Below are 57671 nucleotides of genomic sequence, written 5' to 3' on the forward strand. Positions count from 1 at the left end.
AGGGGTGGGAAGGGTAAGTGGGGTTGATGGGGTAATTAGGTCAATAGGTTGATAGGTCAATAGGTTGAGAGGGGTAGGAAGGGTAAGAAGGGTAGGAAGGGTTGATGGGGTAAGATGGGATAATAGGTTGTTAGGGGTTTTTTAAATGGAGAGGTATGTTGATAGTTATTTCGCCGGCGAAGACGCTGGATTACGAAAGGGAGATTCCTGATTACAAGGGGACGGTTATTCGGATGCCGGAGGAGGCGACTGAGTTGGCTGAGCAGTTGAGGGCTTTTTCTCCGGAGAAGCTTAAAAAGTTGATGAAGATCAGTGATGCTTTGGCGCAGCTGAATGGGGAACGCTTTGTGGAGTGGCAATGGCCTTTCAGGCAGGAAGCGGTGCGTCCGGCTTTGCTGGCCTTTAAGGGAGAGGTGTACAACGGATTGGATGCTTTGACCATGGAGCCGGGTGCTATGGAATATGCCCAAAAGTCCCTGCGTATTTTGTCGGGACTCTACGGGGTGTTGCGTCCCTTGGATAACATCATGCCGTACCGTCTGGAGATGGGCACCAAGCTAACTACCCGAAAGGGTAAGGACCTGTATGCCTTTTGGGGGGATAAAATAACCAGCCTTTTGAAGGCGGATATACAACAGGAAGGACACCGGTATCTTTTGAATTTGGCCAGTAAGGAGTATTTTTCGGCCATTCACACCGGAAAGCTGGAGGTACCTGTTGTAACGCCGGTCTTTAAAGATTTTAAGAATGGCCAGTATAAAATTCTCAGTTTTTTTGCTAAAAAGGCCAGAGGGCTCATGACTCGTTATGTTATTGAAAATGAATTGACCAGGCCTGAAGAGTTGAAGGCTTTTAACCTGGATGGTTATCGGTATAATAGCGATATGACTGTGAATGACAGTGAGTTGGTGTTTACAAGAGATTGATCTCACCGGCTGACGGTGTCACGCAGTGTCAGTCCTTAAAAATGGGTGGTATCATTGTTAAAACAAAACAGAATGGTTATATTTCCATTATGTAACAACCTTTGAAGTGAGGTAACTTCAAGCCTTGGTTAAACAAGGGAGCAATTTGGGTTGTTTATAATGAGAACCGCCACCGGAATAGATGAGCAGATGGATGAAGGTGTGCGACGGTTTTTTTTGGGCAGACTATTAATAAATAAAAACCATATATTATGAATCCATCACCTTATATCGAAAGGTATGGCAACCTCCTGAAGCAGGAGACGTTGCGTACATTGGAGGATCAGATTTTACCCAACACCTTTGTGTTGGAGGCCCCGGAACCTTTTCCGGGTTTCTTTGATTACTATTCTGATCATCCCATTGATAGCAAGCCTCTGTATGTCTATCTCGTGGTCAAGCAGTTGTACACACTCGAAGAGATTACCAGGGCAACTCAAAACATACGAAAGTATTTTCAAAGTGACTTTAATGCGGCTGCCGGGGTTGTGAACCTCTATAACAAAGAATTTCATGTGATAAGGGTACGACATTTGGAAGATTATCACCAAATCCCTGAACTACAGGAGTGTTACATGGACGAAGGCATTGAATTCAGGAAAAAACCGGGTGGAAAACCTGAGGGGCCCGGCGTCATTCGTATAAAGAAGTTTTTCATTTTAGATGAGAAGCATCCCGGCGCCTATTTTGATGTTACCGAAAAGGATCATGGTTATTTCACCATTCCTAAAAAGCTCAATTGGAAACATTTTGAAGACATTACAAAAAAGGTGAAGTTCAATTGGGAGCTATCGGCTTTTGATGCTGCCATTGGTCATTTTCATGTCAACTACGGTATTCAGGATATGATTCGGATTTATAATCCGCAAATGAACCTGGAATATCTAATGGATGTCCGGAAAATGTATTTGGACAGAATAAAATAACCATAAAAAGCCGCGCACTGCGCGGCTTTTTTTATGGTCTGAGTTTATGGAAATGCTTATTGGGCTGCTGCATAACGTCGGTTCACTTCGTCCCAGTTCACCAGGTTCCAGAAGTTTTGGACATAGTCGCCCCGCTTGTTCTGATATTTCAAATAATAGGCATGCTCCCATACATCCAAGGTCAGAATGGGCGTTCCGTTCACTTCCACTACATCCATTAAGGGGTTGTCCTGATTGGGTGTTCCGGTAACCGCTAATTTTCCATCGGCTTGAACCACTAACCATGACCAGCCACTACCAAACTGCCCGGTTGCCGCGCTGTTAAATTTCTCCTGAAAGGCTTCCATTGATCCAAAGTTTGCATTGATATCAGCAAGCAGCGCTTCAGAAGGTTCACCTTTTCCACCCGGTGCCAACATGGACCAGAAAAGGTTATGGTTGTAATAGCCACCGGCGTTGTTGCGGATAGTTGAACTTAAAGTAGAAATGTTTTCAAAAATAAAGTGGAGGGAGGCATTTTCTAAATCACTTCCTGCAACCGCCTTTTTGAAATTGTTGAAATACCCCTGGTGGTGTTTGCTGTAGTGCAGCTCCATGGTTTGCGCATCAATATATGGCTCCAGCGCATCATAGGCATAGGGCAGTTCAAGAAAAGTATGTTCTACAGCCTCTCCTGCATAGGCAGGCGTGGTTTTCACTTCCGCTTCTTCTTGATTGTTGTCGGCCGTTGGCGTGGCGCAGGCTACTGCCCCAACCATCAAAGTACTTAATACTACTGTTCTTAGTTTCATAATAGAAATATTTTTTGGGTTGTGTAACTACTATAAACAACAATAGCAGCCGCCAAATGGTTCAAAATCCCTGAATCGGAGGAGGTTTATCCGTGTGCAGATTTTAGACCGGGCAACCGTTAAGCAAAAGGCCAAAAGAATTTTCGATGATTGTTATTCCTGATTTTTCGTGTTCTTTTTCAAAAGGTCAATCAGCATGTCTCTTTTGATGGGTTTGGTGATGTAGTCACTGCAACCTGCCGCGAGCGCTTTGCTGCGGTCTTCGGTCATGGCGTAGGCCGTCTGGGCAATAATGGGAATGGTGGTATTAAAGGTTCTGATTTGTCGCGTGGCCTCCAATCCACTCATTTCCGGCATTTTTATATCCATTAAAACCACTGAAAGGTCGGGGTTTTCTTTTACCAAACGAACGGCTTCGGTGCCCGTTTCACATTTTATCCAGGCTATTTTATTGGCGTCCAAAATGGCACCGAGGTAGAGGGCGCTGAATTCATCATCCTCAGCAATTAATATTTTTAAATCGGGCAGCAACTCCATTTCTAAACTGGTTTTGTCCATGCCTGTATAATTTTCATCTTCTTTTTCGGGCAGTTTTGAGGTCAATGGCTGATAAGGAACTGAAAAGGAGAAAGTACTTCCGTTTTCCTCTTCTGATTCCACCCTTATTTTTCCATTGAGCAGCTGAACATAGCCTTGAGCAATGGCCAATCCCAGTCCAACCCCTTCAAAAGGACGGTTGGTGCCTGAATGGACTTGTGTAAATCGGTCAAATATGGCCTGTTTTTTATTTTCCGGAATACCCATTCCGGAATCCTTTACATAAAAAATAAGTTCGTTATCCTTCAGGTAGTTGCCCATTTCAATGGTGCCATTATCGGTATATTTGAGTGCATTCGTCAATAAATTCGAAAGAATGGCTTCTACTTTATATTTGTCGGTGATTATTAAGGCGCTGGAATCGGTGATCTGTTGGCCAATCAATATTTCTAAGTTTTTTTTCTTCGCTTGCCGCAAAAAGAATTCATGGTGATAATGCATAATATCAACAGTGTTAACCTCTGTGAGCTTAACTTCTGATTGACCCGACTCAATTTTGGAAATCTCAATAATGTCGTTAATGGTATCCAACAGCCTTTGACTGCTTTGATTCACCATTTCAAAGTACTTTTCTTTTTTCTCATCGTTGATGCCAGGCGTCTGCAATAACTCCAGAAAACCAACGATGCCATTCATTGGGGTGCGGATTTCATGGCTGACGTTGGCCAGGAAGGCCGACTTTAAACGGTCGCTTTCTTCTGCTTTTTCTTTGGCTTTGCGTAAGTCCTGTTCGTTTTTGAGTCGATCGGTAATATCCCGGGCTACAGCAAGAGCCGCTATTTGTCCGTTGTAACGTATTTGAGAAGCATTAACTTCCACCGGAATTACCTGGCCTGTTTTAGAGGTATGCCAGGTTTCAAAGGTCTGAATCTCATTCTTAGACATAGTTTTCGGCATGGCTTTCATTTCATCGGGATTCATATGTTTGTCAATGCCGACTAATCCTATGTTCAGCAATTCGTCTCTAGTGTATCCGAGGGAAGTACATGCTTGTTGGTTGATATCCAAAATTTGGCATTGCTGGTCAATGATCCAAACCGTTTCTTTCATGGCATTGATGATGCCTTTGGTTTCTTCCAGGCTTTCCTTAAGCTTTTGCTCAAATTGCACTTTCGCTGCAATGTTTTGACTGGTTTTTAGGGCTTCCTGTATGGCATAGGGGAGTCGTTTAATTTGTTCTTTTAGTACATAGTCGTTGGCGCCTGCTTCATACAGGCTACGGCCGTGGCTTCATTAATAGAGCCAGTGAGAACAATAAAGGGCAATATGGGATTGTGTTCACGGGCAATTTGCAGGGCCTGCATGCCGTCAAATATGGGCATGGAATAATCTGATACGATTACATCAGGATTAAAATCAATTAACTGGTGTCGAAAACCCTCTTCGGTATCGGTTATAACCGATGTGAATTCGATGCCCGCCGATTTAACTTCCCGCTGGGCCATTTCTGCATCGGTGGGGAGGTCTTCAACAAACAGGATGCGTATCTTTTCTTCCGGACGGCTGGTCATTTTGGTGTTTTTGTTTTTGGGTTTGGTGGTTGAAATTATTAACCTAACGATTTATTGTTTGGGTAATGTAAAATAAAATGTGGCGCCCTGACCCACTTCTCCTTCTGCCCATACCTGACCACCATGCCGGCGAATGATGCGCTGAACGGTAGCCAGTCCCACACCGGTGCCTTCAAATTCATCATCGCGATGCAAGCGTTGAAAAACACCAAATAATTTCTTTTTATAAGCACTATTAAAACCGGCGCCCTTGTCTTTAACGAAAAACAGCAGGTCTGATTCACGTTCTTCAGCCCCAATCTCAATTTCTTTAACAGGTGATTTGGCGCTGTATTTGATGGCATTGCCGATGAGGTTTTGCCAGACCTGTTTTATTAATCCTCCATCACACAATACCTTTGGCAGGGGATGAAGCACAAATTTATAACTTTTTTGATGGATACTGTCTGTTAAACCAATAAATATTGATCGGGCCATTTCCCCCATATCTACTGGCATCAGGGTTAAATTGGTCTTGAATACCCTTGACAATCTCAGCAAATCGGTAATTAACTGTTCCATTTTAAGGGTGTTGCTGCGAATCACGTGGATAAAGCGTTTGCCTTCATCGTCGAGCAGGGGGGCATAATCATGAATAAGAAATTCGGCATAACCATTTATGGCTCTGAGAGGAGCGCGTAAATCGTGCGATACTGAATAGGTAAAGGCTTCCAGTTCGTGGTTCGATAACTCCAGTTTTTTGCGCTCTTCTTTTAATTCTGCTGAAATGGCATTGAGATCTCCCACCAGAAAAAGCATGGCTCTTTGGTTTTTATTGAGGGATTCTATTTTTTCTTCCAGCTCCGCAGTTCGCTCCGCCACTTTTAATTCCAGATCATTTTTCAGGTTCATTAACTCCTGTTGCGCCATATGCCGTCGCGTAATATCCCTGAAAGAAATGACCGAGCCGGTGATTTGGCCACTTTTTATCACCGGATAGGCATAATATTCAGAAAGAAAGCTCGTGCCATCCGATCGCCAAAACATTTCGCCTTCCACAAAGGTGCCTTTTGATTGTTGAATGGCTTCATGAATTTTGCAGGTTTCAATAGAGTAGTTTGAGCCATCGTTATGGGTATGGTGCATCAAAAGGTGCATGTTTTGTCCGAGGACTTCATCGGGTGAAATAAAACCAAGCAATTTCAATGCGGACTGGTTGATGAAAGTGCAGTTGCCTTTCAAATCGATGCCGTATATGCCTTCAGCAGTAGAGTTAAGCAAGAGGCGCACCTGTTGCTCACTTTGCAGTAGATGGTTCTTTTGTCGCTCAAGCAGAAAAAGGGTTTGACGGTGATCTTGCACTTCCCGTTTCAGTCGTTTGGTTCGTTTCCGAATTTGACGCCTGAGGGTGTAAATCCATATTCCTACCAAAATCAAAATGAGTATAATCAAATAGAGAACAAAGTTTTCTAATGCTTCTCTCGAGGTGGTGCGCCCCAAAATATCCGGGCCGAACCATTTCGACTGGATGGTTTTGTAGGAGTCGTTGGCAATAACAATGGAGAGTCCTTCGTTGAATTTGGTCAGAAGCGAGGCATTGCCTTTTTGCACGGCAAAGCAATAGTCCTGTTGAAAATTGGGTAAGGACAGGTTAAGTGTTTCAATGTTGTTAATGCCCAGTTCACGAATGACGTTGAGTCCGGTGACTTGTTGTACCAAAAGCACGTCATGTTGGCCTTCAGCCAGTCGCAAAAAAGCTTCCTGCAAAGTGTTGTAGGTGAAAATGTAAGGTGAGAGGTGATGTCGGCGTGCATACTCTTCGGCGTTATCTCCTTTCATCACAACGATTTCCTTTGTGTTTAAATTCGCAGTGCTGATGTCGGACGCGCTGCCTTTTCTGATAAAAGCTGCGCCTTGCAGGGTCAGGTAGGGCATGGAAAAATCATACAGGGATTCCCGTTCGGGGGTGCGCCCCATAATTGGAAGAGCATCAATGCGGCCATGTGCCAGATCTGCTTTTAAGTGAGTCCATATTCCGCTTTTGAAAACCAGATGTAGCCCGACGCATCCGCCACAGCCTTCAATAGTTCTATGGAAAAGCCATCGGCTTTTCCATGAGCATTGAGCACACAGTAGGGAGGATAGTTGATTTCAGCCCCGACCAAAAGGGTGTCACTTATCGAATATCTGGCAGAGCGGTAATTGGGTTGTGCCAACAGGTGCAACGGAAAGGCCAACAGCAGAGCCCATAGAGTCATTGTCTGGAAAAATCTTATTTTTAGAAAATCATGACGCACCATTGGCCTTATTTAGTGGATGTCTTGCTTGTTTTTAAGTCGTTTGATCTCGGAACGAAGCTCCTCCATGCGCAATTCCCGTTCAATGGTAACTTCCCTGAAATGTTCCAGCTCAGAAATGCGCAGATTGAGTTCCTGGGTCTTTTCTTTTACCTGTCTTTCCAGTTTTTCTGGTATTTGAAAGCGCTCTTCTTCCAGTTTTGTTTTTTCGGTGATGTCTTCCACAAATCCTATGAGTTTGTCTTCTTCTATTTTAACGGCGTTAACCGACCAGTGGCGAATTTCGCCCGACTTGCTCCTGAAGGGCATTGTACCCTCGGCACGGCCTTCCGTTACCAGTTGATTAAAATGATGGGCGGCGCCCTTTCGACCCGATTCCGGTATGAGGTCCGCAATGGTCAGGTTTTTTAATTCCTGTTCCTGGTAGCCGGTAATAGAGCAGGCTGCAGGATTCACATCGATGTATCTGCCCCGGGTGTCGGCCACGAACATGCCTATGGGTGAACTTTCAAAATAGCCACGAAACTTATCTTCCTGGTTATGCAGCAGGCGCTGTTGGTCTTTTATCTGCCTGGATAATTTTTGTATTTGGCCCTGCTTTGATTTTAAAAGGATAATAAAAGCGACCATTGAAATGAGCACTATAACAACGAGGAATAGTTTGTTCGGGTTGCTATTTGGTAGCGGTTCCGAGAGGGTGTATTTTTGAAGCGTGCTATAGTAGAAGGATCGGGGCGTATTTTTCCATACGGTGAGGTAAAGGTCGATGGTATTGATAAGGGAGGTGTCGCCGGAGGGGTGTATAGCAAAATAGAGGGTGACCGGGTTAAAAATAAGGCTTGTTTTTCGGAGATCAAATTCTGAGGCATTCAAATCTCCAAAAAAGACATTGGTGATGGCTGCATCTGCCACCTCGATGCTGACCAGGGACAAAGCTTCGGTGAAGGAGCCTGCTGTGACTTCTGTATAAGGAAAGCCATAGCCTTTCATCGTTTGGCGAAAGTTGCTTTGCTGTACTGAGCCATTCAAAAGGGCCACGCGTTTTCCGCTCAAATCGCCTAGTTGGTGTATCTCCTTATTGTTTTTCACATAGATCTGTGACCAGCTTTCAAGCACAGGAATGGTATTGAATTCAAAGTGGTTTTTGCGTTCAGAAGTGATGGCAACATCCGGCAATAAATCAATGCTGCCATTTTCGAGTTGATGTAAACACTCCTCCCAGGTAGAAAAGTGATAGTTGATTTTCCAATTGTCAATGGTGGCTATCTGATTCAGCAGGTCAACGAAAATACCTGATGGCTGCCCGCTTTTGTCTATAAATATTTTAGGTGGATTGTCATAAATACCAACGTTCACCACCTTTTGGGTTGCATAACCAACGTTTCCCAAGGCCCAGAGCATTATAAAAGTCAGGAAGATCAACAGAGCAGGAGTGCCTACGGTTATGCTAATTCCTCTTGACTTCATAGATTTTTAATATTGAAGGTTCAGACCCTTTCTCTTGTGGTCACTAGCTATAAATATAAAAAATAATAAGTTATTATCCATTTTTGTATGAAAATAAGTTTCAGAGTTAAGGAATCTTCATTTCTGCATAATTTCGACTATTTTCACAGAAATGACCACCTTAGTGTCGCCCAAATCTTAAAAAAATGTTCCCTATTTTACATCCGGCCTTGCAGAACATTGGAACCCTATTTTTTAAAAATATATACATCTTATTATGAAGTTATTGTTGTTGGTTTTGTTGGTGTTGAGTCCCATGGTGGGTAATCGTATTCAGGCTCAGTCGGAAACGCCACCTTCCTGCGTTATTACCTATCCGCATACCAATGCCTATTACCAGGCAGGAACAGATCTGCTCATCCGGTATATTCGACTGGAATCGGGGGAAGCGGACCTGAGCGCCCTGTTGAAAAGGTGGTGTTTTATGTGGATGGGAATATCGTGCATGAGACATCGACCCATTCCTTCGGTACCTATTCTTTTTTGTGGGAGAATCTGGAAGCTGGAAGCTACCGAATTACTGCCCGTGCCATCAATGACCAATCGGTTGATTTTGTTTCGGCCGGTGTATTGGTTACTGTGGGTACAGATGCTGTTGTGAAGAGGGGTTTGAGTGCCGGAAAGGGTAAGTACCTCGGAAATATCATTGGATATAGCGGTGTCAGAAGTGATTTTCTTCAATACTGGAATGGGGTTACGGCCGAAAATGGTTCAAAATGGGGAGTGGTTGAGGGCACCAGAGATGTTATGAATTGGACCAATTCGGATGTTGCCTATTATTTAGCTGAAATCAATCATTTGAGCTATCGTTATCATGCCATTGCCTGGGGGAGTCAATACCCGTCGTGGATAGAAGGCTTAAGTTCAGATGTAACCGCCTTTAGAGCGGAAATGGAAGAGTACATGGCAGCCATCGCTGAGAGATATACTCATATCGACCAGATCGATGTGCTCAATGAAAATTTGTACTTGAATACCTACAATGGAAAAGAGCATGCCGCTGGCACGCCCTTTTTCAGGGAAGGCCTCGGTGGGCCGGGTGAAACGGGCTACGACTGGGCTATCTGGCTGTTTCAAAAAGCCAGGGAGTATTTTCCCAATTCAAGGTTGGTAATGAATGATTTTGAGTTGGAGAACAACCCCGATGGCATCCATGAAATGTTGGATGTGGTCAAAGTCTTGCGCGACCGAGGATTAATTGATGGTTTTGGCACCCAGGCCCATACCTTCAATGTGGACGGTATGGCCAATCAGACCGGTCTCTTAAAAACGCGCATCGATCTGATGGCCTCTGGAGGTGTTCCGGTTTATGTGACAGAACTGGATTTAACAGGGAATTCTAACACTGAAGCCTCGCAACTGTATAGCTATCAAAACATATTTCCGGTTTTTTGGAAACATCCTGCTGTTGCCGGTATTACGCTTTGGGGATATGTGGAAGGCAGTACCTGGAAGACAGGAACCGGTTTGCTCAATGAAGATGGTTCAAAGCGTTCGGCCATGCTCTGGCTGGAGAGCTATATGAACAGTCAGCCTGACCTCGGATACCCCCATTTTGGTGACGGCGTGGTTTCGGAAAGCGATTTGATTTTGAATGGCGAATTTGACATCAATCTGGAGGGCTGGACCATTCAGAACAACAGCGGCGCAGCGGGCACCATGGAGGTGGTAACAGGTGCCGGTCTGTCAGGCAGCAAGGCGCTTAAAGTATGCCCCGCTGCACATAATCCCGGTACTGCCAACTGGCATGTTCAGGTCCGCTACGAAACGCCAATAGAGATGGGCAAGACTTATTCGCTGTCCTTTTCGGCCAAAGCAGATGCTGCCAGGTCACTTGGGGTGGCCGTGCAAAGAGATGGCGGAGATTATGCCACTCATTTTGGACGAAGCGAAAATTTAACAGTCAACGTTCAGGATTTCAGTTATTCTTATGTCTCAGCTGTAACGGATGCAACAGCCAAACTTAAATTTTATTTAGGCGGGAATGCCACTTGTGTCTATATTGACAATGTAAGATTTGTGGATCAGTCAGGTGCAACCACTCTCAAAGAACCGCTTCAGTCAAATGAGGACGCGACATGGTCTGTCTTTCCAAATCCTTTTGATCATCAAATAGTGGTAGACAGTCAAGTGACCAGTCGCTCAGATGTTCTTTACCATATTTTTAATATGAACGGTCAGTTAGCCTCACACGGCAGACTGAATGAGCAGGGCGTAATTGCCTCCAATCACATGAAAGCGGGTGTTTACTTTTTGCGGCTTGAAAGTGTCGGTGCTATGGAAACCATTAAAATTGTAAAGCATTAAGCTTTAATTCATTTGCGCAAGGCGGCAAAAAAAGCGTATAAATTTTGATTAATCGAGTCACTGCAGGTCTGTTGCAGTGGCTCGTTTTATTTTTGGGCATTGGATGAAAAAAACGCAAAAAAAATCAAATGTCTTTTAGTTATGACACTAGTTGGCATAAGCTAATTTAATCTTTGTAGCGTTGAAGATCTCAATCTTAAAATCTAAACCCGAAGTTATGAGTGCATTACAAAGATTTCTTTATATTAATTATCTTAAAATGAAGTTTTTAAGAATGATTGGCCTGAAGTCTATGGTGGTCACCATTCCAAATGTGGCCACCAAAGGTTGGCGGCTCACCATTGGAAAGAACTATGTGTTTCGTGAGGGACAGTGCGTCGCTCGTGTTATATTGGAAGATTTGGCGTTTAAGGACAAATTTGTGCATGCCCATCTTGTTTTTGCTGAAGATCAGAATCGCAAATGTGTCTGTAGTCGCAAAGCTACAGAAGATGGTGTATGCATGGGGATGTGGCAACTACACGACCATAATTAGATGGCTTTTTGAATGCTGATACTTTCATTTTGACAGTTTATCAACTAATTGATGTTGTTGGTCATTTGTTAGATGGGTGGTTATAATTATTGATTATTTTTAATAAATTTTATCCCCATATTACTCGAATCTTTTTTTACGCTGGATGCTATTGGGAATCTGAAAATGTGTGTTGGATGGAGAAAGAAATAAAGTACCGATTTTTTCTGCTGTTGATGTTGGTCATTCCATTTGCGTTGACGAATAAGCTTCAGGCAATGTCTGCTGATTCCGTTAAGTTTGAAAGGCGGAAAATTATTGTCGGGGGTGATTTCGATTATAAACCTCATACTTTTTTGGATAGTAATGGTGAGGCGAGGGGATATGACGTGGACATCATTATGGCCATTGCCAAACAGAACAACCTTGATCTGGAATTTCGTTTTACGCCCTGGCCTCAAGCTTTGGAAAGTTTAAGGGAAGGAGAAGTAGACCTTCTGTTGGGCATTTTTTATACGGAACAAAGGGCTGTTTTCTATGATTTTACGATCCCGCATACCCTTGAGTACTATGCCATCTTTGTGCGCACGGATTCTCCGGTAAAGGCGCTGGATGATATTATTGACCGGCGCATTATTGTTTTACAGGGTGATGCCTCCATAGACAATTTTATCAAACCGATGGGGCTTTTTGAAAATGCTTTTTATGTCAATTCCATGCCCGTTGCCATCAACTTACTGAGCTCCGGAAAACATGATGCCGTTATTGCTCCTTATTCTATAGGCATGGAGGCCATTCGATCAGAAAATATCAAAAACCTTAAAGTAGTCGGTCCGCCCATTTTGCCCAGTCCTTTCCGGTTTGCAGTAAAAAAGGGCGATGCCCGGTTATTATCTCTGCTGAATGACGGCCTGGATAAAATGAAAGCGTCGGGGGAGCTCAATGCTTTGCAGGAAAAATGGCAATTGCACCAACGCAGGGAAGTTTCTTTTGTTAGTGTGTTGCGCTATATTGGCATGTTTATTCTTCCCCTTTTTTTGGTGGTCGCTCTTTTGTTTATTTGGTCGTGGAGTCTCAGTATAAAAGTCAAAAAAAAGACGGCCATGTTGGTCGAAAAATCAGCTTTGCTGGAGGAATTGAATACCACTAAAGACAAGTTCTTTTCAATTATTGCCCATGATTTGAGAAGTCCGTTCAATGGAATTTTGGGACTTCTGGATATTTTGATGGAAAATATTCAACAACAAAGCCTTGAAAAATCAACTGATTACCTGAGGAGCATTAAAGGCTCGGCCCAAAACACACTTGAATTACTGGAAAATCTGCTCGACTGGGCTAAATCGCAGAGTGGACAAATGGCTTTCAGGCCTGAAACAATGTCTACTCAGAAGGTTATTATGAATGTTGTAGAAGTGCTGAGTTCCGCGGCTAAAATTAAAAATATCTCCATTGTTTATCACCAATCGGATACCGCCGATGAGGATATTTATGCGGATCCCCGTCTGATCACTACTGTTTTGCGCAACCTTATCTCCAATGCCATCAAATTTACACCGATAAACGGGCAAATAGATATCCATACCAAAACCGGCCAAGAGTTGCTGGAAGTCAGGATTTCCGATAACGGTGTGGGAATTAATGAGGAAATTCTACCCTTGTTGTTTCAACTGGATGCTAAAATAAAAACCAATGGTACTGAAAATGAATCCGGAACGGGGTTGGGTTTAATTCTTTGCAAAGAACTGGTGGAAAAGCATGGCGGAAATATTTGGGTCGATAGTCAGGAAGGCAAGGGCAGCACCTTTACCTTTTCCATTCCGTTAAAGGCTTAACCATTTCCTGACCGGCCAATCCAGGCAAAGACCGTGCATGTAATTGTAAGTGGCCTTATAGAGGCTTGTCCCAGTCTCTCAAAATCAATTTTTTGATGATCTGTAAAGGCCAATTCGTTGTTGGCAAAAGTGCCCGTCTGTTGGGACAGAGGGTCGGCCCCATAATCGTGCGGGTGCTGGCCCGACGGACTGTGCAGCGTCATGGCATAGCGGTGCCAAAAGGCCGATTGCAGCACGCCTGCTTCAAACATTTGTCGCACCGATTCGAGTCCCTCCAACGTCTCCTGTTCTGTTTGCGTAGGAAAGCCATACATCAGGTAGGCATGCACCATGATGCCACTTTCTGTTAAGTGTTCGGCCGTTGCAAAGGCCTGTTCCACAGTCACCCCTTTGTTGATGTATTTCAGGAGTCGGTTGGACGCCACCTCTATACCTCCCGATACGGCAATGCAACCGGCACGCGCCATTAGTCGACAAAGATCTGCATCAAAAGTCTTTTCAAAGCGGATGTTGGTCCACCAGCTGACCACCAACTTACGTTCGATAATCTCCCTGGATAGCTCACGCAACAGGCGTGGTGGCGCTGCTTCATCGGTGAAATGAAAACCGCTGCTACCCGTTTGTTGCATAAGCGCTTCCATGTAATCACAAATTTGGCTGGCCGGCAAGGCCTCAAAGCAGTTGATGTAGGGCAGGGAGGTGTCGCAAAAAGCACATTTGGCCCAGTAACAGCCATGGGCCAGAATGAGTTTGTTCCACCGGCCATCGCTCCATAATTTGTGCATGGGGTTGGCCACTTCAATCAGTGAAATATATTTATGCAATGGCAAATCCGAATAGTCAGGCGCGGGTACCTGTTTGAAAGGAATGGAATGACCCGGTTGTTTTGGGTGGAAGAGGATTTGTCCGTTTGTCGCCCGATGGTAGGTCTGACAAAGCGGAAGGTCATCATTTCCCTCCAAATAGCTGATCAGGGCCCGCAGTGCCGGTTCCCCATCGTCCAGAGAAATAAAATGTGCAAAATCAAAGACTTTTGGGTCGCTTAACTGGCGCAATTCAGTGGTGACATATCCGCCGCCCCAGGCTACGGTCACTTCGGGAAAGTGTTGACGAATGTGGCGACTACAGCGAAAGGCCCCCATCAGGTTTCCGGGAAAGGGGATGGAGAAACAGACCAGACGAGGATCGCTGGTCCGCATTTTTTCTTCGAGGAGCTCAAGCAGCCATTCATCCAAAAGAGAGTCGGGCTTTGACAGTGCTGTTAGTAAGGGTTTTAAGTGGGGCAAGCGCAGGCACAGATGTTCCGCATATCGGCTCAATTCAAAGAAGGGATCTATGGTCGCCTGGATGAAATCAGCCAGATCTTCGATGTAAAGCGTGGCCATGTGTTTGGCCATTTCGGTGGTGCCCAGGGCTCCAAATGCCCAATCGGGATCGGCCATGCCTTTAAACCGTTCGCCCTGCGGCAGCCATTCGCCATGGCAGATACGCGTGGCCAGTGTGGGTTCCAGTCCCTGAAGAAACCGCATGACGGCATCTATGGAGTGGATGTATTGCTGCTGATCAACCAACAGTTGGCGAAGGTGGGCAGGGGTTTGACGGGACACCACCACCCGTTGAAACAGCTTCTGCAAACCCTCTCTTGAAAATAGCCGGTTGACCAGTTCGATGCCCAAATCTGCCTGATGGACCTGATGTCCTTCCTCGACCAGAAATCCTTTTAAATAAGGAGTGGCCGGATAGGGTGTGTTGAGCTGGGTAAGCGGAGGTGTAATCAGAAGGATTTTCATGGACTGTATAACTGTGTTGTTAGCACAAACATAGGTAATTTTCACCGGATTTTTGGTGTCCGAAAAATTCCGGTGAATTAATTGACGGAAAAGTAGAATTAATTTTTGTTTATTGGTGGGTGTTACTATTTTTGTTCTGTTAACAGGTTTGCTTAATTTGTGGGAGGCGTATGCTTTTCTAATGAATGGTGTTTAACCTGTTTATACATATGTCGGGTCAAATTAATCATGTCATTAAATCAAATAAAATGGAAAAATTAATTCTGCTGCTTGTTTCCTGTTTCCTGTTTTTCAATGGTTTGGCGCAGAGTAGCAACGGCATGTTATTACGCTGGATAGCGATTGGCAATTTATTAACCGGGAGGTGGATGGAGGGGAAGCTCCCGGCTTGTCAGTAAAAGGCTGGGAGACAGTAGATGTGCCGCATGACTGGGCCATAAAGGGGCCTTTTGACAAGGATATCGATAAGCAGGTGGTTCAGGTGGTGCAGGATATGGATGAAGCGCCGAGGGAGCGAACCGGGCGGACCGGTGCTTTACCGCACATTGGGGTGGGATGGTACCGTAAAACCTTCGAGGTACCCGCTTTTCAACCCGGCAAAAAGGCTTTGCTGGCCTTCGATGGCGCCATGAGTGATGCCCGGGTGTATATTAATGGAGAGGAAGTGGGGCATTGGCCTTATGGCTACAGCTACTTCTATTTTGATATTTCAGATTATCTGAAACAGGGGGAAGAGAATCTTCTGGCTGTTCGTCTGGAGAATTTGCCTTCCTCTTCCCGCTGGTATCCGGGTGCAGGGATTTACCGCAAGGTACAGGTGATCGTAAAAGATGAGGTGAGCTTTAATAAATGGGCCACTTTTATCACCACCCCCTTTATTTCTGATGAGGTGGCACAAGTGAACATTCAAACAGAGATCAGTGGTGCGGCTACCCACATGGTGACGGAAATTATTGACCCCAGCGGAAAGGTAGTGGCTGCCGAGACCACCACTGATCGCTTTGGTTCCAAAATGGAACAAAATATTGCGGTGCCACAGCCTCAGCTTTGGGGGACTGAGCATCCGCATTTATATCAGGCCCGTGTGCTTTTATATGAGGGAGATGAATTAAAGGATGAGGAGTTCATCCGCTTTGGTATTCGAAGTGTGGAGTATGAGCGGGGCAAAGGTTTGGTGCTCAATGGGGAGGTGACCAAGTTTAAAGGGGTTTGTCTCCACCATGACCTCGGACCATTGGGGGCTGCAGTAAATGTGGCGGCTTTGCGTCGACAGCTGACCATTTTGAAAGATATGGGGGTTAATGCGGTCCGTTCGGCCCATAACATGCCGGCCCGTGAGCAGGTGGAACTGTGTGATGAAATGGGCATCCTGTATTTGGCCGAGAGTTTTGATGAGTGGGCCAAACCCAAGGTAAAGAATGGCTATAACCGGCTGTTTGAAGAGTGGGCTGAAAAGGATGTGGTGAATCTGGTGCGGGCCTTGCGCAATCATCCCAGTGTTGTGATGTGGAGTTCGGGCAATGAGGTGCCCGATCAGTGGGGCAATGAAGGGGTGAAGCGGGCCAAATGGCTGCAGGATATTTTTCACCGGGAGGACCCGACTCGACCGGTTACGGTGGGGATGGACCAGGTGGCTGCCGTGATGGAGAACGGCTTTGGGGCCATTACGGATATTCCCGGACTGAATTACCGCGTGCACTTGTATGATGAGGCTTATGACCGCTTTCCCCAGGGCTTTATTTTAGGGTCGGAAACGGCCTCTACGGTCAGTTCAAGAGGTATTTATAAATTTCCGGTCGAAATTTATAGCCACAAGACCTATAACGATTTTCACAGTTCTTCCTACGATTTGGAATATTGCCGCTGGTCGAACCTTCCCGATGATGATTTTGTGTGGCAGGACGATTACGACTGGGTAATTGGTGAGTTTGTGTGGACGGGTTTCGACTATCTGGGAGAACCCACGCCTTACAACGAGGCCTGGCCGTCCAGGAGTTCCTATTTTGGGATCAGTGATTTGGCGGGACTGCCCAAGGATCGCTTCTACCTTTACCGCAGTCGCTGGAATACCAAGGACGAAACCCTGCACATCTTGCCGCATTGGAACTGGGAAGGACGCGAAGGGGAAACCACCCCGGTCTTCGTTTATACCAGTTACAACAGCGCTGAACTTTTTGTGAATGGTAAGAGTCAGGGCATACAGACCAAGACCAAAGATAAAACCAAACAGCACCGCTACCGACTGATGTGGATGGATGTTCAATATGAACCCGGCACCCTAAAAGTGGTGGCTCTGGACGATGATGGACAGCCGGTGGCCGAGAAGGAAGTGCATACGGCCGGAGCGCCTTATGGCCTGGAGTTGGTGGCCGATCGTTCCGTTATTACGGCCGATGGTCAGGACTTGTCGTACATCACCGTTTCGGTGGTGGATAAAGAGGGGCGTTTTTGCGCCACAGCCACACCGCAGCTGGATTTTAAAGTGACGGGTGCCGGTGATTTTAAGGTGGTTTGTAATGGTGATCCCACTTCTTTGGAACTTTTCCACCTGCCCACCATGAAAGCCTTTAGTGGTCAACTGGTGGTCACCGTTCAATCACAAAAAAAGGCTGGCGACATAACCCTGCAAGTGAAGGGCAAGGGATTGAAAACGGCCAAAATGACCATTAAAAGTGAGTAAGAACCAAAATATACTGTGATGCAAAATCTATCAGCTTTTCTTTTTGCCCTCCTTTTTACCGTCAACGGATGGGCACAGCAACCTGTTAATTCGTTTCCGCCGGCGGATTTGATGACTTTAGGGGCTTATTATTATCCGGAGCACTGGCCCGAGGAGCAGTGGGAAAGGGACTTGGCCAAAATTGCGGAGATGGGTTTTGAATTTACCCATTTTGCTGAATTCGCCTGGGCGCAGCTGGAACCTGAGGAAGGCGTTTATGATTTCGCCTGGCTGGACAGGGCAGTGGCCATGGCTGCCAAGTACGATATAAAGGTGATTATGTGCACGTCTACGGCCACACCACCGGTGTGGCTGGTGCGGAAACACCCGGATATTCTGATTACCCGTGAGGATGGCACCAAAATGGACCATGGCGCCCGTCAGCATGCCTCCTTCTCCAACGAATTTTACCGCGACTATTCCCAAAAGTTAATAGCCGAACTGGCCAAACGTTATGGCCGTGATGAGCGAATTATTGGCTGGCAACTCGATAATGAACCCCGTTCCACTGTCGATTACAGCGAGGACGCGCTCAAGCGCTTCCGTATTTGGCTGAAAGATAAATACCAAACCATAGAGGCCCTCAATGAGGCCTGGGGAACCAACTTCTGGAGTGTGGTTTACAGCGATTTTTCGGAGATTAACCTTCCCAAGCATTCGCAATGGGGTATGAATCTTTATCATCGTCTGGACCACGGTCGTTTCGCCGATTATGAGACGGCTTCCTTTTTGGATGAGCAAGCCCGGACCATTCGCCAATATGCGGATGAGGAGCAGTGGATTACCACCAATTTTATTCCCATGTACGATGCCCGTTTTATCGGGATGAGTCAGGAACTGGATTTTATTACTTATACGCGTTATATGGTGTATGGGGAGCATGAAGGTATTGGTCGCAAAGGCTACCGGGTAGGAGAGTATTCGCGCATTGCCATGGCCAATGATTACTTCAGGCCCTTGTCGCCCTTCCTCGGCGTGATGGAGTTGCAACCGGGTCAGGTGAACTGGGGGACTGTGAACTCGCAGCCCTTACCAGGTGCGGTTCGTTTGTGGTTGTACCACATCTTTGCAGGTGATGTCAAGTTTGTCTGCACCTACCGTTTTAGGGCACCCATTTATGGCTACGAGCAGTACCATTACGGTGTGGTTGGTCCCGATGGTGTTACACCCACGCCCGGCGGACTCGAATACGCGCAGTTTATTGATGAGTTGAAGCTGCTGCGGAGTAAGGCCACGCTGGGAAAAGTGCCGTCGGATTATAGGCAAAGGAATACCGCTATTTTGTATGATCCGGACAACACGGTGGCCATGAATCAAAACAAGCAGACCGTTGAATGGGATACCGAGCAGCACGTGCTGAAGTATTACAAGGCTTTGAAATCTTTGGGGGCTCCGGTGGACTTTATCCGGGATACCATGGACTTTTCCGGCTATCCGGTCATGGTCGTTCCGGCCTACCAGCAAATGAGTCGGGCTTTGATTCAAAAAATCACCCAATATGTGGAGGCGGGTGGCCATTTGGTCATGTCGGCCCGCACCGGTCACCAGAACGAAAAAGGCCACCTTTGGGAAGCGCAACATGCCGAGCCCCTCTATCATTTGATTGGTGGTGAGATTCCTTTTTACGATCTCTTGCGGGCACATGCAGCAGATACTGTTGTGATGGGAAATCAGAAATTCGGGTGGACCAGCTGGGGGGATGTTTTGAAACCAGGTAAGGACACCGAAAGTTGGGCGACTTATGCCGGTGATTATTATGAGGGTGAGTCCGCTGTTACCTTCCATCGCTACGGGCGGGGAACGGTCACTTATGTGGGGGCCGATACCCACCAGGGTGGTCTGGAAATGGCGGTGATTAAGAAGTTGTACCAGCGCCTCGAAATTCCGGTCAAAGATTATCCCGAAGGTGTTTTGGTGGAATTCCGTGACGGACTGGGCATCGCCATGAACTATTCCGATAAGGACTATACCATTGATTTGCCCACCGGTACTGAGATACTCATTGGCCAAAAGACCATTCCCACGGCGGGTGTGGTGGTTTGGACGGTGAAGTAAGTGATGGTGAAAATGGATGCCATGAAAAGGGGGCTCCGTTGAGCCCCCTGCCTTTCACCAAATTTTCTATTTTATGAGAATAAATAGAAAACATCGATTAATAACACGTCATCTCTATTTTTTATTAAGGCAAATATAGGGCATGGCTTCACAGATGTGATTTGGTTTTAGATATTTTAGTTTCAAATAGGGGTAATTTTTAATTTGACCCGACAAAGAGGAATGCCTGATTTATCAGGCATTTTTTTGTATTTGATTATCTGATTTTAGAAATCAATTATCTGAAAAAAGAAAGTATATGTGCTAAAATTTGTTAATTTTGAAGTGCTTTTTTCCCAACTGATGGAGCGCTTAGACCATTGTTTGATTTTTGTTATTTTGGAGGATAGAGGATAATGCTAAAAACATTTATGAGGTGTCAGGTTGCTTTAAGAAGTTCTGTTCTAGTTTTACTTTTAAATTTTGGCAGTTTGGCTGCCTGGGCGAATATCAGTTTTTACAACATCAATGAGATGTTTGGCATTTCCATTCGTGAAACTGCTTCCGCCAGCATGGATGATTATGGTTTTGTTTGGGTTTCTTCCAAAACAGGCATTCTGAGATTGACCGACGACGATTACCGCCTTTATCAGTTACCCTTTGATACGCCGGATGTTATTACGGTCAAATTGATCTACCAAAATTCTGAACTGTTGGCATATTCAAATAATGGTCAGATCTTCCGGTACGATATTATTCAGGATGAATTTATTCTTATTGCTAACTTAGGTAAACAGCTAAACTTTCAATACCTGACGGTGCAGGTTATGGTTGTGGATGAAAGTGGGGCGTTTTGGCTGGCAACCAATAGCGGACTCATTCATTACAAGGATGAATTGTTAAAGATTCATTGGGAAGAAACGGAGATTGGTTACCTCGAATGGTATAGTACCGATCAGTTGTTTGTTGCTGATGATGACGATTTATCTTTATTTAATACCGTTACCAATAAAAGAATTTCCCTCCTGAATTTTTCTGATTTTCCCATAGACGTTTCTTATTTGCAATATGAAGAGGCTGAAAATGATCTTTGGTTGGGTTCAGTATCGTCTGGTTTGTACAAATACCAACTGAATAAAAATCAACTTTTGCAGGTGTCCGGCGTTCCAAAGCAGCCGATCCTGGATATTGAGTCTGTTTCAGATTCGACCATGATGATAGGGGTGGATGGCCAGGGGCTTTGGGAAGTGGGTAAGCAGGATTTGATTGTTTATAATATTTATAAGGAGGATGTGGATAAACCCAATTCATTGCAGGGAAATGGTGTTTACGATATATTCCAGGACGACAAGGGGCGGGTTTGGGTTTGCACATACAGCAGGGGTGTCTCTTACTACAACAAGACCTCTTCCATGTTGACACATGTGAGGCATTTGACCAATAACCCCAATTCGCTTTCCAATGATGATGTCAATAGTATTATTGAGGATGCCAGAGGAAATTTGTGGTTTGCTACCAACAATGGCATAAGCAGATGGGATGTCGCCCATAATAAATGGGAGGCTTTTTATCACAACAAGCAGAAGCAAGCTCAGGTTTTCTTATCTCTCAGCGAAGATGCCAATGGAAATATCTGGGCCGGTTCTTATTCTTCCGGCGTTTATCTGATAGATGGGAAAACAGGTGCAGAGATTCAGCATATTTTGTTTGAGGGCAATGAATCCTTGTTTAAAAGCAATTTTGTTTTCAATATTACCAACGACAGTCAGGGTAATGTATGGATAGGCGGTGTACAGGGCGAGGTGCTTCGCTACAACATGGCCACCCATAATATTACCAGTTACGGCAGTCATCCGGTCTACATTATGAAAGAACTGGATGCCAGTCATATGCTCCTGGGGTGCACCTATGGTTTAAGTGTGTTGAATAAGCACAGCTCAAATGTAGATATTGTGCTGAATGGCTATATTATACATGATATGCTGGTGCAGGGGAATATGGTATGGTTGGCCACTGTTGGGGAAGGCTTGGTACTATTCAATTTGCAAACCCGGCAGGTTACAAAATTTACCACAGAAATAGGTCTGCCTTCCAATTTTGTTAACAGCATATTATTAGATCAGGGTTTTTTATGGCTGGGTACTGAAAATGGCATTTGTCGGTTCAACCCTTTGGATGAGACCCTGGAGACTTTCCCTTCCATTCAAAGCTTATCCAGAATATCCTATAACCGCAATGCGCACTTCATGAGAAAGAATGGAGAGATGATTTGGGGTACCAATCAGGGGGCGGTCATGTTTAATCCCTCAGCCATCGAAAAGTCGCCATCTGAAGGGCAAATCTATTTTCAGGACATACGTATTCTTGGGAAATCGCTTCGGACAGAGGTGGTTAAAAAACTTGAGATGCCAGTTGATAGCATTCAATCGCTGCGGCTAAAACACAATCAGAATAATTTATTGATCGACATGGTGCCTTTGGGCATGACCTATGGGACAAAGTTTTCGTGGTTTTTGGAGGGTTTTGATACTGAATGGAGCCGGCCGGTTACCAATCGTACCCTGAATTATACGAATTTGCCGACGGGTTCCTACCAACTGAAAATTCGATTGTACGACAATTCGATGTCGGAAATCATTGATGAAAGAACGCTGGAAATAGTCAAGAAACCCCCATTCTGGGAGGCCTGGTGGTTTCTCCTGCTGGTTGGTCTGTTTTTGCTGAGTGCATTTTATTTGTCGCTCAAATATTACATCAATCTGATCAAGCAACTGCATTCCGAAGAGAAGATCCGGTTTTTTGCCAGTACGGCGCATGATATGCGCACCTCATTAAGTCTGATTAAGGGTCCCATAGATGAATTGGGCCATGAATCTAACTTAAGTGAAAAGGGAAGTTATTATCTGGACCTGGCCAGAAGTCAGGTGGACCGTCTGGTTGGTGTTGTTACCCAACTGATGGATTTTCAAAAAGCAGATATTGATAAGGAACAATTGCTGATGAAGCGGGTAGATGTCGTTGCTTTTGTGCGTCAGCGCGTGGCCATGTTTGAGTCCTACGCGGCTACCCATCAGATTGCTGTGGTTTTTAACCCTTCAATAGGCACCCTTAACAGTGAAGTGGATGAGCGTTTGATGGAAAAAGTGGTGGATAATTTATTGTCGAATGCCATTAAATATTCAAAGCCGCAAACTTCTGTCCTGGTGAATTTGCGTTTATCCAGACGGAATTGGGTGCTGGAGGTGAAGGACCAGGGAATTGGTATTTCCAAGTCAGCCCGTCAGCATTTATTCCGGGAATTCTACCGGGGCGAGAATGCCATCAATGCTAAGATTGTTGGTTCAGGTATTGGCTTGTTGCTGGTGCGAAAGTATGTTGGACTGCATGGTGGGAAAATCGACTGGGAAAGTCAGGAAAACAACGGTAGCACCTTCACCGTTACCGTTCCCATGAAGGAATTTTCGGGAGAGACAATGGATGAAGTGTCACCGGTTAAACCCCATGCAGGAAGAATTGTGCCGCCTCTGCCTGTTGGCGAAGGGGCTGTCAGGGACTATACTGTATTGGTGGTAGAGGACAATGAAGAGCTTCGGTGCTTTTTGCAGCAGAGTATGGATGAAGGTTTTAATATCCTGACCGCAGCTGACGGCATAGAGGGATGGGAAATTATTCAACGTGAGCTGCCCGATTTGATTGTGTCGGATATACTCATGCCCGGACGCGACGGATATGAACTGTGTCAATTGGTTAAGTCAAGTTATGAGACTTCCCATATTCCCGTTATTTTGCTGACAGCTCTTTCTGAGAAAAATGACCAGTTGCACGGTCTGGAATTGGGTGCCGATGACTACCTGACCAAGCCCTTTGATTCGGCTGTGCTGAAACAACGAATCATCTCGGTCATCAGTAACCGCAGTCTGGTCCGTGAAAGGGCCCTGAAGTTGATTAGTGGCGGGCCGCAACACGAGGCGGTCGTGGCGAATGAGTTGAATGATCAATTCGTCAAAAGGGCACTTGAGGTGGTGAGTGAACAATTGGCCAATCCTGAGTTTAATAAAGAGCTGTTTGCTTCAGAAATGAATGTCAGCGGTTCCCTTTTGTATAAAAAGATCAAAGGTCTTACCGACCAAAGCCCTTCCGATTTTATCCGGGTGGTGCGGTTAACCAAAGCACTGGAACTTCTACAAATGGAGCAACACTCAATTACTGAGGTGAGCGAGCTTTGTGGATTTGCCAGTGTGGGATACTTTAGCACTGTTTTTAAAAAGCATTATGGAAAATCTCCTTCCGAATTTCAATCCCGTTAATGGATGTGGATCTATGTTTGAATTCAGACACCAAAAGGTTTAATTTCAGATCGGATCTTTAACTTTTTTTGTAGGTCAATGGCCGCGAAGATATCTGATTTTATTAAGGTGTATCTTTAGTTTCCTCTGGTGAAGCCCTGTTTATAGGGCTTCATTTTTTTTATTTCAATTTTCAGCACTCCCGTCTTCTTAGCTTTTTGGCTTCTTTTTTCACAGTTATTCACATTTTATCTGAAAACAAACAAGGTTTATCTAAAAGTGAAAATACGCATAGGGTTGGCTGGTTACTTTTGCTTCAGTTCATTTTGAATAAGAATAGAGGTATGCATAGAATTAGAGACAGAAGTTTGTTTCAGAGACCATTATTGGAAATCAGGTTGAAAAAAAATCAAATTCAAGAAAAATGAAGAAAACAAAAAGTCGTTTAAGGCCGCTGTTTAGTCAGTGGATGAGTTTTAAACTGCTGGTGCTCCTTCTGCTGTCGTCAGGAGGCTCCTTCCTTTATGCGCAAAGCGGACGCACGGTGGAGGGTACCGTAGTTGACTCAAAAGAGGAACCGCTTTACGGTGTAACCATTTTGGTTAAAGGAAAACCAGGCGTTGGTGTTATTACCGATTTTGACGGTCAATTCAGTATTAACCTGGCACCGGAAGACACCGAGCTGGAAGTCTCCTTTCTCGGAATGGCCACTCAGACCATTGATGTTTCTGCAAGAAATTCCATTAGAGTGGTGATGCAGGAAGATTCTCAAATCTTTGATGAGGTTATTGTAGTCGGGTTTGGGCAACAAAGAAAAGAAAGTGTGGTTGGTGCCATTTCACAAACTTCCGCCAAAACACTTGAGCGTACAGGTGGGGTGTCCAGTCTGGGACAGGCCCTTACAGGAAACTTGCCCGGAGTGGTAACTATGACCAGTTCAGGAAGACCAGGTGAGGAAGACCCGGAGATCGTGATCAGGGGGGTCAGTTCCTGGAACGGTGGAGAGCCTTTGGTTTTGGTGGATGGAATTGAACGTCCCATGAGTAGTGTGGACATTAATTCAGTGGCTTCTATTTCTGTTTTGAAGGATGCCTCTGCAACCGCTGTATTTGGTGTTCGCGGTGCGAATGGTGTTATCCTTGTGACTACCAAAAGAGGGGAAGAAGGCAAGGCCAATATTGACATTAATTTTACGACCACTTTAAAGACGCATTCAAAGTTGCCTGAATTAATGGATTCCTATGATGCATTAATGTTACGCAACAAGGTTCTGGAGCACGAGGTTGGTTATAACCCCGATGTCTGGAGTTACTATTTGCATCAGGACCGCATTGACAAGTACAGATACCCTGCCAATACTGCTGAGTTTGAGCGTTATCCAAATGTGGACTGGGTGGACGAACTGCTTAAAGATTATGCGACTTCCTACAATGCCAATGTTAACGTGTCGGGTGGAAGTAAATTTGCTAAATACTACGTTAGTTTAGATTATACGCACGAGGGTGACTTGTACAAGAATTTTGATAATAACAGAGGCTACGAGACCGGTTTTGGATTTGACCGGATAAATGTGCGCAGTAACCTTGATTTTACTTTGACCAATACCACCACGTTAAAAATGAGTCTGGCGGGTTCTCACGCTGTAAAAAAGGGAACCAATTTTAACGACTACGAGAATCTTGTCTGGGCGGCCTTTTATGGTATTGCTCCGGATGCTTTTCGCCCTAAATACAGTGACGGCTCTTTCGGATATTTCCAGCCTAACCCTACTCAGGCCTCTACCAACTCAATGGAGGATATAAGTGTTAATGGAGTAGGCTACCAAACGGATGATAATCTCAATACCGACTTTACGCTTGAGCAGGATTTGGGCTTTTTGGTGAAAGGCTTGAAAGCTCATGCACGGTTGGCATTTGACAATAGTTTCAGGGAAATCAACCGTGGTATTGATGACACCAACGATTGGGAAGATAATTTGCACAAATGGATTGATCCTGAGACAGGTAAGGTTTTTACAGATGCTACACTTGACGGAAATAACAAGTTTGATTATGTGAACAATGTGGCCTGGACAACCGGCGCGGGTACCGTTGATACCAATGAGACCTTTAGAAGGATGAACTATTCCGGGCAGATTGATTATAACAATACTTTCGGCGATCATACGGTGGGTTTAATGGGTAACGTTGCTCGTGAAGAATATGCCCGGGGAAGCAACCTGCCCATCTATCGTGAAAACTGGGTGTTTAGAACCACCTACGATTACAAGAAGCGTTATATGCTTGAGTATAACGGTGCTTACAATGGATCGGAAAAGTTTGCTCCTGAAAACCGCTTTGCGTTTTTTCAATCAGGAGGCGGCGGTTGGATGTTTTCAGAAGAGCCCTTATTTAAAAGTTTGAATTTGTCCTGGGTTGACATGCTCAAATTCCGGGTTTCTTACGGACAGATTGGAGATGACAGAACCGGGGCGCCCTGGCAGGAATTTAATCCGGAATACAGATGGTTGTATTTGGACCGATGGGCCAGCGGTGGTGCCTTTAATCATGCCATTACCGGCGTTGATCCTGCTGACAGTCCTTACCAATGGTATTATGAGGCATCCATTGGTAACCCCAATATTCAATGGGAGGTATCTACAAAACTGGATATTGCATTGGATTACGCTTTTTTGGGTGGTGTGTTGGCCGGTACGCTTGATTTTTTCAGTGAAAACAGAACCAATATCTTGCTGGCAGGCGGTGATAGGGCCATTCCGGGTTATTACGGCGCAACTCCGCCCCGAGCCAATATGGGTGAGGTAGAAACCAAGGGATATGAATTGGAATTGAGGTGGAATAAGCCATTCGCGATTGGCGTTTATGGGGTAATGTGTTCTACACCCGCGCAGAAAATAAAATTATCGATGCGGACGATCCCATCCTCAAACCAGATTATCAGAAGAAGGCTGAAAAGGCTATTGATCAGACCTATGCTTATGTGGATTATGGTTATTATAATAATTGGGATGAATTATATGGGTCCACTTCCCACGATGCCTTAGATGGTGGAAGAATGCCGGGTAACTATGTGATTCTTGATTACGATGGCGACGGAACCATCACTAGTTTTGACCAAATTCCTTACGGCTTTTCCAATGTTCCGGAGAATACGGTGAACTTTCAGTTTGGACTTGATTACAAAGGTTTTAGTGGCTTTGTCCAGTTCTACGGAGCATCAAATGTCACCCGCTATGTGGGCTTGAACAGCTTGGTGGTGTTAGAAATACCGCGTTTGAGGAAGGTTCTTACTGGTCCAAGGACCATATGAATGCCGATGTGCCGCTGCCCAGATGGCAAGTTCAGGCCAGTCCTTATACAACCGGCACACGCTTTTTACATGATGGTTCATATGTGCGTTTGAAGTATGCTGAGTTGTCCTACACCTTCACGAATCAATTATTTATGCAGCGCATTGGTTTAAACAGTCTGAAACTTTTTGTGAATGGTAACAACCTGTTTTTGTGGACCAAGATGCCGGATGACCGGGAGTCCAATACAGGTGGAAATACGGCTTATCCCACTCAGAAGCGCTATAACTTAGGATTAAGAATCTCTTTATAATCGAATATGATGAAGAAAAAATTTGTTTATTATCTATACGGAATAGCTGGTGCACTCATGATGAGTGTGAGCGCTTGCACAGATTATTTGGACAAGGCTCCTGAATCGGTTATTGCAGAAGAAGATGCGTTCAAAAATTTTCGGAACTTCCAGGGATTTGTTGAGCGGATGTATCATCTGACGCCCGATGTGGCCAAGCATTTTTGGGTGAGCTCTTTTAACTGGGGCGAAGACGAGGTCATTACCATTGGAAACGGTGAGTACCTGATGGGTTACAGCATTGACCGCGGCAACTATCGGGATTATATTGGAAAGGGAGATAGCTTTTTGGATCGTAACTGGAGTGCCGGAGGTGATCGTTTCCAAAAGGCCATTTGGGGCGGTTCCTGGCACGGTATTCGAACCGCCAATCTTGGCCTTGAAGCCTGGCTGATGGTTTAATGATCGATGCTACTCAGGAAGAAAGAAATCTTGTGGAAGGACAGTTGTACTTCCTGCGGGGTTGGTTCCATTTTCAACTCACTCAATATTGGGGCGGATTGCCATACATCGATTATGTTTTACCCAGTGATGAAGCCTTGCGTCTTCCCCGTGAAACGTATGCGGAAAATGCGCTTAAAATGGCAGAGGACTTTAAAAAAGCGGCCGCCCTTCTTCCGGTCGATTGGGATAATACGACCGCTGGTAGTCAGACCTTAAACAATAACGAATTACGTGCCAATAAGATATGGGCCTTATCCATGCTCGGCAAGACTTATTTGTATGCTGCAAGTCCGTTAATGGCTAACGGTACCACCGGTCCGCGCACCTATGATGCCGATTTGGCCAAACTGGCTGCCGATGCCTTTGGTGAAGTACTGGATATGGTAGAGAGCGGACAAACGCAATATGCATTGGTTGATTTTGAAGACTACTCATCTTTGTTTTACACGATGCAGCAGGGTTGGTTAATGCCGGGAGGAACTGAAGCCATCATTCGCAGTCCGTCCTACGGAGCTGATTCCTATTGGAGACAAATGAACTCTTATCAGTATCAGGATATTGCAGAAGGAGATGGTATTGTCTTTGCCCCGTCTGCAAATTATGTTAATTATTATGGAATGGCTAACGGACTTCCCCTTGATCATGCTGAGTCAGGTTTCAGCACGGAACAGCCGTGGAAGGACAGAGACCCGCGTTTCTATAATAATATCATTTACGATGGTGTTAAAGTTATTTCCGGAACCATTACCGATGCGGCTGACGAAAAGTACCGTTATGCCAACTTGCATAACGGAGGTAGCTATATTAACGCTCAAATGGGAAGTCGCACCGGTTATTTGAATTATAAATTTATTCCAACCGGAGCCAATAAATATGATCAGACTTATGGTTACAGCTATTCAACGCACATGCACCTGTCGTGGTTGCGTTTGGCGGATGTTTACCTGATGTACGCCGAGGCTGCTGCTCAGGGATATGGTACGCCAACTGGCAAGTCGTCCAATTTTGCCAAGAACGCCATAGAGGCTGTAAATACAGTCCGGGCGCGCGCTGGTGTAGCGGACTTACACGCATCAATGACCGGGTCCTTAGATGCTTTTATGTCAGAGATCATTCGTGAGCGTGCGGTTGAATTGGCATTTGAAGGTCATCGTTTTAACGATCTTCGTCGCTGGCGCTTACTAACCGAATTTCCATACAACATAAAAACCAGACAGTTTTTTGATCGGGCTGCTGAGCTTGATCCGGAGGCTGATCCTAAGGAAAATAAAGTCGTGAATTTTAGAGAAGAGGTCATTGTCACTCGCAATTTGATCGACAGACATTACTGGCTTCCATTTAAAACGGATGATGTAAGTATTTATGAAGGGTTCGAGCAAAATCCGGGTTGGTAACAAAATGAGAATATAAAACAAACTAAGATGAAACATATATTTATTGGTCTCACAATATGTATTGTGTTTGCTTTCAATGTTTTTCAGTTGTCCGCGCAGGTTGAAGTGCCCGAAACTGAAGAATTGAAAACCGATACTGTACAAAAAAAGGTCGAGGTCGCATTTCGTTCGATTGACGAAAAGGACCTTTTAGGCGGCATCTCTTTTATTGATGTGGAAGAGATGTCAAAAAAAGCCTATAGCTCTAATAGCTACGCATTTGTTGAGAATGTGGTAGGTGGAATGAATGGCAATATTTGGGGAATGGACGAGCTGTTGGTGGTTGTCGATGGCATGGTTCGGGACGCCAACAACGTTTTGCCATCTGAGATTGACCAGATAACTATTTTAAAAGGCGTTTCAGCTGTGGCCTTATATGGTAGCCGAGCAGCCAAGGGAGTGGTCATGATTACACTAAACGGGGTCAAATAGGTGCGCCCACAGTAAGCATTCGTGCCAATACAGGCATGCAGGTACCCAGGGCTTTTCCTAAGTATTTGGGAGCTGCAGAATACATGACGCTTTACAATGAAGCCAGAGTTAACGATGGTAATGGACCCCAGTATTCCGATGAAGAAATTTACTATACTTCTTTGGGAAATAATCCTTATCGTTATCCTGATCTGAATATGTATTCTTCTGATTATTTGCGCAGTATGTACAACAGAACAGAAGCAATTGCAGAGATTACCGGAGGCAATGAACGGGTTAGGTACTATACCACCACCGGTTACTTGCGTGAAGGTTCCTTGTTGAACGTGGGTAATACCTCGGACGATAACGTTAACCGACTATTTGCACGAGGTAATTTAGATATGCAATTGCATGAAAACATTGCTGTTCAAACCGATGCCAACGTTACTTTTTATAACGCCAGCAGGGCCAGAACCGGATGGTGGAACAATGCTGCCACGCTTCGTCCCAACAGGGTGGCTCCATTGATTCCTTTGAGCTATCTGGACGAAAATGATGTCAACTCATGGGATGCTGTTAATGCGAGCAGTCATATTATTGACGGTAAATATTTCCTGGGAGGAACACAGCTCCAGCCGACCAATCCAGTTGCGGATGCTTATGCAGCTGGAACTGCAAAGGCTGTCAGTCGCCAGTTTCAGTTTAATACCGGCTTTGATTTTAACCTGCGTTCGTTGCTGGACGGCTTGCATTTTCGTTCTAAGTATGGTATTGACTATGCTTCCACTTATCAGCAGGCTTATGAAAACGAGTATGCCTCTTATTCACCTGTATGGAACAATTACAATGGAGAGGATGCCATTGGTGCCATCAACGTATTTGGTGTGGACAGGCAGTCTGATGTTGAATGGATCAACTATTCAACCTATCGTTATACTTATAATGTGAATGGCCAGTTTGATTTCACCCGCACTTATGCAGGTAAACACAATGTGTTTGCAATGGTGGCGGCCAATGCCTGGCAGAGAAAAGTTGACGGGGAGTATCACCGATTAACCAATGTCAACCTAGGCCTTCAGGCGTCCTATAATTATTTGCAGAAATACTATGTGGACTTTAGTGCGGCACTTCCCTATTCGGCCAAACTCCCCAGTGCCAATCGACTTGGGTTTTCCCCAACGGTTACTTTAGGGTGGCGTCCGGTTAAGGAAACGTTCTTTGATGACTCAGCCTTTGACGACCTGATGCTAACCGTATCCGGTGGTATCATCAGTCACGATATGGATATTGCCACAGCGGACAATCCAATGGGTTACTATTTGTATAAGCAAGTCGTTGAGAGAGCTGGTTGGTATGCCTGGGCGGACTTGAATGGTGAAGCGGCCACGGAGTTCCAACGGGGTGAGAATCCGGATATGACCTTCATAAAGCGCAAGGAGTTAAACATTGGCTTGAGGGGTGCTCTTTGGAACAATGGCCTGAGCTTTGATTTCAACTATTTCATGGGTAAGATGGATGGCAATCTGGCATTGCCTTATTCGAAATATCCCATTTATTTTACTCAGACAGGATATCCGACTTCGTCTATCCTCCCGTATCTTAATTATGATATAGATGACCGCACGGGCTTTGATTTCAGTGTTTATCTGAATAAAAAAGTAGGTGAAGTAGATTTGTCCCTCGGTGTCAGCGGTATGTATTCAAATACGGAAGCGGAAAGGAGAGATGAAAACATTAGTTTTGATTATCAGACAAGTGTTGGTCGGCATGTTAATGGTCTTTGGGGCTTGGAGAATCTTGGATTCTTTAACAGTCAGGAAGAAATTGATGGTGCCCCCGCTCAATTGTTTGGCGGGTCAGTAAAACCGGGAGATATCCGTTATAAGGATCAAAATGAAGATGGCGTCATTGACAACCAGGACCAGGTCTATTTGGGTCGCTGGGATACGCCTACCCGCCTGGGGATTAACTTTACTGCCAAGTACCGTAAATTCACGCTTTTTGCCATGGCCGATGGTTTCTTTGGAGGCAATGGACTTAAGAACAGCTCTTATTATTGGGTATCCGGAGACAGTAAGTACAGTGAAGTTGTGCGCGACCGATGGACGGAAGCCACCAAGGATATAGCTACATATCCCCGCCTAACGACGGAGAGTGGGGCTAACAACTTCCGCAGTTCTGATTTTTGGATGTACAAAACAGATCGGATTAATTTGTCGCAGGTTCAATTGACTTATGATATTCCTGAAACAGTACTGCAAGGTTCTTTTGTTAACGGACTAAGCGTTTACCTGAGCGGGTATAATTTACTGACTATTTCAGAGGAGCGTGATCATTTGGAAATGAATGTTGGAGGTGCGCCACAGACACGCTTATTCAATATGGGTGTTAAGGGTACTTTTTAATGATGTATTCAGTATTAAATGTATTTAATCATGAAGAATAGAATAAAATTATCCATTATTGCGCTCTTTACTTTGGCGCTTGTTTTCAATTCCGGTTGCGAAGATTTATTTGAACCGGCCATTGAAAACCACAAAGTGGACGAGGACCTCAGGGACATGCCGGCATGGGCATTGGGACTGTTGGGTCACGCGTATATCAGTAACCCGGTGGGCACATGGTCGTTTAACGATGTCGCTACCGACGATGCGGTTTCTAATTTTCCCGGAAATGCTTATCGTTTAATGAGTACCGGAGCCTGGAGTGCCAATTTCAATCCAACAGACAGGTGGCATTATTTGCGTGCCTCCTGGCAGTATCTGAATCAGTTTCTGGTTGTTGCTGATGAAATAACCTGGGCAGCAGACCCCGTGGTAGCAGAGATGTTTCGTGAACGTTTTAAGGGAGATGCTTATGGAATGCGTGCCCTGTATATGTATCATCTTTTGCTACATCACGCCGGTCCATCAGAAGTGGACGGTCAAATGTTAGGTATTCCAATTATAACTGAACCGGAAGATCTTTATAATTCTGAGTTTAATTTGCCAAGGAATACTTTTCAGGAGTGTTTAAATCAGTTGTTTGCGGATGTTGACTCAGCTATTAAATTGTTACCTGATAATTTTGGCGATGTTGACAGGGATGAGCTTATTCCTGAAAAGTATCGTGAATTGGGCATTACTTCCGGACAATTTACCCGGGTGTTTGGCGACAATGTTAAAAATCGGATGAGTGCGCAAATTGCCCGGCTGTGCGGGCCCAGGCTACATTGCTGGCTGCCAGTCCTGCCTACGCCGGAGGATCGGATCTTAGCTGGGAGGATGCCGCCAACTATATGGGGGAGGTCCTTGTCAATGGTTTGGGAAGCAATCCCGTTGGTGAGATGGACCCGACAGGTAATGTGTGGTATGCAGATAACGCAGTTATTCAGAATCTGCCTGCCGGAGATAATCCCAAGGAAATTCTTTGGAGAGGGAATAAGGAGAGCAATGTGGATCTCGAAAGGGAAAACTATCCGCCTACTTTATATGGAAACGGAAGGGTTAACCCAACTCAGAACCTGGTAGATGCCTTTCCTATGGCCAATGGTTATCCCCTGAGTCATGCCAGTTCAGGTTATGATCCTGCGAATCCTTATGCAGGCAGAGATCCTCGTCTGGCCATGTATATTGTCTTTAACGGCAGTACCGCAGGTCCTCAAAGTACTGTAATTAATACGGCTGCTGACGCATCCGATAATAATGGGCTGAATAGAACAGAGACTTCCACAAGAACCGGTTACTATATGAGGAAGCTTCTGAACCAGAGTGTTAATGCCAATCCTAATTCTGAAACACCGGGTAATCGCTACAAAGCTTTTATTCGCTATACCGAAATCTTCCTTGGTTATGCTGAGGCAGCTAATGAGGCATGGGGCCCAACAGGAACAGGGACACATGGATTTTCTGCCTATGATGTTGTAAAGGGCATACGTCAACGAGCAGGCATTGATGCCGCTGATCCCTACCTGGAGTCGATAAAGGGAGATCAAGACCAGATGCGTGAACTCATACGCAATGAGCGTCGACTGGAGCTTAGTTTTGAAGGTTTCCGTTTCTGGGATTTACGTCGCTGGAAAGAAGATTTAACGGAAGTGGCCCGGGGAATGAGAATCACTGGCGGCGTCCATAACGTTATTGATGTTGAAGAACGTGCCTACCGTGATTATATGTATTACGGTCCCATTCCTTACGGAGAGGTTAACAAGTTCAGCGAATTAATTCAAAATAAAGGATGGTAGCCATCATAATTTAATTAGACTGAAAATGAAAAAGATATTATTTATATTTTTTATTACGGCGTTGGTAGGTAGTTCCTTTACCTCCTGCGAGAATGGAGATTGGGATTTCCCCGATTTCGAGTATTCTACCGTATATTTTGCTTACCAGAGTCCCATCCGTACCGTTGTACTCGGCGAGGATGTTTACGATACCACTCTGGATAATGAACGAAAGGTTCAGATCATGGCCACTATGGGAGGTGTTTATGCCAATAACACCAGTGTTGAAATTGATATAAGCGTTGAACCTTCACTGCTGGACGATCTTGTTTTTGATGAAGACAGTGATCCCGCCCGGTCTGTGCTTTTGATGCCTGAAGATTACTATACGCTTTTGAGCAATAAGATTGTTATTCCTCAGGGTTCTGTTATCGGCGGTGTTACTGTTCAGCTGACTGAGGCTTTCTTCAATGATCCCCTTGCATTGTCCACCAATTATGTCATTCCGGTTCTGATGACGGGTGTGACAAATGCCGACTCCATACTTTCGGGTGTTCCACTGGTTGATAATCCTAAAAGAGGTGTGGCTTCTGACTGGGATGTGCAACCCAAGGACTACATCTTATATGCGGTCAAATACATCAACGCGTATGATGCCAACTATTTGCGCAGAGGTACGGATGAGATCACCATTGATGGTGGAACCACCACTACCGTTACTCGCCAGGCAGATTATGTAGAGAGGGATGAAGTCGTTAAACTGAATACGATTTCTTTGAATTCTGTTGAGTTTCCGATGGATTATGTCAGTAAAGACGGTCATGATTTGAGGTTTCGGTTGAATCTGAGCGTAGATGGCAGTCAAAACGTGACAGTTTCAGCATTTGAGACCACTTATCAGGTAAACGACTCCGTTGTTGTTCGAAATATTTCTGTTTCGGGGGATGGCGAGTTTGTAAAGGATGGTGATAAAAACAGCTGGGGCAATCAGGACAGAGATGCTTTCTTTCTTGATTATGAGGCCAGTTACGAAGTGGAGATCAAGTATCCTGTTTCAGGCCAGCCTGATAGTGTTCATGAATATACCTATAAGACGACTGACATCCTTGTTGTACGCGACAGGGGGGTTGAGCCCGAATGGTTTACTGCTGTAGTTAATGAATAAGTTTAAATTGACGAAAATGAAACATACAATTAATATTTTAGGTGCTTACATCTTACTATTGATTTTTGCAGTTTCATGCGTGGATGATACGATAGATGATTTTATTGTTGAGAAGCCTGAGTCTGTTAAAGAACTGGAATACCTCAATCAATACGATGTCTTAAAATCATACATAGACAGAAGTGCAAATCCAAATTTTAAGCTGGGAGCAGGGGTTACTGTCAGTAATTATCTGGAAAGGGATGGTTACTACCGCTTTATAAACGATAATTTTGATGGGATGACTGCCGGAAATGCGATGAAATACGCATCGGTGGTTGGGGATGATGGATCGATGAATTTCGGTTCTGTTGTTCAGTTTGTGGAAGCTGCCAGAGAAGCAGGTATTGAAATTTACGGACATACGCTTTTATGGCATGCTCAACAGAACAATGAGTATCTGAACCAAATTATCGACGATAAAGAGATTGAAATTGATCCTAATGCCACCGAGGAGGTGGTTGACGGATTAACCGATTATTCTGTTGATGGTTTTACCGGATGGGTAGGGGGTGATGTGCCTGTAACACCTTATGTTGAAAACGGGGTGTTAGTAGTGGAAAACCCTTCACTCATTGATCCCAATTACCTCTTGCAATTTCATGTGGCCAATGGTATTTCTATTATGGAAAATACAAAGCACAAGGTAACCGTACGTATAAAGGGAACAAGCTCTGGTTCAATCACTCTTGCCCTGGGTACCTGGGGAGCTCAGCAGAACACACAGCTTCCTGTTACGACAGAATGGGTGGATGCAACTGTTGAACTTAATAGTACCGTAAATGCAAGTGATGCTTTTGTCATGTTGCAATCGGGACTCTATGTGGGAACCTATGAGATTGCCTCGGTAAAAGTTACTCATGAGGAAGCTTTGGCCGTTACTTTTTGGACTCCCTTGATAAGTAACAGTGATTTGGAGGGAGATGACCTTTCTAATTTCTTTGCAACTGAGGCCACGGTTGGCCCTAATACTGCCACTTTGGGTGCAGCGGGTACCGGTGCGGACGGAGTGGGCAGAGCCATTGTGGTCCAATCAGGAGATGCACCTGCCAACCCATGGGATACCCAGTTCTTTGTGACGGTGGACAAAACCTTTGAGGAGGGGGACAGACTTCGATTCTCTATGAAGTACAGAGCCGAATTGCCGGCTAACTCTGAGTCTCAGGCACACAATAATCCTGGCGGATATTTGCATTGGTCAATGGTTGGTAGCCCCAGCTTCACCACCGAGTGGAAGGAACACAACTTTACCGGTGCGATTAATGCCAGTCAGGCCGGAATGAATACCATCGCCTTCAATCTGGCATTATTGCCTGAGGCCAATACCTATTATTTTGATGATATCTCCTGGGATTTTGAAGAGTCTGGAACCTCGATCCCGCTTACCGATGAAGAGAAGGCAGATACACTTACCTGGGCGATGGAAAACTGGATAGCCGGTATGTTTGAAGCCACCGACGGGTATGTAATTGAATGGGATGTGGTCAATGAGGCCATTGCCGGTCAGGACACCGATGGAGATGGTTTCTACAATCTGCAATCAGCCACCTTAGTCTCAGAAGATGAGGCAGCCAGCAATTTCTACTGGCAGGACCATTTGGGCGATGATTTTGTTCGTATTCCTGTGGCCTTGGCCCGTAAGCACGGTCCGGCTGATATGAAGCTGTTTGTCAACGATTACAATCTGGAATCGGATTGGGACGACAATCACAAGCTCAAAAGTCTTATTCACTGGATAGAGCGATGGGAAGCAGATGGTACCACTGTGATTGATGGTATTGGCACTCAGATGCATGTTTCCTATCATATGAATCCCGAAACGCAGGCCAGCAAGGAAGAACACATTGTGAAAATGTTTGAGTTGATGGCTGCTACCGGTAAGCTGGTGAAGGTTACTGAGCTGGATATGGGTCTGGTGGATGAAAACGGTCAGTCCGTTAAGTCCGGTGATGTCACAACTGAGCAACACCAGGCCATGAGCGACCATTACAAGTTTATTGTGCAAAAGTATTTCGAAATAGTACCAGCTGCTCAGCGCTACGGTATTACACATTGGTGCCCCGTTGACAGCCCTGAGTCTTCTTCATGGAGAGGAGGAGAACCTGTAGGACTCTGGTCGCTGGACAACCGTCGTAAACATACCTATGCCGGTTTTGCCGAGGGATTAGCAGGTGAATAATACTTCATTTGATAAATGATCTCCTGACAAAAGGAGGGCTGGGATTTAAAAGCCTCGTCCTCCTTTTTCTTGGGACTCAAAAATCTGATTTTAGATATTGAGCTGTGTCCAATGGGCTATTATTGTCTACGTTTCAAAGTACTTTATCTGAAATTATAAATGCTTATGGGTTAATTCCGCTATTCTTGCTACCCATATTTGTCATTAAGCAGTCAAACTTTAACCAAGCGAGCTACCTGCTCAAAGTGGTGCATAATTTATAATTAAAACAGAAGATGATGAAGAGATTGGATTTAAGATGGACCTTATTCAAAGATTGGCAAATGCTTTTCTTGTCGATTTTTTTGATGCTGTATTTTTCGGTCGAGACGGTGGGGCAAAAAAAATCGGATGTGGCAGTACCTGTGTTTTCAAGGTTTCTTTACGAGGGGGATGATCAGGTGTATAAGGACCATCCTCTGGAGGATGATGAATTCTACACCCCTATACTGCAAGGTTGTTATCCCGATGCAGCCATTACGCGCAAGGGCGATGATTACTTTTTGGTGAGTTCCTCTTTTGCCTTTTTTCCCGGGGTGCCCATTTTTCATTCCACGGATTTGGTGAACTGGAAACAAATTGGTCATGTACTCGACCGGCCTTCACAACTAAAAGTGGAGGAAGCCAGTATTAGTCTGGGTGTTTTTGCCCCTGCCATTAAATACAACCCAAACAACGATACTTTCTACATGATAACCACCCAGTTCGCCGGGGATTTTGGAAATATTGTGGTCAAGACCAAAGATCCCTTTGAGGGATGGAGTGATCCTTACAAGTTAGATTTTCAGGGGATAGACCCCTCTCTTTTCTTTGATGAGGACGGAAAAGCCTATGTGGTGCATAACGATGCGCCCGAAGAAGGTCAAGAGCTCTATCAGGGGCATCGGGTGATTAAAATCTGGGACTATGATCTGGAGAAGGATCAGGTGATTGCCGGCACCGATAAGATTATTGTGGATGGGGGAGTGGATATCAATGAAAAGCCCATCTGGATTGAAATGCCACATATCTATAAGCGCTACGGTCGCTATTACTTAATGTGTGCCGAAGGGGGCACCGGAGCTGGCACAGTGAAGTGATTTTTGTCAGTGACAACCCCAGAGGTCCGTATGTACCAGCGCCTAATAACCCTATACTTTCGCAACGGTATTTGAATCCAAACAGACCCAATAAGGTGGACTGGGCCGGACATGCCGATTTGGTGGAAGGTCCCGATGGGAAATTTTACGGGGTATTTCTGGCCATACGGCCCAATGAGAAGGGCCGGGTAAACATTGGTCGGGAGACCTTCATTTTGCCGGTCGACTGGAGTGGCGAATTTCCGGTGTTTGAGAACGGATTGGTACCCATGGAGCCCAAGTTGAAAATGCCCGAAGGGGTTGTTAATAAAACCGGCACAGAAGGTTACTTCCCAAATGGCAATTTCACCTACAGCGAAGATTTTTCTTCTGACACGCTTGATTACCGATGGATTGGGATCAGAGGTCCCCGTGAAGGCTTCATGACTCAAAGTAAAAAGGGCCTGCAGATTCAACCTTATGAAACCAACATAAAGGCCATGGCCCCAACCTCCACCCTTTTTCACCGTCAGCAGCACAATTCCTTTACGGCCACAACCACCTTGCGTTATGAGCCCCGGTCGGCCACCGATTTGGCCGGAATGGTCTGTTACCAGAGTGAAAGGTTTAATTATGTGTTTGGTATAACCAAAAAGGGCCAGGAGGATTACCTGTTGTTGGAAAGAACAGAAGGGGGTGAATCGGTTATTGTGGCCAGCACAAAGATTGATGTTAGAAAACCGGTGCATTTGCAAATCACTGCCCGGGGAGATGATTACAGATTTAATTATTCCCTCGACGGTGAGCATTTCGAAAATCTTGGTGGTACCGTTTCCGGAGATATCCTTTCAACCAATGTGGCGGGCGGTTTTACCGGTAACTTCATTGGGTTGCATGCCACATCCGTTAATGAAGCCGTCATTGAATAGATGGTATTGGGTCTTTATATTCAGGTGAAAGGTTCAGAAAAGACGGCGTTCTTTTATTTATGTTGTTGAAAAACAGGTTGCCCGACAGGCAGCCTGTTTGTTTTTAGTACAGGCTTTTATCTAATGTTAAAGATTGTATATCTGAAATTGAAAACGCATTGCCTCTGTCTGCCTTATTTTTGTGATAGTTGAGTATTAATCCTTAAGTATGTATTGATGAGAAAGAATCTTAGTCGTTCCCTTCTTCTGTTGCTGTTTTTCTTAATTCTTAAACCCGCGTTGGCCTGGGAAGGAATGCCGCTTCCTCCCCTTAAAGTGGAGGGGCGTTATTTGACAGATACCCATGGCAATGTGGTTAATTTGCATGGTTTTGCCCAGACTTACAGTCCCTGGTTCAACGAGCGGGGCACAAAATGGAACAACTACGATGTGGCGGGTTGCCTGACCTACAATCAGGGCTGATAGACGATATTCTGGAGGCCGGATGGATGATGAATTTTCTGCGTCTGCATATGGATCCGTATTGGAGCAATACCCCCGGATGTACCCCGGATGGCCATGAGCTGCCCAATTGCTTCAGTGAAACCCGATTTCGCAAATACCTCGACGAGGTATTTATCCCCATGGCTGAGTACGCCATTTCCAAGGGCCTTTATGTCATTATTCGACCTCCCGGGGTGAGTCCTGAAGTCATTGGCGTGGAAGATGATTACAATTATGCCGATTACCTCATGACCGTATGGGACATTATGTCAAGTCACCCCCGCATCAAAAACCGTCACGAGATCATGTTTGAGCTGGCCAATGAGCCGGTACGCATAAAATTGGCCGATGGCTCTGTAGGGGCCAATACCCAGGCACATTTTGACGTGCTGAAAGAAATATTTCAACCCATTGTCGACCGCATTCGCAGCAACGGTTTTCACAACGTTTTATGGATTCCCGGCTCAGGTTACCAGGCCCATTACAAGGGTTTTGCGGTGAATCCCATTGAAGGTGACAATATCGGTTATGCGGTACATATTTACCCCGGTTGGTTTGGTAGCGCCAATGGCTATGAAGAATTTAAATCGGAGTGGGATGCGCAGGTAAAACCCGTTGCTGATATGGCCCCCATTGTCATTACCGAAATGGACTGGGCAGATGAAAAGTACGAATCCTCCTGGGGCAAAGGCCATACAGGTACTGCCGGCGGAGAAGGGTTTGGAGCCAACTTTAAAAAGATGATGGATGATAGCGGAAATGCCAGCTGGCTGCTGTTTACCGATGCCCATTTACTGGCCCAATTTACCGGTGAGCCGCCGGCTCCCGGTGAACCCTATACTTTTCTGAACGACCCCGAAGCTTGTCCCTGGCCCGTGTACCACTGGTATCAGGAATACGCCCTGAAGGATTATCCCCGACCGGCCTTTGAAAGGCAATCGCTCAGCGACAATGGTGATGGTACCTATACCAATCCATTGATACATGCTGATTTCCCGGATCCGGATGTGATCCGGGTCGGCGATGTTTACTACATGGTTTCTACCACCATGCATATTTTTCCGGGCGCCACCTTGTTAAAATCCTACGACTTGGTTAACTGGGAATATTGCAGCAACCCCTTGGAGATGATTGCTTCCAGTGACGCCTATCAACTTTTAAATGGCGAAGACCGGTATGCACGTGGACAATGGGCTTCGAGTCTGCGTTACCACAACGGACAATTTTACATCCTTTTCAACACGCTGGATGAAGGCAGTTTTTTGTTGACCGCTGAGGATCCCGAGGGGCTCTGGTCGTTGAAGCCCTTAGCAGGCAGCTATTACGACCCGGGACTTTTGTTCGATGAGGATGGCAAAATATATGTGGTCCATGGTATCAATACTTTGAAGATGACCGAATTGAATGAGAATTTTGAAGCATTGGGTCATGACGAGGTGGTGGTTGAGCGACCGGGTGAGGGACTGGAAGGCAGTCATTTATACAAGATTAACGGCTATTATTACATTTACGCGACCTATGGCGGATGGCCGGCTTCACAGGTGGTTTTTAGATCGGCCAACATCATGGGGCCCTACGAAGAAAAATTTCTCCTGGACGATGACAATATTCACCAGGGCGCATTGATCGAAACCCAGACCGGTGAGTGGTGGACGGTTATGTTTTATGATAAAGGCGCCTTTGGGCGCCTGCCCAACCTACAGCCGGTAGCATGGAATGACAACTGGCCCGTAGTTGGCGCGAATGGTCAAGGCGTAACCACCTTCCGTAAGCCGGATGTGGGGCGGGAATATCCCACGAAAGTCTTGCCCACCAATGATAATTTCCGCCATTACAAGCTGGGAGGGCAATGGGGCTGGAACCACCAGGCCGACCATTCAAAATGGTCCTTGTTCGACCGTCCCGGATTTCTGCGTCTGCAAACAGCAGGAGTGGTCAGTGGGTTTTTAGAAGCCAGAAATACCTTAACGCAGCGCATCTTTGCTTACCATTCCGATGAAATCGATTCCTATGGCACCATCAAGCTGCATATTCAGGAAATGAAGGAGGGCGACGTAGCCGGACTGGCCGTGTTTCAGGATCCTTATGCCTTTATTGGTGTGAAGGTTGTGGATGGTGAAAAGCGACTGATTATGGAGAACAACGGCCTCGAGCAGACAGGGGCTGCTATTGCTGAACCGGTCATTTATCTGCGGGCGGTTGCCAATTATGGCAGCAGCAAAGCTCGGTTCTTTTATAGTCTGGACAACACCTCATATACGCCATTTGGATCCGAGCTGGATATGGCTTTTAATCTTTCCATTTTTACCGGGAATAAATTTGGTATCTTTAACTATGCAACTAAAGAACCGGGAGGCTATGTGGATGTGGATTGGTTCAGCACCGAGAAAAACTTTTCGGAGGAAAGGTTTTACGATGACCGTTTTACCGGTTATACCGAGGAGCAATTGACTTTGACGCGCCTCTATGTGGAATCTGATAACCTGAACATGCTTCTGGGAACCAGCAAAACGCTGAACGTTTATGCGGTTTATCAGGACGGGCATGAAGAGAATGTCACTTCTTCTGCTGAATTTATGGTATCCCGTCCCGATGTTATTAAGATGGTATACGGACAATTAATCGCTTTAAAAAATGGAACAGCGATTATTACCGCCAGCTATGAAGGTCCACTGGGGGGATCCCAATCGTTGGAAATCAACGTGGTTTCCAAAACCTTTCCCTTGATAAGTGGCTTGTTCAATCCTTCGATATGGGAAAATGGGTCTTTTAATGAGGCCACTGGTGAGTTGATTACCGGTCAGTGGGGGTTTGGGGGATGGCAATACGACAATGGCATTGACCTGTCGGACTATAAATACATTGTGGTTCAGCTTAAGCAAGCGACCAACAGTGGCGCTTCTTTTCGCCTGTTTGATGAAAGCAGTTATTGGTCGTCTGCTGCAACCTATGATCTGGGTTCCCAAACACAGCTGGTAGTTGATCTCCATAACATGCAAAAGGAAGTGGGTGGACAAATGGTACCGGCCAATCCGGCCAACCTTTATATTATCGGCTTTTGGTCCCATGGTAACATTCCCATCCTTATAGACCGTGTTTATTTATCCAACAGCGATGATCTGACGCCCACAGCTTTAAAAGAAACGCTCAGGCAGACTTCAGAGACTGATATCGTCGATGTTTATAACCTGACGGGGGTAAGATTAAAGTCGGGCGTTTACGTAAAAATGCTTCGAATGGTTTGCCGGTGGGGGTTTACATCGTCGGGAACCAGTTTTTGGGTAGTGAGAAGATGGTCGTAGGTCATTGAATTTAGTTCTGTTTTTTAAATAATGAATGATGCGCATATTAAATCGATTTTTAGCTGGTGTTTTAGGCCTGTTTATCATTTCAAGCCTCCAGGCAAACCAGATTTCCAGTCCGGATGGCCAACTTCAACTAACGGTGGTCGTTGAGGACGGCAGGCCCCTGTTTTCGGTCACCTACAATGATAAAACCATGTTGGAGAATTCCCCTTTGGGCTTAATGACCAATGAGGGGGATTTTAGTACCAACATGCGTTGGATCGAATCAGATTCAGGAGAAGTCAGTAAGGATTATAAGCAGGAAAAAATAAAGCAATCCAGGGTTAGCTACAAGGCCAACACCCTCAAATGCACCTTTGCGAATGCGGCCGACCGGCCTATATCAGTCTTTTTTCAGGTCAGCAACAACGACATTGCCTTCCGGTATGAGCTACCTAAATGGGGCGATACCAGAGCCTGCGTGGTGGAAAGAGAAACAACCGGTTTTCGGTTTCCTTCCCCGACCAAATCCTATTTGTCGCCCATGATGCGACCCATGGAAGGATTTGCACGTACCTCTCCCAGCTACGAAAGCGGGTATGAAACCGATGCACCCATAGCCAGCAATAACTCCGCTGAAGGTTACGTGTTCCCGGGCCTCTTTCAGGTTGGTGAAGATGGTTGGGTGCTTTTATCGGAGACCGGTGTGAGTAGCCTTTACTGCGCTTCCCATTTAAGCCATTATTCCGATGGTGTATTTACGGTTGATTACCCCAATGTTGGACAAAACAACGGTTTCGGTAGCTCCGGCGCGCAGTTGGGCCTGCCGGGCGTAACGCCCTGGCGGACCATCACAGTGGGTGAAACGCTTAAACCCATCGTGGAGACCACCATTCCCTGGGATGTGGTAGAGCCATTGTACGAACCCTCAAAGGATTATCAATACGGACGCAGCACATGGAGCTGGATCATCTGGCAGGATGCCAGTATGAATTATGACGATCAGGTGCAATACGTTGATCTGGCGGCCGCAATGGACTTCGAATACATCCTGATTGATGCCTGGTGGGATTCCAATATAGGCTATGAAAGAATGGAAGAGCTTATTAAGTATGCGGAAGATAAAGGTATTGGGGTGTTTTTGTGGTACAATTCCAATGGCGCCTTCAATGATGCTTTTCAAACGCCATTGAATAAAATGAATACCTCCATTGCCCGCAAAAAGGAAATGCAGTGGTTGAAGGAAGCAGGGGTCAAAGGTTTGAAGGTGGATTTTCTGGGAGGCGACAAGCAGGAAACCATCCGTTTGTACGAGGACATCCTGTCGGACGCCAACGACTACGGATTGATGATCAATTTTCACGGAGCCACCCTTCCCCGCGGTTGGGAAAGAATGTATCCCAATTTCATAGGCAGCGAAGCGGTGCTGGCTTCTGAAATGCTGGTTTTTGTTCAGGATGTGCGTGAGAAAGAGGCCTTCTATGCCTCCTTGCACCCCTTTATTCGCAATTCGGTGGCCAGTATGGAATTTGGCGGAGTTATACTCAATAAATATTTGAACCGGGGTAATGAGCAAGGACAAAAGCGCTTAACCACAGATGCTTTTCAATTGGCCACCGGTGTGCTGTTTCAAAACCCTGTGCAATTTTTCGCTTTAACACCCAATAATCTGACCGATGTGCCGGAATTTGAGCTGGATTTTATGCGGGAATTGCCTACCACCTGGGATGAAACGGTCTTTATAGATGGTTTTCCTGGTAAGTATAGTGTATTGGCCCGTCGCATGGGGACCTTTGGTATATAGCAGGTGTCAATGGTGAGCTAGAAAGTAAAAAGCTGACACTTGATTTGCCCATGCTGAGCCAACAAACGGTGGCCATGTATAACGACAAAAAGGATGGCACACCTTTTTATGAAAAGGTAAAAGTGTCTGACAAAGGTCAGTTGACAGTCACCCTGCAAGCCAATGGTGGATTTGTTTTGCTTGGATCGTCCAATTAATGGGGTTTACCGTTTTAATATTTAAGCATGAAGGTTATTATAGGATTACTTTTGATATCTATGATGGTTGGCTCCTGTAACAGGGAGCCCAACCGTTCTGATTTAAAATTGTGGTATGCAGAACCCGCCGCTCAATGGGAAGAAGCTCTTCCTCTTGGAAATGGGCGACTGGGCGCTATGGTTTTTGGGAACCCGGCCATTGAGCTCATCCAACTCAATGAAAATACCATTTGGGCTGGCAGTCCCAACCGCAATGACAATCCCGATGCCCTTGAAGCCCTGCCTTTGATTCGTCAACTCATTTTTGAAGGTAAATACATAGAAGCGCAGGATTTGACCAATGAAAAGGTCATCTCCAAAAAATCGCACGGTATGCCTTACCAGACAGCCGGAAATCTTCGACTTAGTTTTGAAGGGCATGCCGATTATGTCGATTTTTACCGCGATCTGGATATTGAGCGGGCTGTGGCCACCACCCGTTATATGGTGGATGAAGTAACTTTTACGCGGGAAGTGTTTTCTTCTTTTTCAGATGACGTCATTGTGGTGCGTTTAACAGCCGACGAGTCCAACGCCATTAGTTTTACGGCGACTTTGGATCGTTCCGAAAGCGGGGATGTTTCAGTGGTTGGCCATGATCTTTTGCAAATGAAAGGCGTCACCAGCAATTTTGAAGGTGTGGAAGGTCAGGTTGAATTCACCGTACTGGGTAAGATTCTTAACGACGGCGGCGAGTTGTCGGCCACCAACCATGAAATAAGTGTGGAAGGTGCCCATCGAGTGACCATCTTTGTTTCCATCGGAACCAATTTTGTGAATTATAAGGATTTGAGTGCCAATGCAGATGAGCGGGCAGAGAACTATCTGGCTAAGGCCCTCGGGTCTGATTACAATGATAGGCAGGAAGCGCATACCGCCTTTTATCAGAATTATTTCAATCGGGTATCACTGGATCTGGGGCAGACCGATTCGATCCATCATCCAACGGATGTCCGTATCGCACAATTCAGTCAGGGAAATGATCCTTCCCTGGCCGCCCTCTACTTTCAGTTTGGCCGCTACCTGTTGATCAGCTCCTCTCAACCGGCACCCAGGCAGCTAATTTGCAGGGAATATGGGCCGATCAGCTTTATCCGGCCTGGGACAGTAAATATACCTTGAACATCAATGCCGAGATGAATTACTGGCCGGCTGAACCAACCCATTTGCCTGAACTGCATGAGCCCATGATTCAGATGGTGAGAGAGCTTTCGGAAGCAGGAAAGGAGACGGCCCAAACCATGTATGGCGCCAAAGGTTGGGTAACGCATCACAACACAGATGTTTGGCGCATTACGGGGCCGGTCGACGGTTCCTACTGGGGCATGTGGCCCATGGGGGGCGTCTGGTTGAGCCAGCATCTCTTTGATAAGTATGAATACAGTGGTGACAAGGAATACCTGCGTTCTGTCTATGATATATTAACCGGGGCTGTGGCGTTTTGTCTCGACTATATGGTGGAGGACCCGGAAAAGGGCTGGATGGTGGTGGTGCCTTCCAATTCGCCGGAGAACTCACCATCTATTCATTATCAGTCGTCCATCGCTTCGGGCACGACGATGGATAACCAGTTGGTTTTCGACCTGTTGACAAAAACCATTCAGGCTTCAGAAATATTGGGCATGGATGAACCATTGGTGCCCGAAATGGAACGCGTTTTAAGTCTGCTGCCTCCCATGCAAATTGGCCAGCATGGCCAATTGCAGGAATGGATGCACGATTGGGATAACCCTGAAGATAAGCACCGGCATGTGTCACATCTTTACGGACTGTTTCCCTCCAATCAAATATCTCCCTATCATACCCCGGAGTTGGCCGATGCTGCTCGTACCTCTTTGATTCACAGAGGTGACCCTTCCACCGGATGGTCCATTAACTGGAAAATTAACTTGTGGGCGCGACTGCTGGATGGGAATCATGCCTACGAGCTCATGCGGGAGCAAATAAAACTGGTGGGCCGGGGAGATGGTAATTCACGGGCTGTTTCTGAATTGGGAGGGACTTACCCTAACATGTTTGATGCCCACCCGCCCTTTCAGATCGATGGGAACTTTGGTTTCACTTCCGGACTCACGGAGATGCTGATGCAAAGTCACGATGGCGCACTTCATTTGCTGCCTGCCCTGCCTGAGGTGTGGCCTTCGGGACGGGTAACGGGACTAAGAGCACGGGGTGGTTTCGAGATTGTTGAATTGGAATGGGACCAGTACCAGGTTACAAGGCTGGTCGTTAAGTCAACCTTGGGTGGAAACCTGAGACTCAGAGCTGCGAATGCACTTGAAGCAAACGGGAAGGATGTTTTAGAGGAGGCAAAGGATAGCAATAGCAATAGCAATCCTTTTTACCAGGTCCCTGCTGTAAAGGAGGCAGTCGTTTCCGCCTCGGCCCAATTAAACCATTTTGGACGGCGCCCATCCTATTTGTACGATATCGAGACGGTTGAAGGAGAGGAGCTTGTATTTGTTGCACAGTAACTCGCTAATGTTTTTGACGAAGAGCTAAAGGACCAGATACTCTCAGGTTTAAGACGCTGCGTCACAGCGACTGGAAAATAATTAGGAAGTAAAAATTGAATAGAAAAAATCTTTAAATACGACAATCATGTTATTAAGAATATTTATTACGCTGTTGGTTTTCCTGGGTGTGACTGGTATTAACGCTCAGAATCCCATTGTGCAGACCTATTTCACGGCCGACCCGGCCCCCATGGTTTACAATGACACGGTTTATATGTATACCACCCATGATGAGGACGAGACCGTTGACAATTTTTTTACCATGTACAACTGGCGGGCCTATTCCTCAGTGGATATGGTGAACTGGACCGACCATGGGGTGGTGGCCTCACTCAAAGACTTTGCCTGGAGCGACAAAACAAATGGCGCCTGGGCGCCCCAGGCCATTGAGCGCAATGGCCAGTTTTACCTTTACTGTCCCATTCACGGGGATGGCGTGGCCGTGCTTGTGGCGGATTCACCCACTGGTCCGTTCAGAGATCCGCTGGGTAAACGACTGATTGATGACACGGCGGATATTTGGCATGATATAGATCCTACCGTCTTTGTGGATGACGATGGCCAAGCCTATTTGTTTTGGGGCAACCCCAGCATCTACTATGTAAAACTGAATGAGGACATGATTTCGTACGACCGCAGCATTGGCCAAAAGGGCATTTTTGCCCTGGATATGACCCCTGAGCCTTTGGCTCTCAGGAAGGGCGCGATGGCACTATCCGGTCCAACTACACAGAAGGCCCATGGGTTTATAAACGCAAGGATCTCTACTATTTGGTTTATGCAGCAGCGGGTATTCCCGAGTACATAGCCTACTCTACGGCTCCGACTATTGAAGGCCCGTGGACTTACCAAGGGTATATCATGGAAAGGGCTCCTCATTTGGCCTTTACCAATCATCCCGGCATCATCGATTACAAAGGCAAGGCCTATTTCTTTTACCACACCCATGCATTGTCGGGAGGCGAAGGCTTTAAGCGCTCGGTCAGTCTGGAACAGTTCGAGTACAATGCCGATGGCACCATACCCATGCTATTGCCCACTCAAGAAGGAGTAAAGGAAAGCGTGGCCGCTTTAAATCCTTATAAAAGAGTAGAAGCCGAAACCATTGCCTGGTCGGAAGGCTTGAAAACCAAGTCGGACCACGAGGTGGGCATTTATGTGACCCATATCCAAAACGGCGATTTCCTCAAAGTCAGAAGTGTTGATTTTGGCCAGGGTGCCAGGCGTTTTTCGGCCAGTGTGGCGTCGGTCTCAAAAGGGGGAAGTATCGAAATCCGCCTGGGAGCTGTTGACGGAACCTTGTTGGGTGTTTGCGAAGTGGAGAACACCGGCGGTTGGCAGAACTGGAAAACGGTATCCTCCAAAATAAAGAAAACAAAGGGCGTGCACGATGTGTATCTGGTATTCAAAGGTAGCGAGGACCAGCTGTTTAATTTTGACTGGTGGCAGTTTGTTGATGCGCAATCATTCCCGTTTCAAAACCCGGATCTTAGCTCCGAAGAGCGGGCCAAAGATCTGATTTCCAGATTGACGGTGGAAGAAAAAGCGGCCTTGCTGTGTGACCAGAGTGAGGCCATTCCCCGCTTAGGGATTGACCGGTTTAACTGGTGGAGTGAAGCCTTACATGGTTATGCCAATAACGATGATGTGACGGTATTTCCCCAACCCATTGGAATGGCAGCTTCTTTCAATGATGAGTTGCTCTTTCGTATTTTTGATGCCACCTCAGATGAGGCCAGAGCCTTATACCACGAATCCCAGCGAAGAGGCGAAGAGAACAGACGTTTTTGAGCCTCTCGGTATGGACACCCAATGTGAATATTTTCCGGGATCCACGCTGGGGGCGTGGACAAGAGACCTATGGTGAAGATCCCTACCTGATGCAGCGCATGGGCGTGCAGGTGGTCAAGGGGCTGCAAGGGCCTGAGGATACCAAATATCGTAAGTTGCTGGCTTGTGCCAAGCATTACGCGGTGCATTCCGGACCCGAATGGAGCCGCCACGAGCTGAATCTCAACAATGTGAGTCCGCGCGAATTCTATGAGACTTATATGCCTGCCTTTAAATCGCTGGTGCAGGAGGCCGATGTCCGCCAGGTGATGTGCGCTTACCAACGGCTCGATGACGAGCCCTGTTGTAGCAACACCCGGCTGCTGCAACGTATTTTGCGTGAGGAGTGGGGCTACGAGTACCTGGTGGTGGCCGACTGTGGCGCCATAACGGACTTTCACACCACGCATAATATTTCTTCTACCCCTGTGCATGCTGCGGCTACCGGATTATTGGCGGGGACCGATTTGGAATGTATTTGGGACAATTACCATTATAAAATGCTGCCCGAGGCCATTGAAAAGGACCTGATCAAGGAAGAAGATGTCGATCGCAGTCTGCTGCGTGTGTTAATTGGTCGCTTTGATTTGGGCGAAATGGACGATGAGGCCATCGTGCCATGGGCGCAAATCCCTATGTCTATCGTCAACAATGAGGAGCACCGACAACTGGCCTACCAAATGGCTCAGGAATCCATGACTTTGCTTTATAATAAGGACAACATCCTTCCTTTGAATAAAACATTGGTCGAAAAAATAGCTGTCATCGGACCCAATGCCGACGACGAGGAGGTGCTTTGGGGCAATTACAATGGTACGCCGGTGCGCACCATTACCATTTTGGATGGCATCGAATCAAAAATTTCCTCTGATAAAATTTTCTACGATAAGGCGGTGGACCTGATTGATGATAAAGTAACGATCAGTTACTTTTCCAAGGGTTCTGTGGATGGGAAGCGAGGCTTTAAAGCGACTTATTGGAACCATCCCGACTTTGAAGGGGAACCCGTGGCCATGCAGCAATTGACCAATGCTGTAAAGCAGACTGCTGCCGGCCAACATGAGTTTGCTCCGGGGGTGCGTTTGGAAGATTTCTCTGCCAAATATGAAACAGAATTTACCGCTGAGGTGACGGAAGAGCTGGTGTTTAAAGGCGGGGTCACCGGCTTTTTTGAATTTAAAGTGAATGGCGAAGTCCTGGAGACCTACACCAATTGGCGGACTTTGCCGACCAGGATCCCTTTCACGGTGGAAGCCGGTAAAAGCTACCAAATAGAGATTCGCTATGCGCAGCGTGAAAACTGGCAGGCCAATGTTGAACTGGATTTTGGTCGCGAAGAAAACGTGGATTATGCCACCCTTATTAAAAGACTGGAAGGCATTGAAATGGTTGTTTTTGTGGGTGGGCTATCGGGTCATCTCGAGGGTGAAGAAATGCCGGTTTCTTTCCCGGGCTTCAAGGGGGGCGACCGCACCAACATTGACTTGCCATCCGTTCAGGTGGCTTATCTAAAGGCCTTGAAGGATGCTGGTAAAAAGGTTGTTTTTGTTAATTGTTCCGGTTCTGCCATTGGGTTTGGACCAGTGATGGATTATACAGATGCTATTCTACAGGCATGGTACGGCGGTGAATCTGGTGGACAAGCCGTGGCCGATGTGCTTTTTGGGGATTACAATCCATCGGGTAAACTGCCCGTTACCTTCTATGCCAATTCCGATAAGCTGGGTGATATTGAAGATTATTCGATGAAGGGGAAGACGTATCGGTACACGACTGAGCATCTGTTTCCCTTTGGTTTTGGTTTGAGCTACACCGACTTTGAAGTCGGCAAGGCTCAACTCAGTCAAACAACCAAGAAGGTGGATGAAGCCATCAACATCAGCATCCCGGTGAAAAATACCGGTCAGCGCGATGGTGTTGAACTGGTACAGGTTTATGTACGTAAGATTGGCGACACGGACGGTCCTCTGAAAACCCTTCGTGGTTTTCAAAAAGTGGAAGTGGCTGCGGGAATGACTGTTCAGGCCAGCATCGATTTACCACCCTCTTCGTTTGAGTTTTACGACTGGGACCAACGAAAAATGGCCATTGTCCCGGGTGATTATGACGTTTTCTATGGTAACAGCTCTGATGAGAAAGATTTGAAGCATCTTACAGTAACCATTCATTAACCGTATTATTCAGGAACTCAGGTTCCCTTTTTATGTCCTAACTTATAATGACTTGAATTATGAAAAATGTAGTAAAGTTGATGTTTTCCTTTCTGGTTCTTATCTCTTTCATGGCCAACGGTCAAAATGCACCGGCTTTTCCCGAGGGTACCTTACCCAATGAGTACAATATAATTGGTGCCGATTATCCCCGGGTGGGGGAGGATGGGCGTACCTACTTCAAAGTATTTGCGCCTGATGCCCAGAAGGTGGAAATCAGCTTTCGGGGTGAGATGGAAAAGGGAGACGACGGATTTTGGACCCTTATCTCTGATGAGCCTGAAGTCATTGGTTTTCATTATTATCAGATTATCATCGATGACGTGAGTGTGGCCGATCCCCATGGGAAACCCTTTTTTGGCATGGGTAAATGGGTCAGTGGTATTGAAATTCCTGAAAAGGGGGGTGATTACTATAAACCCAAGCAGGGAGTTCCGCACGGCCTGGTCAGTGAAAGCTGGTACTACTCTGAGGTCCGTCAGGAATGGCGGCGCTGCTTTGTGTACACGCCTCCCGGATACGATAAGGAATCAGACAAAAGCTACCCGGTATTGTATCTTCAGCATGGCATGGGTGAAAATGAAACCAGCTGGTCCAATCAGGGAAAGATGAATTTTATTATGGACAATCTGATAGCAGAAGGAAAGGTTACTCCCATGATCGTTGTAATGGACAACGGCAATATTGAGGTCTTACGCGCTGCACCGGGCGAAGATATGAATGAGGTCAGAAGAAAATTTGGCGCCGACTTTTCCGCGATTTTACTGGAGGAGATCATTCCTCATATTGAAGCGAACTTCAGGGTGTTGACCGACCGTGAAAACCGGGCCATGGCGGGACTATCATGGGGAGGCTTGCAGACCTTCAATATAACCCTCAACAACCTTGATAAATTTTCTTATATTGGAGGTTTCAGTGGTGCCGGCCGTATTGATCTGAACAATCTGGATGCAGCATACAATGGCGTTTTTAGCGATTCAGCCGCTTTCAATGAAAAGGTGAAGGTCTTTTTTCTGGGCGTTGGGTCTGAAGAAAATCCGGAGCGCACAAAAAGTTTAAGTGACGGACTAAAGAAGGCCGGCATTGATAACATCTATTACGAATCACCGGGAACTGCTCATGAGTTCCTTACCTGGCGCAGATGTCTGAAGGAGTTTGCACCCCTGCTTTTTAAATAAAAGCTTTTGCGCTAACTATTAAAGAGATCCGTCTCGGATTTCGAAATCAAGCGTTTGGAACTTAAAAATTATATACGAATGAAGCATCTTATCTTTTTTACGGTACTTTTAGCGGTTACGGGTGTCACGCTCAATGCTCAATCAAAAGAAGCAATGACACACAACCCACTTATTTATTCGGATGTGCCGGATATTGCCCTGGTGCGGGTGGGGGATACCTACTATATGAGCAGTACCACCATGCACATGAGTCCGGGATTGCCCATTATGAAGTCCACCGACCTGGTGAACTGGGAACTGGTGAGTTATGCCTATGATACTCTGACTGATAATGAGAAGTTGCGGCTTGAAAATGGGCAAAATGCCTACGGCGCTGGCTCCTGGGCCAGCAGTATCCGCTACCATAACGATGTGTTCTATGTAACTACATTCTCATCTACATCGGGAAAAACGCATGTTTACACCACCAGGGATATCGAAAATGGTCCCTGGACAGCCTCTGAGTTTTCGCCGATGTTGCACGACCATACCTTGTTTTTTGATGACGATGGACGGGTTTATATGTTGTATGGAGGCGGGGATATTCGCCTGGTGGAGCTGAAGGCCGATCTTTCTGGTATAATGCCGGGGAGCGAAGATCGGGTGATTATCGAAAATGCCGGAGCTGTGGCTGCTGAAAAGTTGATGCTGCACGCCGAAGGTTCTCAGTTGGTTAAGCACAAGGTCGGTACTACTTATTTAATATCACCTGGCCGGAGAACGATATGCGGACGGTTATTGTGCACCGTGCCGATCATATTACAGGTCCCTACGAAGCCGTGTGGCCCTTAAAGACAGGGGTATCGCTCAGGGAAGTATCATTGATACACCTGAAGGCGATTGGTATGCCTATCTGTTCAGGGATTATGGATCGCTGGGTCGCATCCCCTATCTGGTACCCATGGTGTGGGAAGACGGATGGCCGGTGTTAGGAGTGGACGGAAAGGTGCCCGATCATCTCGATTTGCCTGCGAATAAGCGCGACTGGTCGGGCATTGTGACCTCGGATGAGTTCAAAAGAAAAAAGGGCGACCACGCACTGCCCCTGGCGTGGCAGTGGAACCACAATCCGGATGATCGCTTCTGGTCGCTTAATCAACGCAAGGGTTATCTTCGCCTGACAACCGGCAGGGTAGATACCGATGTTTTACAGTCGCGAAACATGCTTACGCAACGTACCATGGGGCCGACCAGCTCTGCGACTACCAAGATGGATGTGAGTCAAATGAAAGATGGTGATTATGCTGGTTTTATAGCCCTTCAAAAGAAATATGGCTATGTTGGGGTGAAGATGGAAAATGGCCAAAAAACGATTGTTATGGTTAGCGCAGAGTCTGATGAGCCGGTTGTTTTGGCTGAACTGCCTTTGACTAAGAAGAAGGTTTATTTCAAGATCGATGGCGACTTCAAAGAGCGCACCGACAAGGCTTATTTTTTCTACAGTCTCAATGGCCAGGAGTGGACACGCCTAGGAGAGCCCCTTCAAATGGCCTACACCTTGCCCCACTTTATGGGCTATCGCTATGGCCTTTTTAATTATGCCACGGAAAGCACCGGGGGCTTTGTTGATTTTGATTATTTCCGAATTTCTCCTGAAATAGAGGAGGTGCCGTAGTTGATGATAATCCGGTCAGCCCAGTTGCTGAGGGTAACCGGGCTGATCGGATTATGTTTTACTTACCGGAGTTCCTTTATCTTAATGTTTTTGAACGTCACTTCATTGCCATGATCCTGCAGGAGAATACGCCCGCTTGTCTGGTTGCCAAAGTTGGGCCAGGTGCTGTATTTGCTGTAGGCTACCAAAGCATTCCATTGCTGTGTGTCCCGCTCATATTCAACCACTTTAATTCCGTTTAGATAATGCTGAACCAGCTTGCCTTTTACCACTATTCGAGCCCGGTTCCATTGTTCATAGCCATTCACATATTTCTCACGAGGCAGGTGTGGATTAAATTCAAGTCCGTTGGCCCGAATCAAATCATATAAGGAGCCCATGGTTCGGTTGCCGTTGACCCCTCTTTTGGCGTCCGGATGAAACCGGTCGTCCAATATCTGAAATTCGCATCCGATAGAAGATCCGGCCCCCTGATTCATTTCTGTATCCACAAAGTATTTGATACCACTATTGGCGCCTTTGGTCATACTGAAATCCACTTCCAGTATGAAGTTTTGGTAGTTTTTTTCCGTCACAATGTCGCCGCCGTTGGTCGATTCGCCACCGCTGGCTTCATGGACTTTGAGTATTCCGTTATGGATACTCCAGCCACTTTCAGGGAAATGATCCAGTCTGGCACCCCGCCAACCATTGGTTGTTTGTCCATCCCACAGCAATTGCCAGCCATCTGCTATTTCTGCTTCGGTCAGTTGATTTTTGAGATAGCTGACCTCAGGCGCTCCCCTATTTTTGAAGGGCTCAAAATCAGCAGACGTCATCTCCTTGATACGAATGTTTTTCCATCGTATTTTTTTGTTGGCTTGTTTTTCATTGCCGATACTGTGTACCTGCAGGGCAATAAATCCGGTCTCCACCGCTTCTTCCACCAAATTGGCCGCCGGAACCCCATTCACCCAGGTCATGATATGGTTTTCCCAGGCTACCACTTTAAAGGTATTCCATTCACCTTTTTTGAATGCAGAACGGGCTGGCTCGTTGTATTCCAGAGGATATCGCCATCCTTTTCGTGCTTCATCAAAAATGCCACCTGCCCAACCACGCTTCGTGTCCTCACACTCAATTTGTGGTCCGTGAACCCTGCCATCATTGTATTCTTTGGTGCTGTGACTACGAATTTGAACGCCAGAGTTAAGTCCCTCATCCATTTTTATCTCGTATTCCAATATGAAATTGGTGTATTTCTTTTTGGTCGCCAGAAAGGTGTTTGGTGAGTTTAGAATGGAGGTGCCGACAATGGTTCCGTCTTCTGCCTCAAAAGGGGCACTGCCGTTCAATACTTCCCAACCTTCAAGATCCTCACCATTGAAGAGTTGAACCCAACCACTTTGACTGCTAGCAACCGGAATAAACATCATTAATATTAAAGGAACAAGAAATAGTTTGGCTTTCATAACTGATATCTTTTAAAGTTTTAGAAGGTCGAATTTAAATATAAATCCCTATTTTTCTGTTGTATTTGTTATTATAATAAATGGGTAAGGGTATTTTCTATTATCATGGATTCCCGTGTTTTTGTTTTTTTGGAATGCTGAAGAAAAAGGCAGATCCCACCTCCTCCTGGCTTTCTACCCATATTTTTCCGCCATGTTTTGTTACAAAATCTTTGCAGAGATTTAGCCCCAGGCCGGTCCCTGCCTCATTTTGCGTGCCGGGGGTTGAATGATAATCTTCAACCTGAAAAAGATTTTTAGCTATTTCAGGGGGCATACCTACACCGGCGTCTTTGATACATACTTCAACCGAATCAGCGGTGTATCGGGCTGTTAACCGTATTTCTCCGCCCGGATGGCTGAATTTAATTGCATTGGAGACCAGGTTGCGTAATATGGTGCTGACCATGGACGGGTCGGCATATAAATCCAGTTGTTCCGGGAGTTGATTCACGAGTCGGATTTGTTTCTTTTGGGCCGCTTCCATGTACAACATTTCAATTTCCATCATTAAATCTGAGAGGTTGAAATGGATGGGTTGAAACTCTAAGCCCCCTCTTTGTTGATTGGACCATTCAAAGAGGTTCATCAACAAGTCCATATATTTTTCAGAACTGTCGTTGATGATATCGGCGTATTTTTTTACTTTCTCCAAATTATTGTCCTGAGCCTTTTCAGCCAGCATTCTGCTGAATCCCAGAATGGCATTGAAGGGACTTTTTAAATCGTGGCTGATAATGGAAAAGAATTTGTCTTTCTGGGCATTCAGTTGCTCCAACTCCTTGTTTTTGAGAATGATTTCTTCTTCAGCCTTTTTTCGGATGGTAATCTCGCGCCTTAAACGGGTGGTGGCCTCTGCTAATTCTCTGGCCTGATTCATGGCCTTATCGCCCAGAATGGATTTTTCCATGTGGGCTACAAAGTCCCGCACCTGATTCATTTGATGATCTATTATTTGATGAATCAAAGGTTCTCGTTGGGCGTCACAGGCAAGATGGTCATCCGCCCAGGCTGAATTGGTGCTTGTGAGCGTTTGGTAGAGAAATTTTTTATACGCGGCCTCCATGGCATCCGTCTTGGCAGTGGCGCCCCACTGTTTGTAATGGAAATAGGCTTGCTTCCAACAGTGGTAGGCTAAATGACTGTTGTCTGCATGGATCCAGAAATTGTATAATCGTTCATATATAATACCTTCCCATTGCGTAAATCCGTTTTTGTGGGCATCCTCACAGGCTTTTGAATAGAGGTCTATGGCGACCAAAGGGTGACCTTCAATTCTCTCTGTTTCGGCACTTGCCAACAGGTACTTATGTTTGAAATTTTCCGGTGAACTATGGGCCCATGTTTTTAAGAGCTTGTTCATTCGGTGGATCTCAGCTAACCAGACAAG

The 57671-nt window shown here is 45.9% G+C and carries 42 protein-coding genes and 2 pseudogenes (1 of these 44 running past the window's edge); 35 read left to right on the forward strand and 9 right to left on the reverse strand.

Annotation, left to right across the window (positions count from 1 at the left end; all coding sequences use genetic code 11):
• The first annotated feature begins 155 nt into the window (after positions 1-155).
• On the forward strand, positions 156-926 hold the full coding sequence (gene yaaA, locus JCM15548_RS03980) for a peroxide stress protein YaaA (protein ID WP_062122550.1): 771 nt from the start codon (positions 156-158) through the stop codon (positions 924-926).
• 251 nt (positions 927-1177) lie between these two features.
• Positions 1178-1891 (forward strand): hypothetical protein, encoded by a 714-nt coding sequence (locus tag JCM15548_RS03985; RefSeq protein WP_062122551.1) that lies wholly within the window; start codon positions 1178-1180, stop codon positions 1889-1891.
• Between the two features lie 56 nt (positions 1892-1947).
• Here the strand turns inward: JCM15548_RS03985 and JCM15548_RS03990 are convergent, their stop codons facing one another.
• From JCM15548_RS03990 to JCM15548_RS04015, 6 genes are all read right to left on the reverse strand, one after another.
• On the reverse strand, positions 1948-2682 hold the full coding sequence (locus tag JCM15548_RS03990) for a superoxide dismutase (RefSeq protein ID WP_227625437.1): 735 nt from the start codon (positions 2680-2682) through the stop codon (positions 1948-1950).
• Positions 2683-2835: 153 nt separating this feature from the next.
• Positions 2836-4389 carry a hybrid sensor histidine kinase/response regulator gene (locus JCM15548_RS03995; protein WP_062122552.1) on the reverse strand — a complete coding sequence of 518 codons (1554 nt, stop codon included), beginning with the start codon at positions 4387-4389 and terminating at the stop codon, positions 2836-2838.
• 71 nt (positions 4390-4460) lie between these two features.
• On the reverse strand, positions 4461-4790 hold the full coding sequence (locus JCM15548_RS04000; protein WP_062122553.1) for a response regulator: 330 nt from the start codon (positions 4788-4790) through the stop codon (positions 4461-4463).
• Positions 4791-4841: 51 nt separating this feature from the next.
• Positions 4842-6902 carry an ATP-binding protein gene (locus JCM15548_RS25020; protein WP_369403672.1) on the reverse strand — a complete coding sequence of 687 codons (2061 nt, stop codon included), beginning with the start codon at positions 6900-6902 and terminating at the stop codon, positions 4842-4844.
• Positions 6788-7027, reverse strand: coding sequence for a transporter substrate-binding domain-containing protein (locus JCM15548_RS25025; RefSeq protein WP_062122555.1), 240 nt, complete (start codon positions 7025-7027; stop codon positions 6788-6790). Before JCM15548_RS25025 ends, JCM15548_RS25020 begins: the two co-directional genes overlap by 115 nt.
• A 51-nt stretch (positions 7028-7078) precedes the next feature.
• On the reverse strand, positions 7079-8533 hold the full coding sequence (locus JCM15548_RS04015) for a PAS domain S-box protein (RefSeq protein WP_062122556.1): 1455 nt from the start codon (positions 8531-8533) through the stop codon (positions 7079-7081).
• A 256-nt stretch (positions 8534-8789) separates the two neighbouring features.
• Here JCM15548_RS04015 and JCM15548_RS21515 point away from each other — a divergent pair, with 256 nt between their 5' ends.
• The 4 genes from JCM15548_RS21515 to JCM15548_RS04035 all read left to right on the forward strand — a co-directional run bounded on the left by JCM15548_RS21515 (position 8790) and on the right by JCM15548_RS04035 (position 13225).
• A complete protein-coding gene (locus JCM15548_RS21515; RefSeq protein WP_157482394.1) occupies positions 8790-9173 on the forward strand; it encodes a hypothetical protein in 384 nt (127 codons plus the stop codon).
• Positions 9056-10879: an endo-1,4-beta-xylanase gene (locus JCM15548_RS04025; protein WP_157482396.1), complete on the forward strand. Its 1824-nt coding sequence runs from the start codon at positions 9056-9058 to the stop codon at positions 10877-10879. The genes JCM15548_RS21515 and JCM15548_RS04025 overlap by 118 nt, the downstream gene beginning before the upstream one ends.
• A 259-nt stretch (positions 10880-11138) precedes the next feature.
• Complete coding sequence (locus JCM15548_RS04030; protein WP_157482398.1) at positions 11139-11414, forward strand: hypothetical protein; 276 nt, start codon at positions 11139-11141, stop codon at positions 11412-11414.
• A gap of 176 nt (positions 11415-11590) precedes the next feature.
• A complete protein-coding gene (locus JCM15548_RS04035) occupies positions 11591-13225 on the forward strand; it encodes a transporter substrate-binding domain-containing protein (protein WP_062122560.1) in 1635 nt (544 codons plus the stop codon).
• Here the strand turns inward: JCM15548_RS04035 and JCM15548_RS04040 are convergent.
• Positions 13222-15015 (reverse strand): B12-binding domain-containing radical SAM protein, encoded by a 1794-nt coding sequence (locus tag JCM15548_RS04040; protein ID WP_062122561.1) that lies wholly within the window; start codon positions 15013-15015, stop codon positions 13222-13224. The two genes, JCM15548_RS04035 and JCM15548_RS04040, sit on opposite strands and share 4 nt — an antisense overlap.
• A 248-nt stretch (positions 15016-15263) precedes the next feature.
• On the opposite strand from JCM15548_RS04040, the gene JCM15548_RS22205 reads away from it, so the two are divergent.
• The 29 genes and pseudogenes from JCM15548_RS22205 to JCM15548_RS22995 all read left to right on the forward strand — a co-directional run bounded on the left by JCM15548_RS22205 (position 15264) and on the right by JCM15548_RS22995 (position 54791).
• Positions 15264-15413 carry a hypothetical protein gene (locus JCM15548_RS22205; protein ID WP_173427644.1) on the forward strand — a complete coding sequence of 50 codons (150 nt, stop codon included), beginning with the start codon at positions 15264-15266 and terminating at the stop codon, positions 15411-15413.
• On the forward strand, positions 15380-17695 hold the full coding sequence (locus JCM15548_RS04045) for a glycoside hydrolase family 2 TIM barrel-domain containing protein (protein ID WP_227625438.1): 2316 nt from the start codon (positions 15380-15382) through the stop codon (positions 17693-17695). The genes JCM15548_RS22205 and JCM15548_RS04045 overlap by 34 nt, the downstream gene beginning before the upstream one ends.
• A gap of 18 nt (positions 17696-17713) precedes the next feature.
• A complete protein-coding gene (locus tag JCM15548_RS04050) occupies positions 17714-19789 on the forward strand; it encodes a beta-galactosidase (protein WP_062122562.1) in 2076 nt (691 codons plus the stop codon).
• Between the two features lie 470 nt (positions 19790-20259).
• Positions 20260-24075 carry a hybrid sensor histidine kinase/response regulator transcription factor gene (locus tag JCM15548_RS04055; RefSeq protein ID WP_162198169.1) on the forward strand — a complete coding sequence of 1272 codons (3816 nt, stop codon included), beginning with the start codon at positions 20260-20262 and terminating at the stop codon, positions 24073-24075.
• Positions 24076-24478: 403 nt separating this feature from the next.
• Positions 24479-27097 carry a SusC/RagA family TonB-linked outer membrane protein gene (locus JCM15548_RS04060; protein WP_227625439.1) on the forward strand — a complete coding sequence of 873 codons (2619 nt, stop codon included), beginning with the start codon at positions 24479-24481 and terminating at the stop codon, positions 27095-27097.
• Positions 27098-27108: 11 nt separating this feature from the next.
• Positions 27109-27363 (forward strand): hypothetical protein, encoded by a 255-nt coding sequence (locus JCM15548_RS22925; protein WP_227625440.1) that lies wholly within the window; start codon positions 27109-27111, stop codon positions 27361-27363.
• Positions 27360-27656, forward strand: a complete 297-nt coding sequence (locus JCM15548_RS22930; protein WP_227625441.1) for a TonB-dependent receptor — start codon at positions 27360-27362, stop codon at positions 27654-27656. Before JCM15548_RS22925 ends, JCM15548_RS22930 begins: the two co-directional genes overlap by 4 nt.
• 6 nt (positions 27657-27662) lie before the next feature.
• The gene (locus JCM15548_RS22935) at positions 27663-28097 is read left to right on the forward strand and encodes a hypothetical protein (protein WP_227625442.1); all 435 of its coding nucleotides are present in this window, start codon (positions 27663-27665) and stop codon (positions 28095-28097) included.
• Positions 28097-29533, forward strand: coding sequence for a RagB/SusD family nutrient uptake outer membrane protein (locus tag JCM15548_RS04065; protein WP_227625443.1), 1437 nt, complete (start codon positions 28097-28099; stop codon positions 29531-29533). The genes JCM15548_RS22935 and JCM15548_RS04065 overlap by 1 nt, the downstream gene beginning before the upstream one ends.
• Positions 29534-29560: 27 nt before the next feature.
• Positions 29561-30004 (forward strand): TonB-dependent receptor plug domain-containing protein, encoded by a 444-nt coding sequence (locus tag JCM15548_RS22940; protein WP_227625444.1) that lies wholly within the window; start codon positions 29561-29563, stop codon positions 30002-30004.
• Between the two features lie 35 nt (positions 30005-30039).
• Positions 30040-32391, forward strand: a complete 2352-nt coding sequence (locus JCM15548_RS04070) for a SusC/RagA family TonB-linked outer membrane protein (protein WP_227625445.1) — start codon at positions 30040-30042, stop codon at positions 32389-32391.
• A 30-nt stretch (positions 32392-32421) separates the two neighbouring features.
• Positions 32422-33495 (forward strand): RagB/SusD family nutrient uptake outer membrane protein, encoded by a 1074-nt coding sequence (locus JCM15548_RS22945; protein WP_227625446.1) that lies wholly within the window; start codon positions 32422-32424, stop codon positions 33493-33495.
• Entirely contained in the window at positions 33420-34208 is a 789-nt protein-coding gene (locus JCM15548_RS22950; protein ID WP_227625447.1) for a RagB/SusD family nutrient uptake outer membrane protein, read from the forward strand. Before JCM15548_RS22945 ends, JCM15548_RS22950 begins: the two co-directional genes overlap by 76 nt.
• Before the next feature lie 25 nt (positions 34209-34233).
• Positions 34234-35352 carry a DUF5627 domain-containing protein gene (locus JCM15548_RS04080; RefSeq protein ID WP_062122564.1) on the forward strand — a complete coding sequence of 373 codons (1119 nt, stop codon included), beginning with the start codon at positions 34234-34236 and terminating at the stop codon, positions 35350-35352.
• Between the two features lie 16 nt (positions 35353-35368).
• Entirely contained in the window at positions 35369-37570 is a 2202-nt protein-coding gene (locus JCM15548_RS04085) for an endo-1,4-beta-xylanase (protein ID WP_062122565.1), read from the forward strand.
• A gap of 347 nt (positions 37571-37917) precedes the next feature.
• Positions 37918-38861: pseudogene (locus tag JCM15548_RS22955) on the forward strand (glycoside hydrolase family 43 protein); the annotation flags it as partial.
• 114 nt (positions 38862-38975) lie between these two features.
• Positions 38976-39596, forward strand: a complete 621-nt coding sequence (locus JCM15548_RS22960; protein ID WP_227625466.1) for a beta-xylosidase family glycoside hydrolase — start codon at positions 38976-38978, stop codon at positions 39594-39596.
• A 216-nt stretch (positions 39597-39812) separates the two neighbouring features.
• On the forward strand, positions 39813-40058 hold the full coding sequence (locus JCM15548_RS22965; RefSeq protein ID WP_227625448.1) for a hypothetical protein: 246 nt from the start codon (positions 39813-39815) through the stop codon (positions 40056-40058).
• The gene (locus JCM15548_RS04095; protein ID WP_227625449.1) at positions 40010-43381 is read left to right on the forward strand and encodes a family 43 glycosylhydrolase; all 3372 of its coding nucleotides are present in this window, start codon (positions 40010-40012) and stop codon (positions 43379-43381) included. The genes JCM15548_RS22965 and JCM15548_RS04095 overlap by 49 nt, the downstream gene beginning before the upstream one ends.
• 37 nt (positions 43382-43418) lie before the next feature.
• A complete protein-coding gene (locus tag JCM15548_RS04100) occupies positions 43419-45167 on the forward strand; it encodes a glycoside hydrolase family 97 protein (RefSeq protein WP_227625450.1) in 1749 nt (582 codons plus the stop codon).
• Between the two features lie 32 nt (positions 45168-45199).
• Positions 45200-45364: a hypothetical protein gene (locus JCM15548_RS22970; protein WP_262486885.1), complete on the forward strand. Its 165-nt coding sequence runs from the start codon at positions 45200-45202 to the stop codon at positions 45362-45364.
• A gap of 63 nt (positions 45365-45427) precedes the next feature.
• Positions 45428-47427, forward strand: a pseudogene (locus tag JCM15548_RS26560) (glycoside hydrolase family 95 protein); the annotation flags it as partial.
• A gap of 60 nt (positions 47428-47487) precedes the next feature.
• Positions 47488-47877, forward strand: coding sequence for a glycoside hydrolase family 95-like protein (locus JCM15548_RS26565; protein ID WP_439645443.1), 390 nt, complete (start codon positions 47488-47490; stop codon positions 47875-47877).
• 127 nt (positions 47878-48004) lie between these two features.
• Entirely contained in the window at positions 48005-48727 is a 723-nt protein-coding gene (locus tag JCM15548_RS20960; RefSeq protein WP_083984959.1) for a family 43 glycosylhydrolase, read from the forward strand.
• Positions 48691-49710 (forward strand): carbohydrate-binding protein, encoded by a 1020-nt coding sequence (locus tag JCM15548_RS22985; protein WP_262486881.1) that lies wholly within the window; start codon positions 48691-48693, stop codon positions 49708-49710. Before JCM15548_RS20960 ends, JCM15548_RS22985 begins: the two co-directional genes overlap by 37 nt.
• Complete coding sequence (locus JCM15548_RS04115) at positions 49707-51920, forward strand: glycoside hydrolase family 3 C-terminal domain-containing protein (RefSeq protein WP_227625453.1); 2214 nt, start codon at positions 49707-49709, stop codon at positions 51918-51920. The genes JCM15548_RS22985 and JCM15548_RS04115 overlap by 4 nt, the downstream gene beginning before the upstream one ends.
• Before the next feature lie 59 nt (positions 51921-51979).
• The gene (locus tag JCM15548_RS04120; protein WP_062122566.1) at positions 51980-53137 is read left to right on the forward strand and encodes an alpha/beta hydrolase-fold protein; all 1158 of its coding nucleotides are present in this window, start codon (positions 51980-51982) and stop codon (positions 53135-53137) included.
• Positions 53138-53215: 78 nt separating this feature from the next.
• Positions 53216-53968 carry a glycoside hydrolase 43 family protein gene (locus JCM15548_RS22990; protein WP_227625454.1) on the forward strand — a complete coding sequence of 251 codons (753 nt, stop codon included), beginning with the start codon at positions 53216-53218 and terminating at the stop codon, positions 53966-53968.
• On the forward strand, positions 53958-54791 hold the full coding sequence (locus tag JCM15548_RS22995; protein ID WP_227625455.1) for a beta-xylosidase family glycoside hydrolase: 834 nt from the start codon (positions 53958-53960) through the stop codon (positions 54789-54791). Before JCM15548_RS22990 ends, JCM15548_RS22995 begins: the two co-directional genes overlap by 11 nt.
• A 62-nt stretch (positions 54792-54853) precedes the next feature.
• Here JCM15548_RS22995 and JCM15548_RS04130 read toward each other — a convergent pair whose 3' ends face one another.
• Both JCM15548_RS04130 and JCM15548_RS04135 read right to left on the reverse strand, forming a co-directional pair.
• Positions 54854-56242, reverse strand: a complete 1389-nt coding sequence (locus JCM15548_RS04130; RefSeq protein WP_062122567.1) for a 3-keto-disaccharide hydrolase — start codon at positions 56240-56242, stop codon at positions 54854-54856.
• A gap of 103 nt (positions 56243-56345) precedes the next feature.
• Positions 56346-57671, reverse strand: partial view of an ATP-binding protein gene (locus JCM15548_RS04135; protein ID WP_062122569.1) — the 3' end only. The gene runs 1821 nt beyond the window's last position; 1326 of the gene's 3147 nt are visible here — the last part of the coding sequence; its start codon lies beyond the right edge, outside the window — the gene reads right to left on this strand; it ends in the stop codon at positions 56346-56348.

Origin of the sequence: Geofilum rubicundum JCM 15548 (assembly GCF_000974365.1) — a bacterium.
GTDB lineage: Bacteria > Bacteroidota > Bacteroidia > Bacteroidales > Marinilabiliaceae > Geofilum > Geofilum rubicundum.

Coding starts and splice junctions, on each gene's coding strand:
- yaaA (WP_062122550.1), top strand. CDS start 156: ATGTTGATAGTTATTTCGCCGGCGAAGACGCTGGATTACGAAAGGGAG.
- JCM15548_RS03985 (WP_062122551.1), top strand. CDS start 1,178: ATGAATCCATCACCTTATATCGAAAGGTATGGCAACCTCCTGAAGCAG.
- JCM15548_RS03990 (WP_227625437.1), bottom strand. CDS start 2,682: ATGAAACTAAGAACAGTAGTATTAAGTACTTTGATGGTTGGGGCAGTA.
- JCM15548_RS04000 (WP_062122553.1), bottom strand. CDS start 4,790: ATGACCAGCCGTCCGGAAGAAAAGATACGCATCCTGTTTGTTGAAGAC.
- JCM15548_RS25025 (WP_062122555.1), bottom strand. CDS start 7,027: ATGACTCTATGGGCTCTGCTGTTGGCCTTTCCGTTGCACCTGTTGGCA.
- JCM15548_RS04015 (WP_062122556.1), bottom strand. CDS start 8,533: ATGAAGTCAAGAGGAATTAGCATAACCGTAGGCACTCCTGCTCTGTTG.
- JCM15548_RS21515 (WP_157482394.1), top strand. CDS start 8,790: ATGAAGTTATTGTTGTTGGTTTTGTTGGTGTTGAGTCCCATGGTGGGT.
- JCM15548_RS04030 (WP_157482398.1), top strand. CDS start 11,139: ATGAAGTTTTTAAGAATGATTGGCCTGAAGTCTATGGTGGTCACCATT.
- JCM15548_RS04035 (WP_062122560.1), top strand. CDS start 11,591: ATGGAGAAAGAAATAAAGTACCGATTTTTTCTGCTGTTGATGTTGGTC.
- JCM15548_RS04040 (WP_062122561.1), bottom strand. CDS start 15,015: ATGAAAATCCTTCTGATTACACCTCCGCTTACCCAGCTCAACACACCC.
- JCM15548_RS22205 (WP_173427644.1), top strand. CDS start 15,264: ATGGAAAAATTAATTCTGCTGCTTGTTTCCTGTTTCCTGTTTTTCAAT.
- JCM15548_RS04050 (WP_062122562.1), top strand. CDS start 17,714: ATGCAAAATCTATCAGCTTTTCTTTTTGCCCTCCTTTTTACCGTCAAC.
- JCM15548_RS04060 (WP_227625439.1), top strand. CDS start 24,479: ATGAAGAAAACAAAAAGTCGTTTAAGGCCGCTGTTTAGTCAGTGGATG.
- JCM15548_RS22925 (WP_227625440.1), top strand. CDS start 27,109: ATGCCGGGTAACTATGTGATTCTTGATTACGATGGCGACGGAACCATC.
- JCM15548_RS22930 (WP_227625441.1), top strand. CDS start 27,360: ATGAATGCCGATGTGCCGCTGCCCAGATGGCAAGTTCAGGCCAGTCCT.
- JCM15548_RS22935 (WP_227625442.1), top strand. CDS start 27,663: ATGATGAAGAAAAAATTTGTTTATTATCTATACGGAATAGCTGGTGCA.
- JCM15548_RS04065 (WP_227625443.1), top strand. CDS start 28,097: ATGATCGATGCTACTCAGGAAGAAAGAAATCTTGTGGAAGGACAGTTG.
- JCM15548_RS22940 (WP_227625444.1), top strand. CDS start 29,561: ATGAAACATATATTTATTGGTCTCACAATATGTATTGTGTTTGCTTTC.
- JCM15548_RS04070 (WP_227625445.1), top strand. CDS start 30,040: ATGCAGGTACCCAGGGCTTTTCCTAAGTATTTGGGAGCTGCAGAATAC.
- JCM15548_RS22945 (WP_227625446.1), top strand. CDS start 32,422: ATGAAGAATAGAATAAAATTATCCATTATTGCGCTCTTTACTTTGGCG.
- JCM15548_RS04080 (WP_062122564.1), top strand. CDS start 34,234: ATGAAAAAGATATTATTTATATTTTTTATTACGGCGTTGGTAGGTAGT.
- JCM15548_RS04085 (WP_062122565.1), top strand. CDS start 35,369: ATGAAACATACAATTAATATTTTAGGTGCTTACATCTTACTATTGATT.
- JCM15548_RS22960 (WP_227625466.1), top strand. CDS start 38,976: ATGCCCGAAGGGGTTGTTAATAAAACCGGCACAGAAGGTTACTTCCCA.
- JCM15548_RS22965 (WP_227625448.1), top strand. CDS start 39,813: ATGAGAAAGAATCTTAGTCGTTCCCTTCTTCTGTTGCTGTTTTTCTTA.
- JCM15548_RS04095 (WP_227625449.1), top strand. CDS start 40,010: ATGGAACAACTACGATGTGGCGGGTTGCCTGACCTACAATCAGGGCTG.
- JCM15548_RS04100 (WP_227625450.1), top strand. CDS start 43,419: ATGCGCATATTAAATCGATTTTTAGCTGGTGTTTTAGGCCTGTTTATC.
- JCM15548_RS26565 (WP_439645443.1), top strand. CDS start 47,488: ATGCAAAGTCACGATGGCGCACTTCATTTGCTGCCTGCCCTGCCTGAG.
- JCM15548_RS20960 (WP_083984959.1), top strand. CDS start 48,005: ATGTTATTAAGAATATTTATTACGCTGTTGGTTTTCCTGGGTGTGACT.
- JCM15548_RS04120 (WP_062122566.1), top strand. CDS start 51,980: ATGAAAAATGTAGTAAAGTTGATGTTTTCCTTTCTGGTTCTTATCTCT.
- JCM15548_RS22990 (WP_227625454.1), top strand. CDS start 53,216: ATGAAGCATCTTATCTTTTTTACGGTACTTTTAGCGGTTACGGGTGTC.
- JCM15548_RS04130 (WP_062122567.1), bottom strand. CDS start 56,242: ATGAAAGCCAAACTATTTCTTGTTCCTTTAATATTAATGATGTTTATT.